This window comes from Streptomyces globisporus (assembly GCF_003501885.1).
GTDB lineage: Bacteria > Actinomycetota > Actinomycetes > Streptomycetales > Streptomycetaceae > Streptomyces > Streptomyces globisporus_D.
Genome location: NZ_QWFA01000004.1, coordinates 1 through 56,328, shown reverse-complemented (window position 1 = coordinate 56,328; position 56,328 = coordinate 1). Strand labels below are relative to the sequence as shown.

Below are 56,328 nucleotides of genomic sequence, written 5' to 3'. Positions count from 1 at the left end.
CCATCATTCCTGGGAACGCGACGGCCAGAGACCCTGGCCGGAGTCGACCGTTCAGCCGACCATCCACCTCCGAACTGCCTGGGCACGCAGCCGAGTTCATCCGCACCGTGGTCCGACCGGGGATGCTCACAGCGAGCGGACGACGGAGGGCGGAGTGCAGCAGGTCGGACCCAGGGTCGGAATGCGGCTGATCCATATGACGCACACCAAGCACCGCGGATCGGACACCTACCACTACTACCGGCTCCGGACCGCCTGGGTCGACCGTCCGCCCGAGGGGGTCCGAACCGGGTCTCTGCGGTGCGCCACCTGTGGTGACATGGTCGGCTTCCGGGCGCGCAGCCGGGCACGCGCCAAGGCGCGCCGACTGCTGTGGCGTGCCCTCGGGCTCATCGCGACGGCCTCACTCGCGGTAACCATCATGATCACGGCGAGGATGATCAGCAGCGTCTCGGGGGGGGCGAGTCCCGGACTCTCGTGCCCGCCGCTCTCGCGGTGGTCGCACTGATTGCGTCGGCCGTCCTCCTCCCCGGCGAGGACGGCGTTTCGCTGGCCCGCCTCCGGAGCAGCGGCCCGCACTCCTTCAAGCCGATGGAGATCCGCGCCGCGTGGTCCAAGCCGGCCGCGACCGACCGGCCCGTCCGCGCGGAGATCGCCTTCCACGACGCGGACCCGCTCGGCGGCGGCGATGCCGAGAGGGATCCACGCGCCACCTGAGTTCACGCATGCCGGCGGACCAGCCCGGAGTACGCGGAGTGCGACGACGCGACGGCCCCCGGCGGAGCCGCCGGGGGCCGTACAAGGAGCACTGCGCGGAAGGCCGTTACGGCAGGTTGCGCGCCATCACGATGCGCTGGACCTGGTTCGTACCCTCATAGATCTGGGTGATCTTGGCGTCGCGCATCATGCGCTCCACCGGGTAGTCCCGCGTGTAGCCGTAGCCGCCGAGCAGCTGGACGGCATCCGTGGTGACCTCCATCGCGACGTCCGAGGCGAAGCACTTGGCCGCTGCGCCCTGGAAGGTCAGGTCGGCGTCGCCGCGCTCCGACTTGGCGGCCGCCGCGTACGTGAGCTGGCGGGCGGCCTCGATCTTCATTGCCATGTCCGCGAGCATGAACTGGATGCCCTGGAAGTCCGCGATCGGCTTGCCGAACTGCTTGCGCTCCTGGACGTAGCCCTTGGCGTAATCCAGCGCGCCCTGGGCGATGCCGAGGGCCTGGGCCGCGATCGTGATGCGGGTGTGGTCCAGGGTCTTCATCGCGGTGGCGAAGCCCGTGCCCTCCTCGCCGATCATGCGGTCCGCGGGGATACGGACGTTGTCGAGGTAGACCTCGCGGGTCGGGGAGCCCTTGATGCCGAGCTTCTTCTCCGGGGCGCCGAAGGAGACGCCCTCGTCGGACTTCTCGACGACGAACGCCGAGATGCCCTTGGAGCGCTTGGTCGGGTCGGTGACCGCCATGACCGTGTAGTACTCGGAGACGCCCGCGTTGGTGATCCAGCGCTTCACACCGTTGAGCACCCAGAAGTCGCCGTCGCGCACGGCCTTCGTCTTCATGCCCGCCGCGTCCGAGCCGGCGTCCGGCTCGGAGAGGGCGTACGAGAACATCGCGTCGCCCTTGGCCAGCGGGCCCAGGTACTTGGCCTTCAGCTCCTCGGAGCCCGAGAGGATCACCGGGAGCGAGCCGAGCTTGTTCACGGCCGGGATCAGGGAGGAGGAGGCGCAGACGCGGGCCACCTCCTCGATCACGATGACCGTGGCGAGCGCGTCGGCGCCGGCCCCGCCGTACTCCTCCGGGACGTGGACGGCGGCGAGGTCCGACGAGACCAGGGCGTCCAGCGCCTCCTGCGGGAAGCGGCTCTCCTCGTCGACCGCGGCGGCGAAGGGGGCGATCTTCGACTCGGCGAGCGCGCGGATCGTCTCGCGGAGCATGTCGTGCTCCTCGGCCGGACGGTACAGGTCGAAATCGGTCGAACCCGCCAAGACGCTCACTCCCCAGATGCTAACTACCGTTAAGTAACTCAATTTTAGTGCGCGGACCGCCCGGCGGCATACGTGACGAGCACGTGAGCTTGCCGACAGGGGTGGGGCATGGGGGAGGTACCGGGCATATCGAGCGGTGAATTCCGGCCTCCGGGTCCCCGACTATGCTCGGTCCGCACGTCCGTCCGTACCTCCCAGGAGCACTCCATGGCCCTCAGGATCACAGTGATCGGCACCGGCTATCTCGGCGCCACCCATGCCGCGGCCATGGCCGAGCTGGGCTTCGAGGTCCTGGGGCTCGACATCGTGCCCGAGAAGATCGAGCTGCTGTCCACCGGACGTGTGCCGATGTACGAGCCGGGCCTGGAGGAGATGCTTCAGCGGCACGTCGCCGGCATCGAGGGGTCCAGCGGGCGGCTGCGCTTCACCACCTCCTGGGAGGAGGTCGCGGAGTTCGGCGACGTCCACTTCGTCTGTGTGAACACTCCGCAGAAGCACGGCGAGTACGCGTGCGACATGAGCTACGTGGACAGCGCCTTCGACGCGCTCGCCCCGCATCTGACCCGGCCCGCCCTGGTCGTCGGCAAGTCGACCGTCCCCGTGGGCTCCGCCGCCCGGCTCGCGGACCGGCTCGCCGAGCTGGCTCCGGTGGGGGACGGGGCCGAGCTGGCCTGGAACCCGGAGTTCCTCCGCGAGGGCTTCGCCGTCAAGGACACCCTCCACCCCGACAGGATCGTCGTGGGCGTCACGAGCGAGAACGCCGAGAAGCTGCTCCGCGAGGTGTACGCCGTTCCGGTCGCCGAGGGCTCGCCGTTCGTCGTGACCGACTTCCCGACCGCCGAGCTGGTGAAGACCTCCGCCAACTCCTTCCTCGCCACCAAGATCTCCTTCATCAACGCCATGGCCGAGGTCTGCGAGGCCGCCGACGGTGACGTCGTGAAGCTCGCCGAGGCCATCGGGCACGACGACCGGATCGGGAAGAAGTTCCTCCGGGCCGGGATCGGCTTCGGCGGCGGCTGCCTGCCCAAGGACATCCGCGCCTTCATGGCCCGCGCCGGCGAGCTGGGCGCCGACCAGGCGCTCACCTTCCTCCGCGAGGTCGACTCCATCAACATGCGGCGCCGCGGCCACATGGTGGAGCTGGCCCGCGAGGCGGTGGGCGGCGGCTCGTTCCTCGGCACCCGGGTGGCGGTGCTGGGCGCCACGTTCAAGCCCGACTCCGACGACGTACGCGACTCCCCCGCGCTCAACGTCGCCGGGCAGATCCACCTCCAGGGCGGTCAAGTGACCGTGTTCGACCCGAAGGGGATGGACAACGCCCGGCGGCTGTTCCCGACCCTCGGTTACGCGGACTCGGCGCTGGAGGCCGTGCGCGGCGCGGACGTGGTGCTGCACCTGACGGAGTGGCGCGAGTTCCGCGAGCTGGACCCGGCCGAGCTGGGCGAGGTGGCCGCCCGCCGGATCATCCTGGACGGGCGCAACGCCCTGGACAGCGCGGTGTGGCGCGAGGCCGGGTGGACGTACCGGGCGATGGGCCGCCCGAAGGCCTAGACGGCTCCCTGGCTTCGCCCCGATATCCGTCCGACAGCGGTCGTGCGGCTTCGGCCCCGCCTCCGGCGGACAGGCTGAGCCCATGGACGACTCGCGTGACTGGATCAGCACCCCGCTCACCGGCGGCCTCCTGCGCGGCGCGCTCGAACTGGAGCGCACCGGGCGCGGCGGTCTCCTCCCCCACCGGCTGCCCGCCCCGGCCCGCGCCAGGGCCGGCGGCGACGAGCAGGTGGCACAGGCGGAGTCGCAGCCCTCGGGTGTGCGCGTGGTGTTCCGTAGCCGGGCCACCGCCGTGGAGCTGGACGTCCTGCGCACGGTGATGGGCCACCGGGGCCTCCCGCCCCTGCCGAACGGCGCGTACGACCTGTACGTCGACGGCGAGCCGGCCGGCCGGGCCTCGGCGAGCGGCGGCAACGTGCTGATGGTCGACCTGTCCGACGGCTCGCGGGAGCTGTTCCCCGGCAGCCCCGGGGCCGTGTCCTTCACCGGGCTGCCCGCGCGGGAGAAGACCGTCGAGATCTGGCTGCCGTACACCGAGACCACCGAGCTGATCGGGCTGCGCACCGATGCTCCGGTCGAGGCCCTGGAGCCGGGCGGGCGGCCGGTCTGGCTGCATCACGGCAGTTCCATCAGCCAGGGTTCCTCGGCCGACAGCTCCGCCACCGCCTGGCCCGCCCTGGCCGCCGCGGCGGGAGGCGTGGAGCTGGTCAACCTCTCGCTGGCGGGCAGCGCGCTCCTCGACCGGTTCACCGCGTGCGCCCTGCGGGACACCCCCGCCGACCTGATCAGCGTCAAGATCGGCATCAATCTCGTCAACCGCGATGCGATGGGGCTGGGCGACTTCGGACCGGCCGTGCGCGCCTTCCTCGACACCGTCCGCGACGGGCATCCCACCGTGCCGCTGCTCGTCGTCTCGCCCATCCTCTGCCCCGCGCAGGAGGACACCCCGGGGCCCGCCGCCCCGGACGTCTCCGACGGACGGGTGGGGTTCACGCCGCTGGGAGACCCGGCCGACGCTGCTCGCGGCAAGCTGACGCTGCGCGTCGTACGGGAGGAGCTGGCCCGGATCGTGGCGGAGCGGGCGGCCGACGACCCGTGGCTGTACTACCTGGACGGCCTCACCCTGTACGGCGAGGCCGACCACGCCGAGCTGCCGCTGCCGGACCGGCTGCACCCGGACGCCGCCGCCCACCGTCGCATGGGCGAGCGCTTCGGGGCGTTCGCCTTCGGTCCGGGGGGACCGTTCGCGGCGGTGGGCGGCGGATGGGGCAAGCGGTAGGCGTCAGCCGTCCAGCTCGGCGATCGTGGCGTGGGACGGGCCGCGCCCGCTCTGCTCGTCGCGGGCCACGGCTTCCGCGTCGCGCAGCACCCGTACGGCGTTCCGCCAGGTCAGCTTGGCGAGGTCGCCCTCGGACCAGTTCCGCCGCAGCAGCTCGGCGATCAGGTTCGGGTAGCCGGAGACGTCCTCCAGGCCGCGCGGGGTGAACGCCGTGCCGTCGTAGTCGCCGCCGATGCCGATGTGGTCGATGCCCGCGACCGCGCGCATGTGGTCGAGGTGGTCCGCGATGGTGGCGACGGTGGCCTCGGGGCGCGGGTGGGCCGCCTCGAAGTCCTCGTGGATGCGCATCGCGACCGGGGTGGTGTCGAGGTGGTGCAGGCCGTGCTCATGCATGTTGCGGTCGGCGGCCAGGGTCCAGGCGACGGCCTCGGGCAGCACGAACTTCGGGACGAAGGTCGCCATCGCGACGCCCCCGTTGGCCGGGAGGGCCGCCAGGACGTCGTCGGGGATGTTGCGCGGGTGGTCGCAGACGGCGCGGGCCGAGGAGTGCGAGAAGATCACCGGCGCGGTGCTGGTGGCGAGCGCGTCGCGCATGACGCCGTCGGCGACGTGGCTGAGGTCGACGAGCATGCCGATGCGGTTCATCTCGCGGACGACCTCGTGGCCGAAGGCGGAGAGCCCGCCGAGGCGCGGCAGGTCCGTCGCGCTGTCGGCCCAGTCGATGTTGTCGTTGTGCGTGAGCGTCATGTAGCGGACGCCCAGGTCGTACAGGGCGCGCAGGGTGCCCAGCGAGTTGTTGATGGAGTGGCCGCCCTCGGCGCCCATCAGGGAGGCGATCCGGCCCTCGGCGCGGGCCTTCTCCAGGTCGTCGGCGGTGAGCGCCCGGCGCAGGTGGGTCGGGTAGCGGGCGATCAGCTCGGCGACGATGTCGATCTGCTCCAGCGTGGCGCTGACCGCCGCGTCGCCGGTCAGGTCGGTGCGCACGTACACCGACCAGAACTGGCCGCCGACCCCGCCGGCCCGCAGCCGGTTCAGGTCGGTGTGGAGCAGGCCGCGCTGGTCGGCGGCGATGTCCCGGGCGTCGAGGTCGTAGCCGACCTGTTCGCGCAGGGCCCAGGGGAGGTCATTGTGGCCGTCGACGACGGGGTGGGCGGCCAGCAGCTCACGGGCGCGGGCGAGATGGTCCATGAGGCCGTCCCCTACTTTCCGAAGCCGAAGGAGTCCGAGCCCTGGACCTTGGAGCGCAGGCGCTTGCCCTTCTCCGTGGCCTGGGCGTTCAGTTCCTGCAGGAACTCGCCCATCCGCTCCTGGAGCGCAGGGTCGGACGCGGCCAGGATGCGGGCGGCCAGCAGGCCCGCGTTGCGCGCTCCGCCGACGGAGACGGTGGCGACGGGCACACCCGCGGGCATCTGGACGATGGAGAGCAGGCTGTCCATGCCGTCCAGGTACTTCAGCGGCACGGGAACGCCGATGACCGGCAGGGGGGTGACCGAGGCCAGCATCCCGGGCAGGTGGGCGGCTCCGCCCGCGCCCGCGATGACCGCCTTCAGGCCGCGGCCCGCGGCCTCCTCGCCGTACGCGATCATCTCGCGCGGCATCCGGTGGGCGGAGACGACGTCGACCTCGTACGGGATCTCGAACTCGTCGAGCGCCTTGGCCGCCGCCTCCATGACGGGCCAGTCGGAGTCCGAGCCCATCACGATGCCGACGAGAGGGGCGACGGGGGATCCGGTGCCGGGGGAAGTCATTCGGTGATCGTTCCTCGCAGGTAGTCGGCCGCGTGCCGGGCGCGCTCCCGCACGTCCGCCAGATCGTCGCCGTAGGTGTTGACGTGTCCGACCTTGCGGCCGGGCTTCACGTCCTTGCCGTACATGTGGATCTTGAGCTGCGGGTCACGGGCCATGCAGTGCAGGTACGCCTGGTACATGTCCGGGAAGTCGCCGCCGAGGACGTTGCACATGACCGTCCAGGGCGCGCGGGGGCGCGGGTCGCCGAGCGGGAGGTCGAGGACCGCCCGGACGTGGTTGGCGAACTGCGAGGTGATCGCGCCGTCCTGGGTCCAGTGGCCGGAGTTGTGCGGGCGCATCGCCAGCTCGTTGACGAGAATGCGGCCGTCACGCGTCTCGAACAGCTCGACGGCGAGGTGGCCGACGACGTCCAGCTCGGCGGCGATGCGCAGCGCGAGCTGCTGGGCCTCCCCGGCCAGCTCCTCGGAGAGGTCCGGGGCGGGGGCGATCACCGTGTCGCAGACACCGTCGACCTGGATGGACTCGACGACCGGGTAGGCGACGGCCTGGCCGTGCGGCGAACGGACGATGTTGGCCGCCAGCTCCCGTACGAAGTCGACCTTCTCCTCCGCGAGGACCGGGACCCCGGCCCGGAACGGGTCGGCGGCGTCCGCCTCGGAGCGGACCACCCACACGCCCTTGCCGTCGTACCCGCCGCGCACGGTCTTGAGGATGACGGGGAAGCCGCCGGCCTCCTCGGCGAACGCGGCGGCGTCGGCCGGGTCGCTCACGATGCGGTTACGGGGGCAGGGGGCGCCGATCTCCGCGAGCCTGGCGCGCATCACCCCCTTGTCCTGGGCGTGGACCAGGGCATCGGGGCCGGGGCGCACGGGGATGCCGTCCGCCTCCAGGGCGCGCAGATGCTCGGTCGGCACATGCTCGTGATCGAAGGTGATCACGTCGCAGCCGCGCGCGAAGGCGCGCAGGGTGTCCAGGTCGCGATAGTCGCCGATGACGACCTCGCTCACCACCTGGGCCGCCGAGTCCTGGGGAGTGTCACTGAGCAGCTTGAATTTCAGGCCGAGGGGGATACCCGCCTCGTGGGTCATGCGGGCGAGCTGACCGCCGCCGACCATGCCGACTACCGGGAACGTCACGCCTCCAGGGTATCCGCCACGCCGGTGGTTCCCGGACGGCCGTACGGATGGCCGTACCTCCGCCGCCCCCGCGGACTCACGGGCGTCACACGGGTGGGCTGGTTAGCATGGCCGGGTTGACGGAACCGTCGACGCCATCGAACGGACGGACTGAGCTCACCATGAGCGAACGGGGCGCACTGCGGGCTCGGCTTGATCTGCTGGCCCGGGAGGTCGCCAAGTTCGGCGCGGTCGGCGCGGTGGGACTGCTGGTCAACATCGCCGTCTTCAATCTGCTGCGGCACACCACCGACCTCCAGGTCGTCCGGGCAAGCGTGCTGGCGACCTTCGTCGCCATCCTCTGCAACTACGTGGGCTTCCGCTACTGGACCTACCGGGACCGGGACAAGACCGGCCGGACCCGCGAGCTGACGCTCTTCCTTCTGTTCAGCGCGGCGGGTGCGGTGATCGAGAACGGTGTGCTGTACCTGGCGACGTACGGCTTCGACTGGAACAGCCCGGTCCAGAGCAACGTCTTCAAGATCCTGGGCATCGGGATCGCGACCCTCTTCCGCTTCTGGTCCTACCGGACGTGGGTCTTCAAGGCCCTCCCCGCCGAGCCCTCTCCCGCCGAGGAGGCCGCACGCCCTGCGGAGCGGTTTCTGGAACAGCGACGGCCGACGGAGACGGTAGAGCCCGACCCCGTACGGAACTGACCCGTCCCGTCTCCCGTACGGAACTGACGCGCCGCGTTTGTCGTTGTTCAGCGCACCGGACGCTCAGGGGCCCTGCGGTCGACCGGAACGCGGCTGAGGAAGAGCGCGAAGACCGCCGGGTGCTGCTGGAGCAGCTCCAGCCGCCCGCCGTCCGCCTCCGCGAGGTCGCGGGCGACGGCCAGGCCGATACCGGTGGAGTTGCGGCCGCTGATGGCCCGCTCGAAGATCCGCGCCCCCAGTTCGGCGGGGACGCCGGGTCCCTCGTCGGTGGCCTCGACGACCACCTGGTTGCCGGTGACCCGGGTGCGCAGGGCGACGGTGCCGCCGCCGTGCATGAGGGAGTTCTCGATCAGCGCCGCCAGGACCTGGGCGACCGCGCCCGGGGTGCCGACGGCCCGCAGCCCGTGCTTGCCGGAGCAGACGAGGGCCCGGCCCGTGGAGCGGTAGGCGGGGCGCCACTCCTCGATCTGCTGCTTGATGACCTCGTCGAGGTCGAAGACGACGGCGGAGCCGGTGCGCGGGTCGCGGGAGTTCGTCAGGAGCCGCTCGACGACGTCGGTGAGACGCTCGACCTGGGTGAGGGCGATGTTCGCCTCCTCCTTGACCGTCTCGGGGTCGTCGGTGACCGAGATCTCCTCGATCCGCATGGAGAGCGCGGTCAGCGGGGTCCGCAGCTGGTGCGAGGCGTCCGCGGCCAGCCGGCGCTCGGCGGTCAGCATCCGGGCGATCCGCTCGGCCGAGGAGTCCAGGACGTCGGCGACCCGGTCCAGCTCGGGTACCCCGTACCGCTTGTGGCGCGGGCGGGGGTCCCCGGAGCCGAGGCGTTCGGCGGTCTCGGCGAGGTCGGTGAGCGGGGAGGCCAGCCGGTTGGCCTGGCGTACGGCGAGGAGCACGGCCGAGATGATCGCCAGCAGCGCCACCGCGCCGATGATCAGGAGCGTGCGCCCGACCTCGCGGGTGACGGACGAGCGGGACTCCTCGACGGTGACCTTCTCGCCCCCCTCCCCGGTCTCGGTGGCGCGCAGGACACTGCCGGTGGGGCGGTCACCGACGGAGATGGGCTCGCGGCCGGGGATCTCGATCAGCGCGAACCGGTCCGGGTCGATCTGCTCGGCCAGCACGCCGGAGTTGATCGTCTCCTCCCCCAGCAGCCGGCTCTCGACCACGCTGATCAGCCGGAGCGCCTCGGACTCGACGCTCTCCTGGGCGCTGGCGCTGATGGTGCGGGTCTCCACGATCACCAGCGAGACGCCGAAGACGGCGATGACGACGAGCACCACGGCGAGCGTGGAGTTGATCAGCCGGCGGCGCATGCCCGCCGCCTCAGGGGGCCGTCGGGACGGTTCTCAGGGCGCATGGGAGCTTCGTACGTCAGCTCTTCTCGAACCGGAAGCCGACGCCCCGGACGGTGGCGATGTAGCGCGGATTGGCGGCGTCGTCGCCGAGCTTCTTGCGCAGCCAGGAGATGTGCATGTCGAGGGTCTTGGTGGAGGACCACCATGTGGTGTCCCAGACCTCGCGCATCAGCTGGTCGCGGGTGACGACCCGGCCGGCGTCCCGGACGAGGACCCGCAGCAGGTCGAACTCCTTGGCGGTGAGCTGGAGTTCCTCCTCGCCCATCCAGGCGCGGTGCGACTCGACGTCGATCCTGACGCCGTGGGTGGCGGGCTGCGGCACGGGCTCGGAGGCGCCGCGGCGCAGCAGGGCACGGACCCGGGCGAGCAGCTCGGCGAGCCGGAACGGCTTGGTGACGTAGTCGTCGGCGCCCGCGTCCAGGCCGACGACCGTGTCGACCTCGTCCGCGCGGGCCGTCAGCACCAGGATCGGGATGGCGTGGCCGCCGGCCCGGAGCCTGCGGGCCACTTCGAGACCGTCCATCCCGGGCAGCCCCAGGTCGAGCACGACCAGGTCGATACCGCCCTGAAGTCCGGCGTCGAGCGCGGTCGGACCGTCCTGGCGGACCTCGACCTCGTAACCCTCCCGACGCAGTGCGCGGGCCAGTGGCTCCGAGATGGATGCGTCGTCCTCGGCGAGCAGTACACGGGTCATGGACTGATGGTAGTCCGGCCGGGGGCCCCGGAGTGAGGCCCACGACGTCGCCTGCGGGTCAGCGCCACAAAGAGGACGGGGACCTTTGAATGTGGGAGTCTGGTTCCGTCAGGACCTGTGATCCATCTCTCAAGTCCTTCCATATCCCGCCGTGTCGTGTCGTATGGTGTCCCGACGCCTGTTGCACTACTCAAGGACCTTTGGGCAGCCATGAGCGCCAAGGGTCCCTTTTGTGTGCGGGGCCGGTTCCCGCCGGCCCGCTCTGAGTGAATGACCTGTGAGCCGGGCCCGGAGCGCGAGGACGCGCCCCGGGTGTGGATCCCGACGCGGTTCTTCCCCGCTCCACCGCCGAGCCCCCGCCAGGAGCCCGGCCGCACGGAGCACGTCCCCCTCAGGCGTGGGGACGGGGCACGCCGCGCCGGTGCCGGCTGCCCCCCACCGGGCGCGTTCCGCTCACGAGGCGGCGCGTCCCGACCAGCAAGGATCGACCATGGCGTCCAGCCTGACGAAGGACTCGCCGAGTTCCGGCGAGAAGACCTTCTTCGGCCACCCCCGCGGTATGGCCACCCTGTTCATGACGGAGATGTGGGAACGCTTCTCCTTCTACGGGATGCGCGCCATCCTCACCCTGTACTTGGTGGCCGCGGTGCTCGACGGCCCCCTGGAGGGCCGGGAGGCGCTCGCCGCCTCCATCTACGGTGTTTACAACGCCGTCGTCTACATGGCCGCGATGCCCGGCGGCTGGGTCGCCGACCGTCTCTGGGGCGCCCGCAAGGCCGTCCTGGTCGGTGGGATCATCATCGCCCTGGGCCACTTCGCGCTCGCGCTGCCGAGTGACATCACGTTCTTCTTCGGCCTGGCGCTGATCGCCGTCGGTACGGGCCTGCTCAAGCCGAACATCTCGGCGATGGTGGGCGGCCTCTACGAGGGCCAGACGAGCGCGCGCCGCGACGCCGGCTTCACCCTCTTCTACATGGCGATCAACATCGGTGGCTTCGCCGCCCCGCTGCTGGTCGGCTACCTCGGCGAGCACGTCAACTGGCACCTCGGCTTCGGTGTCGCCGGTGTCGGAATGACCCTCGCCGTCATCCAGTACGTCCTCGGCTCCAAGCACCTCGGGGACATCGGCAAGCTGCCCGCGAAGCCCATCTCCCCCGAGGAGCGGCGGCGTACGCTGCGCAAGGTGGCCCTGTGGTCCGGCATCGCAGTTGCCGCGCTGCTGATCGACCTGGCGCTGGGCACGTACGACATCGAGCACATCGTCAACGTCCTGGCCGTACTGGGCGTCGTCGTGCCGATCGTCTACTTCATCACCATCTTCCGTGACCCTGCGCTGACGGCGGAGGACCGCCCGAAGATCAAGGCGTACGTGTGGTTCTTCATCACCGCCGTGCTGTTCTGGATGATCTATGACCAGTCCGGCTCGCTGCTGACGATCTTCGCGGACAACAAGACGGACCGCTTCATCGGCGGCTGGGAGTTCCCGGCCTCGTGGCTGCAGTCGGTCAACCCGGCGCTGGTCATCATCCTGGCCCCGCTCTTCGCGACGCTCTGGGTCAAGCTGGCCACGCGCAACCGTGAGCCCAGCACCCCGATGAAGTTCGCCCTGGCGATGCTCCTCATCGGCGGCTCCTTCGGCATCATGGGCCTGGCGGGCGCCGCCGCAGCCAACAGCGACACGGGCAAGGTCACCGTGTTCTGGCTGCTCGCGGTCTACCTGGCGCAGACCATGGGCGAGATGTGCCTCTCCCCGGTCGGCCTGTCCCTCTCCACGAAGCTGGCGCCGAAGATGTTCGTGGGCCAGATCATGGGTCTGTGGTTCCTGGCCACCTCGACGGGCAACGCCCTGAACGGCTGGACCACCAAGCTCAACGCGCCGCTGGGCGACGCCGCGTACTACACGTTGCAGGCGGTCGTGGCGGTGGCCGCGGGTATCGCCTTCATGGTGGCGGGCCGCAAGATCCGCGCCCTGATGGGTGGCGTGAAGTAACTCCCCGCAGGGGACGTGACTACGGCAGTGGGGCCGCACGAGAGCTTCTCGTGCGGCCCCACTGCCGTTTGCCGTCGGGCGGATGTATCCGGGGCGCGACTACTTCTTGGTCTCGACCTTGACGCTGCGCAGGAAGCTGCTGAACCCGCACTTCACCGAGGACTTCTCGCCGGGCTTCTTCCAGTCGCCGAACACCGTCCACGGGATGGTGTGCTCGGCGCCCCGGCCGCGCACGACGTCGCACACGAGCACGGCGCGGTGCTTCTTGACGGCCTTCCCCTTGGACGACTTCTTACAGGACGACGTCGAGACCGGACGCCCCAGCGAGAGGCTGGGCGTGGCCTTGCAGGTGTACTTCGCACCGGCCGCGGCGGCGGGCGCCGCAGTCGCGAGCGACAGTCCGGACGTCATCAGGAGGCCGGCGAGCACGCCCGTCGCAGCCTTCTTCCCCCAGTTCACCTTCATGATGTTCCTCTTCTCCACCGGTGCGGGTCCGGCGGGTGGTCAAGCCTGCCGGTGAGCGCCGCACCCAGATTATTCCCTTCGCTCCTGCGAAGGGGCACCTGAGGAACCTAGCCTTCTCGATCTTGTACGAGCAAGGTGAGGCGGGCGATTTGAGCTAGTTCTGAGCCTGGACCGAGAACGGCCCGGTCCAGGCTCGTGGCACCCGCTCAGCGCATGCCGCGCAGCTTCCGCCACGGGTCAGCGCAGGCCGCGCAGCTTCCGCCACGGGGTGAACGTGAACACCGCGCCGCCCAGCAGGATCGCCGTGCCGGCGACCAGGCCGAGTGCCCTCAGCGCACCGCCGTCCTCGGCCCCGGTGGCGGCCAGGCCGCCGCCCGAGTCCGTGCCGCCGCCGGACGCCGCGGCTCCGCCGGAGCCCGCAGCCCCGCCGCTGCCGCCGGACGCGCCGCCCGGCTGGGCGGATGTGTCCAGCTCCAGGGAGACGGCCACACCGGCGGGCGGGGTGCAGGTGGTCGTCGTACCGGCGGCCATCACCGTCAGGACGCCGGGGCTGAGCGTGGACTTCCCGCTCGCGCCGGGCTTGTACGTGCCGGTGAGATCCGGGATCTCGATCGGGGCGCCGGTCTTGATGACCTCCTTGTTCAGCGGCCCCTCGACCTTGACCGTGCCCTGGTCCGCCCCGCCGAGCCTGACCTCCATGGACGGCTTGACCTGGTTGGCCGGGATGTCGATCGGACTGTCCATCACGGACTTGCTGAACTTCACCGTCAGGGCGTAGTCGCCGCCGCTCTTCTTGGCGCTGATGCGGACCGGTGAGGTGGCGTTCTTGTCCCCGATGGGGGTCTTGCACGCGTAGGCGACGGACACCTCCTTGCCGGGGAAGTCGGTCTCGCCGCCTCCGCCGCCGGTGCTTCCGCCGTCGCCGCCCCCGGACGTGGTTCCGCCGGAGTCCGTGCCTCCGGTGGTCGCGCCGCCGGTGGTCGTGCCGCCCGTCGTCGTACCGCCGGAGGTGGTGCCTCCGGTGGTCGTGCCGCCCGTCGTCGTACCGCCGGAGGTGGTGCCTCCGGTGGTGGAGCCGCCGCCCTCGGTGACCTTGATCGTGGCGCCCGGCCGCACCTCCTCCTTCGGCGCGCACTTGGTGTCCGTGGAGATCGGCTTGGACACGTTGATGTTGTACGCGCCCGGGGTCAGCGTGATCTCCCCGGCCTTCTCCAGCTTCAGCGTGCCCTTCATGTCGGGCAGCACCATCGGGCTGTTCTTGGGGATCGGCGGGTTCTGCCGGGGGCCCTCCAGCTTCAGTTCGCCGCTCGCCGCGCCGCCCAGGGTGACGGTTCCGGTCGGCTTGACCGTGTCCGCCCCCAGGTCCAGCACGTCCGGGTTCTTGGACGCGGCCTCGACCGTCTTCCAGACGACCTCGATCTCGTCGCCCACCTTCGCCTCGGCCGGAGCAGTCAGCTCCACCTTCGTGGTGCCCTGCACGGCGGGCAGTCCCGAGATCGGCGGCGGGACGCACTCCGTCGCGTAACTGACCTCGGCGGCCTGGGCCGGGCTCGCGGCCATCAGGATGCCCGCGCCGCCGAGCATCAGCGCGACTCCTGCCGCGCTCATCCTCCGTTGCGTTCTCACGCTTGTCCCTTCGTCGTGGGTCGGGGTCGGTTCTCTGACGGTGCGGAATCCGGGGTGAACCACGGCAGCACGGCCGTGGTCGCGTTCGTGTTCGTCTTCGCCTTCGTCCTCGCGGTGGCGGTGGGGGTCGCGGTCGGCCTCCGCATGCGGTGCGCGCCGGCGGGGCGGGGCCGGACCTTGTCCACGACCGCCATGCCGAAACGGAAGACCGCCGCCGGAACGACCAGGCAGAGCAGGACCCAGAAGAGCGTGACGCCCCAGGGTCGGCCCACCCCCCACGGCTGCTCGGCCAGCACCTTGTCCCCGTACCGCAGGGAGACCTGGTAGTCGCCGTGCGCGCCCGCGGACAGCTCGACCGGCAGCTCGATCCGCGCCCTGCCGCCGGGCGCGACCGTGCCGCGCCACTGGCGTTCCTCCCACTGCGGCGCGTAGACGCCGTGCGCGGTGCCGATCTCGAAGACGGGGTCCTCAACCGGGTCCGACCCGAGATTGCCCACGGTGAGGACGAGCCGGCGGGCGGGCGGGGCCCCGAACCAGGTGAGCAAGGAGCTGTCGCCCTCCAGGCGGGTGGTGGCCAGCACGGCGAGCTTCCCGTCGCCGCCCTGGCGCGGCAGATCCGCGGTGGGATGGCCCGCCACCGTGAACACCGCGTCGGCCAGAGCCTGTTCACCCGTCACCGGGGCGACGTGCACCACGCAGGGGCACGGTTTCGGCGGTTCGGTCACCGGCAGCTTCTTGCTGAAGGCGCCCTTCTTGTCGGTCGTGACGGCGCGGCCGTCGGCGTTGGCGCAGGAGTTGGTGCCGCCGATGACGCCCCGCTCCGGCGTGGACTGACCGCAGATCAGCAGCATCAGCAGCGCGTCGGGCCGCCAGCCGCTGCCCCTGACGGTGATCTCCCCGCCCTTGCCCGCCTCCTTCTTGGACAGGCTGACGGCGGGGTCGCCGTCGGCCGCCCACGCGTCCGGCGCGCTCAGGACGAACAGGGCGGACAGGAAGGCGAGGAGGGCCAGGAGGGCGGTCAGGGGAAGGGGGCCGGTCGGCCGGGTCGGGCGAGGGGCTTTGGGTCCGAGCTGCCGCGTCACGTTCTCGCTCCCGCCTTCAGCAACGGTTCGATGGCCGCCGGGGGTTGTTCGTCGACCGGGGGCTGCTCCTCGGCCGGAGGCGGCTGCGGGGCCGCGCGCCCGCTGCGCCGTCTTCGATACGCGCCGGAGGCGAGCGCGGCCAAGCCGCCGAGGACCAGCAGCCCGGCGCCGACGGCCGGAGCTACCGGCAGGTACGTCGCCGATGCCTCGGCCTCGTCCCGGACACCCCCCGACGCGGTGACCCGCAGCCGTACGGTGACCGCGTCCAGGGCCGGCGCGTCGGGCCAGGGTTCGGTCCGCTCGACCCTCCGGCCGGGGGCCAGCTCCAGCGGCAGAGGCCGTTCCGGGCGGTCCAGCAGGGTGCCGAACACCCCCTCGGCGCGCACCGCCAGCCAGGGCCTCAGCATCGCGTTGCCCCGGTTGACCAGGGCGTACCGGATGGTCCCGCCGGACACCTCGACGTCCTCGACGCCGAGCGCCGCCAGCGTCGGGCCGACGGTCCGGACCCGGACCGGCACGCGGATCTCCTCGCCCCCGCCGGTGGCCACGGCCTCCCCGGCGGCGTCGCCGGGCACCGCGTTGTGCGGCACCGTGAGGGCGAGCGGTACTTCGGCGCGGGTCCGGGCCGGGACGGTGACCGTGTCCTCGGCGAACCTGATCCAGGCCCCGGCCCGGCCGTCGCCCCGGAGCCGTACGGTCAGCGGGGCCCGGCCGGAGTTGGTCACCGCGAGCCGGTCCTGGAGGACCGTGCCGGGGGTGCCCTCCAGATAGACGTACGGCCGGGCGTCCCGGTCGGCGCCTCCGCCGGCGGGCCGGGCCGTCCAGTCGGCCGGTCCGTCGTCGGCGGCGGCCGGGGGCGCGAGCCCGCACAGCAGCGCGGCGAGCGCAGCCGTGAGGACGGGCAGCGCCAGGCGGCGGCGCGGGGTAGGTGGCGACATGGGCGGCTCCTTTGCCTTCCGGCGGCGATGGCGCTGCCGTGCGGGCCGTGATCAGCCTGCGGAGCGCTGTCCGCGCCGGGTCAGCCAGAGCACTCCGGCCACTCCGGTCAGCAGCACGGTGCCGCCGAGCGTGCCGAGCGCCGCCGCCGAGTCCAGCGGGCCGGTACGGGGCAGTTCGCCACCGTCCGAAGCACCTCCCGAGGCACCGCCGGTGGAGCCGCCGGTCGAACCCCCGGTGGAGCCACCGCCCGACGAACCGCCCGCCCCCTGGACGTCGAGTTCGAGGGACGGGCCGGGGCTGTTCTTGGGCGTACAGGTGGTGGTCGTGCCGAGGGCCTTGATGGTGAGCACCCCGGCGGTGAAGGTGACCTTGCCGCTCTTCTTCGGGGTGTACGTCCCCGACAAGTCACTGATTTTGATAGGGGTGTTGGCCGGAATCGCCTCGGCGTTGGCCGGGCCGGAGACCTGGACCTCGCCCGTCTCCGCACCGCCCAGTTCGATCACGGCACTCGGGTTCATGGCCCCCTTCCCCAGCTCGACCGGGCTGGAGGAGACGCCCTTCTGGAAGGACATGGTGAGCTTGTAGCCACCGCCGCTCTTGACGCTCTTGATGTCGATGGGCGAGACCGCCCCTTTGGGCCCGATGGGCGTCACACACTGGTAGTTGACGTCCACGACCTCGGCGTACGCGGCGGGCGCGCCCGTCACCACGATCGAGCCCGCCAGCGCGGCCGCCAGCGCGAGAGTTGTCCGCTTGTGGTTCGGCACCTCGTGTTCCCCTCTTGCCGGACGCCGCCGCGCGCCACGAACCGTACGGGCACACATCGCTGACGGCACATCAGATTGGGCGCTCAAGGTACGCCCGGGTCCTGATGGAGGGAAGACAAAGAGCGCGCCGATCCGGCGCGCTCTTTTCGTGCGGTAGAGAGGGTTGCGGCTAGGCGGGAGCGGCGAGCTCCGCCCAGACGGTCTTGCCCGGGGCCTCCGGCGTACGCAGCACGCCCCAGTCGAGGCAGAGGCGCTGCACGATGAACATGCCGTGGCCCCCGGGTCGGCCGGCGCGGTGCGGCGTACGGGGTGCGGGCTGTCCTGCGCCCCGGTCGACGACCTCCACCCGCAGCCCCTTGGGGGTGCGGCCGATGCGGAGCTCCTCAGGTCCCTCCGCGTGCAGGCAGGCGTTGGTCACCAGCTCGGAGACGACCAGCAGGACGTCCTCGGCGGCGGCCCTGCGGTCCGCGGTGGACGCGGGGAGCCAGCCCCAGTCGTGCAGCGCCTGCCGGGCGAAGTCCCGGGCCGTCGGAACGATGCCGCTGGCCTGCGCGAGCGAGAGCGTGCGCCACTGCCGCTCGGCCGGGACGGGCGAGGCTGCGCCCGCTTCGTCCGGCTCGCGACCGAGGTCGCCCGGCGGATGCTGCCGGGTGGTGCTCATCAGCGCTTCACCTCACCGATTCGCCATGTCGCCATGTCGCCATGTCGCCGTTGAACAGATAGTGATCAGTTACCGAGTGTGCCGGAGCCCTTGCGGGGCACCGCCGGGGTGTCTCCTGCCCTGCCATGTCGCAACAACACCCACTTGAGGCACACGATCGCGTGACACAGCCGACATCAGGGATGTCCGCGGTCGCACGGCCGTGCCGGGTCAGGTGGCCAGGGCCTCTTCGAGCGTGGCGTGGACGGTGAAGACCGCCTCCGCGCCGGTGATCTCGAACACCCTCGCCACGACGGGCAGCATTCCGGCCAGATGGACGCCACCCCCGGCCGCCTCCGCCTTGAGGCGGGCGCCGAGCAGCACGTTCAGCCCGGTGGAATCGCAGAAATCCAGACGGGAGCAGTCGACCACCAGGCGTGACCGCCCCTGCTCGACCGCATTCTCCAGAGGCTCGCGCAGCAGATCCGCGGTGTGGTGATCGAGCTCACCCACCGGGGTCACCACCTCGCTGCGCCCCTCGGTCCGGGCCTCGACCTGAAGCCGACCCCGGTTCGCACTGCCGACCGTCCCGCGGTCCATGCCTGTCCCTCTTCGCCGTTCGTCACTGTGCGCGTCACTGCCTGTGCGGCTGATGCGTAGCTGCCGCCGACGTGCGTAAAACAGTACGCGTTCCGCACGCCACACGGTAGTCGGAGACCTCAACAAACCGGACATATAGCGGCAATTGGCGCTTGTCACTGCTGGTCAAGACCGGGTATGGGTAGAGGGACACCAGAAATGCGACCGGCTTTGGAGGCGCCGCTTCACCGCAGGAACACGTATGGGCATCGGCAGCCATATGCCGAGAACGATGGAGGAGAACCATGTCACCCCGGCTCGACGTAGCGCGTACCCAGAACGCGTCGTCGGCATGTCCTCAGGGACCGACCAATTCCGACTCCCCCGCCGCGAGCGCCGTCCCCGGCCCGCGCACCAGCACGAACAGCACCACCGGCACCACCAGCACCACCTCAGACTTCTCCGGCGCTTCCGGCGAGGGCCTCGAAGGGCTCGAAGGGCTTCCCGAGATCCCGCCCTACGCCGAAGTGGGCGCTCTGGACGCCAGGGCCCTGTCGAAGACGCTCTTCGAGCGGCTGGAGTCCCTCGAAGAGGGCACCCACGAGTACAGCTACGTCCGTAACACCCTCGTCGAGCTGAACCTCGCGCTCGTCAAGTTCGCCGCCTCCCGGTTCCGCTCCCGCAGCGAGCCGATGGAGGACATCGTCCAGGTCGGCACCATCGGCCTGATCAAGGCGATCGACCGGTTCGAACTGAGCCGCGGTGTGGAGTTCCCGACCTTCGCGATGCCGACGATCGTCGGCGAGATCAAGCGCTTCTTCCGTGACACCAGCTGGTCGGTGCGCGTACCGCGCCGGCTCCAGGAGCTGCGGCTCGACCTGGCGAAGGCGGGCGACGAGCTCTCCCAGCAGCTGGACCGCGCGCCCACCGTGGCGGAGCTGTCCGAGCGTCTCGGCATCACCCCGGACGAGGTCGTCGAGGGCATGTCCGCGAGCAACGCGTACACCGCGAGCTCGCTGGACGCCAAGCCCGAGGAGGACGACGGCGAGGGCGCCCTCGCGGACCGCATCGGCTACGAGGACCACGGCCTCGAAGGCATCGAGTACGTCGAGTCGCTGAAGCCGCTGATCGCCTCGCTGCCCGCCCGGGACCGGATGATCCTCTCGCTCCGCTTCGTCAGCAACATGACGCAGTCGGAGATCGGCGAGGAGCTGAACATCTCGCAGATGCACGTCTCCCGGCTGCTCTCCCGCACGCTGACCAAGCTCCGCAAGGGTCTGACCCTGGAGGAGTGACCACCTCACCCGGCCCGCAGCCCCGCCACGGGGCCCGGGAGCCGTGGAGCACCGCGGAAGGACCCGCCCCGGATCGCCGGGAGCGGGTCCTTCCGCGTGTGGGGCGGTGCGGAGCCGGGTCCGGGGTCGGCGTACTCATCCACGATGAGTACGCCACCGCAGGCGGCCGGTGGCCGCGGGCTCCTAGCGTTTCGATCATGAATGCGTCCCGGCCCCGTCCCTGGTACCGCACGGCACCCCGTCGGCGTCTCCTGCGCCGTCCTCCCGCATCCCGCTCCGCCCGCGCCCTCTGCGCGGCGCTTCTCGTGGCGGCGACCGTCGCCGCGCTCGCCTGGTTGTGGTACGGGACGCCGTATCCGAAGTCCGACCCCGACCGCATCGCCGCCCAGCTCAAGGACCAGGCCCGGCGCGCCTACGACGAGGCAGCGCTGCCCGGCCGACCAGAGGTGGAGCGCGGCCGGGTGGAGACGGGGACGTGCTACTACCGAGGGCTGCGGAGCCTGGCCCACATCGACCGGGGCCGGTCGGACGTCAGGAGCTTCCGCCTCGCCTGGCAGGTGAGGGCGGTCCCGGAGGACGTCGCCCGGTCGGGCCTGCAGCGGATGCGGGCGCGGCTGGAACGCGAGGGCTGGACCTCCGTCGGCAGCGGCGTGGACCGGCCCGGCTTCCGCTTCCGGAACCCGGGCGCCGGGGACGACGGCGAGCACGTGGAGCACGTGGACGCGCGCTGGTACCGGGAGACGGGAACGTACGCCGTCAGCGCCTACGCGGGCTGCGGGAAGCTTCCCGACGGCTTCTACGAGTACACCTGGCCGGAGCGCGACTGGGCCCCGGCGGCAGTTCCCGGGGCGCCCGTCACACCACCCGCTGCCCGCTCCGCCACACCGCGCTGACCAGCGGGACGCCCGGGCGGTAGGCGAGGTGGACGTGGCTCGGGGCGTCGAGGAGGACCAGGTCGGCGCGGGCGCCGGGGGTGATGCGGCCGATGTCGGTACGGCGCAGGGCCGCGGCTCCGCCCGCGGTGGCTGACCAGATCGCCTCGTCCGGGGTCATCCCCATGTCGCGTACGGCCAGCGCGACGCAGAACGGCATGGACGAGGTGAACGACGAGCCGGGATTGCAGTCCGTGGAGAGCGCGACGGTGGCCCCGGCGTCGAGGAGGCGGCGGGCGTCGGGCCAGGTGGCGCGGGTGGAGAACTCCGCGCCGGGGAGGAGGGTGGCCACCGTGTTGCCCTGGCCGAGCGCGTCGACGTCCGCGTCGGTGAGGTGGGTGCAGTGGTCGGCCGACGCGGCGTCGAGCTCGACGGCGAGCTGGACACCGGGGCCGTAACTGAGCTGGTTGGCGTGGACGCGCGGGTGCAGTCCCTCGGCGAGGCCCGCCGTGAGGATGGCGCGGGCCTGGTCACCGTCGAAGGCGCCCTGCTCGCAGAACACGTCGATCCAGCGGGCGTGCGGGGCGCAGGCCTCCAGCATCGGGCCGGTGACCAGGTCGACGTATCCGGCGGGGTCGTCGGCGTAGTCGGGGGACACGATGTGGGCGCCGAGGTAGGTGACCTCGTCGGTGTGACGGCCCGCGATGCGCAGGGCGCGGGCCTCGTCCTCGACGGTGAGGCCGTAGCCGGACTTGGTCTCGAAGGTGGTGGTGCCCTGCCGCAGGGCCTCGGCGAGGTAGCGGGCGACGTTGGCGGACAGCTCCTCGTCGGTTGCGGCCCGGGTGGCGGCGACGGTGGTGCGAATGCCGCCCGCGCGGTAGGGCTGCCCGGACATGCGGGCGTTGAACTCCTGGGTGCGGTCGCCCGCGAAGACCAGGTGGGAGTGGGAGTCGACGAAGCCCGGGATCACCGCGCGGCCGGCCGCGTCGAGGACGTTGTCAGTGGCGGGTGCTTTGCTGGATTCACCGGTCCAGACGATGCGGTCGCCCTCGATGACGACGGCCGCGTCCTGGATCAGGCCCAGGGGGGTCCCGTTGCCGAGGGAGGGGTCATTGGTGACCAGGCTGGCGATGTGGGTGAGGGCGGTGGTCGTCATCGTGAGGCTGTTCTCCTTGCGTTCCACGAGCGCCCGGAGCGTCGGTCGCGGGAGTGCGGGTCGCTCCGGGCGTCCGGTGTGGCGGACGGGGCGTGGGGCGGTCAGCCGTGCAGGGCGGCGATGGCTGTGGCGAGGGCCCGGGGCACGTCCTCGACCTGGGTGTGACGGCCGTCCCGGACGATGTGCCGCCCCGCCACGACCGTGTGCCGCACATCAGCGGCGGAGGCGGCGAATACGGCGGTCTCCGCTGCAAGTCGGGGTGCCGGTCCTGCCGTCCTGACGGAGTCCAGGGCGACGGTGGTCAGATCGGCGGGGGCGCCCGGCTCCAGCACGCCCGCGTCGGGGCGGCCCAGTGCGGCGTGCCCGTCGGCGGAGGCGGCCCGGAGCAGGGCGGCGGCGGTCCAGTGGCCCCGGACGTGGGTGCGCAGCCGCTCGTTGAGCTCCATCGCCCGCGCCTCTTCGAAGAGGTCGATGACGGCGTGGCTGTCGCTGCCCAGCGAGAGCGGCGAGCCCGCCTTCTGGAGGGCGGTGGCGGGTCCGATGCCGTCGGCCAGGTCGCGTTCGGTGGTGGGGCACATGCAGGTGCCCGTGGCCGAGGAGCCCAGCAGCTCGATGTCCGCCTCGGTCAGGTGCGTGTTGTGGATGCCGGTGGTGCGCGGGCCGAGGACCCCGTGGTCGGCCAGCAGCCGGGTGGGGGTGCGGCCGTGGGCGGCCCGGCAGGCGTCGTTCTCCGCCGTCTGCTCGGACAGGTGGACGTGCAGAGGGGCCTCCCGCTCCTCGGCCCACTGCGCCACGGTGGCCAGTTGGTCCGCCGGGACCGCGCGGACGGAGTGGATCGCCGCGCCGATGAGCGTGTGGTCGTCGCCCTTGAGGAGAGAGGCGCGCTCCGCCCAGGCCTCGGCGGTGGTGTCGGAGAAGCGCAGCTGGTGCCGGTTGGGCCGCTCGCCGAATCCGGCGGCGAGATAGGCGGTGTCCAGCAGGGTGATCCGGATCCCGGCCTCGGCGGCGGCAGCGATGAGCGCCTCGCCCATGGCGTTCGGGTTCGCGTAGGGGGTGCCGCCGGGGGCGTGGTGCAGATAGTGGAATTCGCCGACGGAGGTGATGCCGGCCAGGGCCATTTCGGCGTACGTGGCTCGGGCCAGGTCGAAGTAGGTGTCCGGGGTGAGCCCGGCCGCCGTGCGGTACATCAGCTCGCGCCAGGTCCAGAAGGTCCCGGTGCCCACCTGGACGGTGGCGCGCAGGGCCCGGTGGAAGGCGTGGGAGTGGGTGTTGGCGAGGCCGGGCAGCGTCAGGCCTCGCAGCGCCGTCGCACCGGGCGGCGGTGTCTCGACCCCGGTCCTGATCCCGGCGATGCGGCCGTCCGCGACGTCCAGCGTGACGCCCGGCTCGACGTGCGTGCCGAGCCAGGCGTGGTCCATCCAGTAGGTCGCGGTGACGGGCGCGCCCGCCGTCCGTTGTGTCAGCTGCACGCGAGACCTTCCAGTACGTCGGCGAGTGCCTGGACCCCGGCCGTGCAGTCGTCCTCGTCGGCGTGCTCGGCGGGTGAGTGCGAGATGCCGGTGGGGTTCCGTACGAAGAGCATGGCGGTGGGGACCGAGGCGGACAAAATACCCGCATCGTGGCCCGCGCCGGTGCCGAGGACGGGCACGGGGCGTCCCGTGTCGCCGGCGCCTTCGAGGATCTTGGCCAGCTCGTCGCGCAGGGCGTGCTCGAACTCGACGACGGGGGTGAACGATTCGCATACGACGTCGAGGTCGATCCCGGCCCGCTCGGCGTACTCCCGGGCGGCGCGCTCGACGCCGGTGACGACGGCGTCCAGGGTGGCCTGGTCGGCGGCGCGGGAGTCGAGCCAGCCGCGCACGAGGGAAGGGATGGCGTTGACCCCGTTGGGCTCGACCGCGATCTTGCCGAACGTGGCGAGGGCACCGGTCAGTTCGGCCTCGCGGCGGGCGGCGAGCACGGTCTCGGCGTACGTGAGCATCGGGTCGCGGCGGTCGACGAGCCGGGTGGTGCCCGCGTGGTTGGCCTCGCCCCGGAAGTCGAACCGCCAGCGGCCGTGCGGCCAGATGGCGGAGGCGATGCCGACGGGGTCGCCGGTCAGGTCGAGGGCGCGGCCCTGCTCGACGTGGAGTTCGACGAACGCGCCGATCCGGGCGAGCCGTTCCGGGTCGGGGCCGAGTGTCCCGGGGTCGTATCCGGCCGCCTCCATGGCGGCGGGCAGAGTGGCTCCGTCCGCGTCCCTCAGGCGGTGGGCGTCGGCGACGGTGAGCTGTCCGGCGGCGAGCCGGGACCCGACGCAGGCCAGTCCGAAGCGGGCGCCCTCCTCGTCACCGAAGTTGGTGACGGCCAGCGGGCGGGTGAACTCCACTCCCCTGCGGTGGAGTTCGTCGAGCGCGGCGAAGGAGGACACCACGCCGAGCGGGCCGTCGAAGGCCCCGCCGTCCGGGACGGAGTCCAGATGGGAGCCGGTGACGACGGTGTCCCCGGCCAGGGGGTCGCCGAGCCAGGCCCACTGGTTGCCGTTGCGGTCGGTCTCGTAGGTGAGCCCGCGCGCCTCGGCCTGCGCGCGGAACCAGGCCCGGCAGTCGAGGTCGGCCGCCGACCAGGCGTAGCGCCGGTAGCCGCCGCTGTCGGGGTGGCGTCCGACGGGACCCAGCTCCCGCCACATCGCGAGGAAGGAGTCACCGGCACGCCACGGCTGCCGTCCCGGACCGGGCGGGGTGGGCCCGGCCGCACCGGCCGGGCCCTGCCCCGAGGTGCCCGTGGGCATCAGTTGTCCTCCGTCATGGGTACGCGCACGCCCTTGTCCGCGGCGACGGACTCCGCGATGTCGTAGCCCGCGTCGACGTGGCGGATGACGCCCATGCCGGGGTCGTTCGTCAGGACGCGGCGGATCTTCTCGCCGGCCAGCTTCGTGCCGTCCGCGACGGATACCTGGCCCGCGTGGATGGAGCGGCCCATGCCGACGCCACCGCCGTGGTGGAGGGAGACCCAGGAGGCGCCGGAGGCGACGTTGACCATGGCGTTGAGCAGCGGCCAGTCGGCGATGGCGTCGGAGCCGTCGAGCATGGCCTCGGTCTCGCGGTACGGGGAGGCGACCGAGCCGCAGTCGAGGTGGTCGCGGCCGATGGCCAGCGGGGCGGCCAGTTCGCCGCTCGCGACCATGTCGTTGAAGCGCTCGCCGGCCTTGTCGCGCTCGCCATAGCCGAGCCAGCAGATACGGGCGGGCAGGCCCTGGAAGTGGACGCGCTCGCCGGCCATCTTGATCCAGCGGTGCAGCGACTCGTTCTCCGGGAAGAGGTCCAGGATCGCCTTGTCCGTCTTGTGGATGTCGGAGGCCTCGCCGGAGAGGGCCGCCCAGCGGAAGGGGCCCTTGCCCTCGCAGAAGAGGGGGCGGATGTAGGCGGGGACGAAGCCGGGGAAGTCGAAGGCGCGGTCGTACCCGGCGAGCTGGGCCTCGCCGCGGATGGAGTTGCCGTAGTCGAAGACCTCGGCGCCGGCGTCCATGAAGCCGACCATGGCCTCGACATGGCGGGCCATCGACTCGCGGGCGCGCTGGGTGAAGTCGGCGGGCTTCTCGGCGGCGAGGGTGGCCATGTCGTCGAATTCGACGCCGAGCGGCAGGTAGGCCAGCGGGTCGTGGGCGCTGGTCTGGTCGGTGACGATGTCGACCGGCGCGCCCTCGGCGAGCATCCGGGGCAGCAGCTCGGCCGCGTTGCCGAGGAGGCCGATGGAGAGAGGCTTCCGCTGGTCACGGGCTTCGACGGCGAGCTGGAGGGCGTGTTCCAGGCTGTCGGCCTTCACGTCCAGGTAGCGGTGCTCGATGCGGCGCTCGATGGCGCGCGGGTCGACGTCGATACAGATCGCGACGCCGTCGTTCATGGTGACGGCGAGCGGCTGGGCGCCGCCCATGCCGCCGAGACCGGCGGTCAGGGTGATCGTCCCGGCCAGCGTCCCGCCGAACTTCTTCGCGGCGACGGCGGCGAAGGTCTCGTAGGTGCCCTGGAGGATGCCCTGGGTGCCGATGTAGATCCAGGACCCGGCGGTCATCTGGCCGTACATGGTCAGGCCCAGCTGCTCCAGGCGGCGGAACTCCTCCCAGTTGGCCCAGTCGCCGACCAGGTTGGAGTTGGCGATGAGCACGCGCGGCGCCCACTCGTGGGTCTGCATGACGCCGACCGGCCGCCCGGACTGGACGAGCATCGTCTCGTCCTGCTTGAGCGTCTGCAGCGTGCGGACCATCGCGTCGAACGAGCGCCAGTCGCGGGCCGCCTTGCCGGTGCCGCCGTAGACGACGAGCTTGTCGGGGTGCTCGGCGACCTCGGGGTCGAGGTTGTTCTGCAGCATGCGCAGGGCGGCTTCCTGCTGCCATCCCAGGGCGGTCAGTGCGCTGCCGCGCGGTGCCCGTACGGGGCGGGGTCCTGACATGGCGGTGCCTCCTCGCGACGGTGGAAATCTATTCACATCCTGCTGCTCTGAATAGTCGTAGTCAACAGGTGCGGTTCGCGTCGCGATCGGGAAGACGTTCTCCCTACCGAGCAGGAGGCCGGATCCGAAGCCGGATCCGGGCCGCATCCCAGGCCGGACCGGAGGCATCGATGAGCACTTCCGACACACCCGCACCAGCGGAACCCGGGGGCCGCGGGGACCGGGCGAAACCCGGCGTCGAGCCGCCGCTCAAGCGCGCGCTCGGCCCCAAACTGCTGATCCTCTTCGTCATCGGCGACATCCTCGGCACCGGCATCTACGCCACCACCGGAGACGTGGCGGGCAAGATCGGCGGCGCGCTCTGGCTGCCGTTCGCGATCGGCTTCGTCGTCGCACTGCTGACGGCGGCCTCGTACGTGGAGCTGGTCGGCAAGTACCCGAAGGCGGCCGGGGCCGCGCTCTACACCCAGAAGGCGTTCAAAGTCCCCTTCCTGACCTTCGTCGTCGCCTTCATGGTCATGTGCTCGGGCCTGTCCTCGGCGAGCGCGGCGGCACGGGCGTTCAGCGGCGACTATCTGGGCGAGTTCACCGACGCGGTGCCGCCGACCCTGATCGCGATCCTGTTCATCCTCGCCCTGGCCGCGATCAACCTGCGCGGGGTCGCCGAGTCGGTCAAGGCGAACGTCGTCCTGACCCTGGTCGAGGTCAGCGGGCTCGCGGTGATCCTCGCGATCGGCGCGTACGCCGTGTTCAGCGGGGAGGGCGAACCCTCCCGGCTGACCCAGATCGAGACCGGCGGCACCGGATACGCCCTGCTCACCGGCGTCCTCGGCGCCACCGCGCTGGGCTTCTTCGCTTTCGTGGGCTTCGAGGACTCGGTCAACATGGCCGAGGAGACCAAGAACCCGGCCCGCAACTTCCCCCGCGCCATCTTCATCGGCGTGGGCATCACCGGCACCATCTACGTCCTGGTCGCCCTGATCTCCTCGCTCCTGGTCGACCCCCGGACCCTGTCGGGATCCAGCGGCCCGCTGCTGGAGGTGGTGAAGGCCGGGGGCGTCGATTTCCCGCCGAAACTCTTCGCGCTGATCGCCCTGTTCGCCGTCACCAACTCGGCGCTGATCAACATCATGATGGCCTCGCGGCTCTGCTACGGCATGGCCAACGAGCGCATCCTGCCGCCCACGATGGGCAAGGTGCTGTCCGGCCGGCGCACCCCCTGGGTCGGGATCCTCTTCGTCTCCGCCCTGGCGATCGGCCTGGTCTCCACCGGTGAGATCGAGGGACTCGGCGACACCACCTCGTTCCTGCTGCTCTGCGTCTTCGCCGTGGTCAACATCGCCGTGCTGGTGCTGCGCAGGGACCCGGTGGACCACCACCACTTCCGCACGCCCACGGCGCTTCCGGTGCTCGGCGCGCTCACCTCGCTGACCCTGGCGAGCCCGCTCGCCGACCGGGGCTCCGACGTGTACGTGCGGGCCGGAATCCTGCTGCTCATCGGGATCGGCCTCTGGGGGCTCAACAAGGTGGTGATGACCGCCCGCGAGAGGTCCGGCGCCGACGCCTCCTGACCAGGCGTCACCGCGCCTGTCGGCCAGCGCATTTCAGCCGCTCCTTTACACGCCGGAGGGCATGTACCAAAGGAAAATGCCAGAACCTCCACCAGCCGTGAGCACGTTGCGTAGCCTCTGCGTTACAGCCGTACGCCACGTCGGGAGGGGAAATCCGCGTGCCCGGAATCGACGAGTGCCTGCTCGAAGTCATGAGGCTGCCCGGTGCCCGGGGCGCCTCGGTGGTCGACTGGACGAGCGGTCTCGCCCTGGGCACCATCGGGGACTCCCCCAACGGCGACCACGAGGCGACCGCCGCCGAGACGGCGGAGGTCGCCCGGATGACCGCCGAACAGCCCGCCTTCGCCCACCTCGGCGCGGAAGGCGAACGGCTTACGGAGTCACCGAGCACCCCGGTCGAGGACGTCATCGTCACCACCCACGACGGATACCACATGCTCCGATTCGTGGAGACGGCATTCGACAGCAGTGTCTTCCTGCACCTGTGGCTGGACCGCTCGGCGGGCAATCTCGCCCTCGCCCGGATGCGGCTCGGCGAGCTGGCGGAGCGGCTGGTGCTGGCATGAGCGCGATAGCCGCCGACCCCGACGCACCGGAGACGGACCGGCTCCCGGTCCTCTCCCCGATGCTCCAGCGCCTGGCCGCCGAGCGCGCCACCGGCGCCCTGATGCGCGACCGCGGCACGCTCTACCTCGCCGACGGCCAGGTGGTGCACGCCGAGAGCCCAGCCACCCCCGGCATCGACGTCCTGCTCACCACCGGCGGGACCCTGCGGCACGAGGGCTGGTGGGACGCCGTGGCGCAGGCCGGGGCGGGCCACCGGGTCGGCCGCTATCTCGTGGACAGCGGCCATGTTCCGGGCGGCGCACTGGAGTTGTGCCATCTGGGCGCGCTGTACGACGCCGCGTTCTTCGCGCTCGCCCCGACCGGGACACCCGCCCGCTTCCGTTACGGGGTGGCGCACTGGATCGGTCCGGTGCGGCCCGTCCCGGTCGCCGCCGTGGAGCGCGAGACGCTGCGCAGACGCGAGTTCCTGGACCGGATCTGGCCCGACCCCGCCTGCGACAGCGCCCCGCTCCTGCGGACGGCGCACGGGACCGACGCCCCGGTACCGGCCCGGCAGCGCCGGCTCCTGGAGCTGGTCGACGGGGTCCGTACGGCCTCGGACATCGCGCAGGCGCTGGGCCGTTCGGCGTTCCACATCCTGGTCGACCTGCGACGTCTCGCGGCGGCCGGCCTGGTGGAGGCGGTCCGCGCCCAGCCTCTGCCGGCCGCCGAGACCCCCGGCCGGATCACGCTCCCCGAGGTGACGGCCGACCCCGATATCGCCCTGCTGCGCCGACTCCGAGACGCATTGGAGGCCCTGTGATACGCGCGCTCAGACAGCGTGCCGGGAGGAGACAGCCGATGGTGCCCGAGGCCGAAACACGTGATGTCCTCGACGAGCTCCAGCGGTTACGCGCCCGGGTCCCGCTGCTCTCCGGGGCGCTGGCCGCCTCCACCGACGGGCTCGTCCTGGCCCACGACACACCGGGCGTCGAGGCGGAGGGCGTCGCGGCCCTCACCGCGGCCGCCCTCGGCGTCTCCATCCGGATGACCGACGCCACCGGCCGGGGCGGCTTCCGGGAACTGCTGGTCCGCGGCGGCAGCGGCTACATCGCCACCTACGCCGCGGGCTCCTCCGCCGTCCTGACGCTCCTGGCCGAGGACCGCATCAACGTCGGTCGGCTCCATCTGGAGGGCCGCCGCGCGGGCGCCCGGATCGGCGAACTCGTCGACGCCGCACTGGAGCGCGTCGAGCGTCCCGCCGCCACTCCCCGTGCCGCGCCGCCGCGCCCCGCCACCGCGCCCAACCGCGCCCTGCCGCAACGCCCCACGTAACGCGCCTTCGCGCAGCGGTCGCCCGATTCCCCCCACCCGTACCGCCACAACCACCGGGACTCAGCCATCACGCAGAAGCCCGAGCACCAGCCCGCACGGAAACCGGCCCAGCGGCCGGCACAGAAACGGACCCGGTCACCGCGACCGGCCAGGGAAAGGAAACGAGCCCCCATGGCGAACACCGAAGCGACACTGAAGGAAGCGATGAGCTCGATCGAGGGCGCCACGGGTGCCGCCCTCGTCGACTACACCAGCGGTATGGCCCTGGGCACGCTGGGCGGCGGCAAGGACTTCAACCTGGAGGTCGCCGCCGCGGGCAACACCGACGTCATCCGGGCCAAGCTCCGCACCATGGAGCACCTGGGGCTCAATGAGGAGATCGAGGACATCCTCATCACCCTGAACACCCAGTACCACCTGATCCGGCTGCTCAAGACCCGTGGCGGCAACGGTCTGTTCCTCTACCTCGTGCTGGACGCGAGCCGGGCGAACCTGGCGATGGCCCGCCACCAGCTGAAGAAGATCGAGGCCGAGCTGGAGGTCTGACGCGTTCGGGGCGGCGCGAGGCCGGGGCTCTCACTCCACGAACAGACCGCGCGCCGCCGCCCGTACGTCGAACTCCTCCAACCGCGCCTGGGCGTCCGGGAGTCCGTCGCACATCGCCTCCAGCAGCACCCGGCCGAGCAGCATCGGCGCACAGACGGTGTCGAAGGAGAGCCCGGAGCCGATGGCCGCCGGGAGCAGCAGATCGCTGTGCTTGGCGACGGGCGCGAACGCGGAGTCGGCGACCGTCACGACGGTCAGCCCCTGGTCCTGGGCGTACGCGAGAACGTCCACGCTCTCCTTGGGGTGGCGCGGCAGCGCGAAGCACATCAGGGCGGTCGCCCCGGCCCGGCGGGCGGAGTCGATCCGGTCGGCCAGCATGCTGCCGCCTTCGTCGAGCACCCGGACGTCGGGGTGCACCTTGGCGGCGAAGTAGCCGAAGCCGCGCGCCTGCGAGGAGGCGGCGCGCAGCCCGAGCACCGGCAGGGGCCGGGAGCCGGCGAGCAGCCGCCCGGCCCGCTCGACGGGCGCGGGGTCGGCGAGCACGTCGGAGAGGTGCTGAAGGTTTTCGATCTCGGCGCGGACGGCCTGCTGGTACTCGTTGTACCGCTCCCCCGCCTCCTCCTGCTCCGGCTCGGCGGGTGCGACCTCGCGCAGATGCCTGCGCAGCGCCGGATAGCCGTCGAAGCCGAGGGCGACGGCGAAGCGAGTGACGGAGGGCTGGCTGACCCCGGCCAGCTCGGCCAGCTCGACGCTGGAGAGGAACGGCGCGTCAGCGGCCCGGCGGACCATGCAGTGCGCGATGCGCCGCTGGGTGGGCGTGAGCCGGTGGCCCTCGAAAAGCCGCTGCAACCGTGCGGCGGGGCTGCTCCCGCTCATGGTGTCCCCTTGCTGGATCCGTCGCGCCCGACCGGCGCCGACCATTCTATTCAGCCAGGAAGGTTGCTGTATGTCCATATGCAGGAGTGCGGGGGCTAGCCCCAAGAGATTCGGGGGCTAGCCCTACTGTCACGGGGGCCCGGACTCCGTACCGTCATCCCCATGGAAGCCCGTGACCACGAGCTCAAGAAGGAGCTCGCCGCCACCCTCCAGGCCCGCGGCGAGCTGGGTGCGGAGTACGAGTCCGTGCTCATCGAATCGTTCCTGGAGAAGGTCGAGCAGCGCCTCGACACCACGCTCGACCGCCGGGTCCGCCGTCAGCTCGCCGAGCAGCAGATGACCAACGCCCGAGGCGCACGCCCGGCGCAGCCGGAGACCTTCGGGGAGCGGCACGCGCTGGGGATCGTCTCGTTGATCCTGGCCGTCCCGCTGTCCGCGATCGGCGTCGTCAACGCCGGGATCGAGGGGCTGGTGGTGGCCTGGCTCGGCATCGTCGGCGTCAACGCGTTCCAGGCGGCGCGGGGCGGGGGGCTGTTCCGCCGCCGGGACGAACGGACGTCGTCCGACTGGAAGGACTGAGCCCGGCGCAGGGGCGGAGAGGGGCCGAGCCCGGAGGTTATGTCGCGGGGACCGCCGCACCCCCGGTTGCCCGGGGGGCGGGACGACGGCGGTCCCCGCGAGGGACGCGGTCCGGGTCAGGGCCGGTTGCCCGCGTCCGGGCGACGGTGGAGGTCCGGGAGCCGCTCCGTAGTCCGGTGTCGCCGTTCTGGGTGCCGGCGGGTCTCCCTGCCGACACCCACCAATGTGCCGGAGCCGTGTTAAGCGGGTGCTGCGCGGACGTGACGCGCTCGTACCGTTTCGCGAAACCCTGCGACAGGCCCCGGGAGGCCCCGCGCCGGACTCCCGCAAGGCCCGCGCCCGGCTTCCCGAGGACCGTCGCCCGGCCGGGCCGGGCGACGGAGATGCCCCGTCAGGCCTTCGTCGTGCCCGCGTCCTTGGCGAGGAACGCCAGCAGGTCCTGCCGGCTCACGACGCCCTTCGGCTTGCCCTCGACGAGCACGATCGCCGCGTCGGCTCCCCCGGTGCCGCTGAGCACGGCCATCAGGTCCTCGACCGGTTCGCCGGAGCCGACCTGCGGCAGCGGGGCCGACATGTGCTTCTCCAGCGGGTCGGTCAGCGAGGCACGCTGGGTGAACAGCGCGTCCAGCAGCTGCCGTTCCACGACGGAGCCGATGACCTCGGCGGCCATCACGTCCGGGTGACCGGCGCCCGGCTTCACGATCGGCATCTGGGAGACGCCGTATTCGCGCAGCACCTCGATGGCCTCGCCGACCGTCTCCTCCGGGTGCATGTGGACGAGGGAGGGCATCGGGCCCTCCTTGAAGTCCAGGACCGCGCCGACGTTGGCAGAGGTGCCGGTGTCCTCCAGGAAGCCGTAGTCGGCCATCCACTCGTCGTTGAAGATCTTGCTCAGGTAGCCGCGCCCGCTGTCGGGGAGCAGCACCACGACGACATCGTCGGGGCCGAGCCGCTTGGCGACCTCCAGAGCGCCGACGACCGCCATGCCGCAGGATCCGCCGACGAGCAGGCCCTCCTCCTTGGCGAGGCGGCGGGTCATCTGGAAGGAGTCCTTGTCGGACACCGCGACGATCTCGTCCGTGACGTTGCGGTCGTAGGCGCTCGGCCAGAAGTCCTCGCCGACGCCCTCGACCAGATACGGCCGCCCGGAGCCGCCGGAGTAGACCGAGCCCTCCGGGTCCGCGCCGATGACCTGGACCGCGCCGTCGCTGATCTCCTTGAGGTAGCGGCCGGTGCCGCTGATGGTGCCGCCGGTGCCGACGCCCGCGACGAAGTGGGTGATCTTCCCCTCCGTCTGCTCCCACAGCTCGGGACCGGTGGTCTCGTAGTGCGAGCGCGGGTTGTTCGGGTTGGAGTACTGGTCGGGCTTCCAGGCGCCCGGCGTCTCGGTGACCAGCCGGTCGGAGACGTTGTAGTACGAGTCCGGGTGCTCGGGGTCAACGGCGGTGGGGCAGACGACGACCTCGGCGCCGTACGCCCGCAGCACGTTGATCTTGTCCGTGGACACCTTGTCCGGGCAGACGAAGATGCACTTGTAGCCCTTCTGCTGCGCAACGATGGCCAGGCCGACACCGGTGTTGCCACTGGTCGGCTCGACGATCGTGCCGCCGGGCTTCAGCTCCCCGCTCTGCTCGGCCGCCTCGATCATGCGCAGCGCGATGCGGTCCTTCACGGACCCGCCGGGGTTGAAGTACTCGACCTTGGCCAGGACGGTCGCCTGGATACCTGCCGTGACGTTGCGCAGCCTCACCAGCGGGGTGTTGCCGACAAGACTGATCATCGAATCGTGGAATTGCACCGTGTACTCCGGGATCTCCGAGATGGTCCGGCCCAGAGTATGCGTACGGGACGCACTGTGCGTACGGGAAGGAGTACACGGAGCCCCGAGCGGGGCAAGTAGGTACGTGTACGGCTGTACGGCGAGGAGGAGGTGGACCGGACTGTGTCGAGAGCAAGGGTGGCACGGCGGATCGCGGCGGGCGCGGCTTACGGCGGTGGCAGCATCGGGTTGATCGGTGCGGCGGCCGTGGGCGTGTTCCTGGCGGAGGTCCAGCTCGCGAAGAGGCAGGTCGGCGGCGGGACGGCGCCGGTTCCGCCGAGCGCGGACGGGCGGTACGGAGTGGCGTTCGCCGGGCCGAACGACGCGATGCGGCTCGGGATGCTCGGGGATTCGACGGCCGCGGGCCAGGGGGTGCGGCGGGCCGGGCAGACCCCGGGCGCCCTGCTGGCCTCGGGGCTCGCGGCGGTGGCCGAGCGGCCGGTGGATCTGCGGAACGTGGCCCTGCCCGGGGCCCGGTCGGACGATCTGGAGCGGCAGGTGTCGCTGCTGCTCGCGGATCCGGCGCGGGTCCCGGACGTCTGCGTGATCATGATCGGGGCGAACGACGTCACGCACCGGATGCCCGCGACGCAGTCGGTGCGCTGTCTGACGACGGCGGTGCGCAGACTGCGGACGGCGGGGGCGGAGGTGGTCGTCGGGACCTGCCCGGACCTGGGCACGATCGAGCCCGTCTACCAGCCGCTGCGCTGGCTGGCCCGGCGGGTGAGCCGGCAGCTGGCGGCGGCACAGACGATCGGCGCGGTGGAGCAGGGCGGGCGCACTGTGTCGCTGGGCGACCTGCTGGGCCCCGAGTTCGCGGCGAACCCGCGCGAACTGTTCGGCCCGGACAACTACCACCCGTCCGCCGAGGGCTACGCCACGGCGGCCATGGCGGTGCTGCCCACGCTGTGCGCGGTGCTGGGCCTGTGGCCGGAGACCGACCGGCTGGACGGCGCACGGCGCGAGGACATCCTCCCGGTGGCCAAGGCCGCGTCCCAGGCGGCCCGGGAGGCCGGTACGGAGGTCACGGGGGCGCGCGCGCCCTGGGCCCTCCTCAAGCACCGCAGGCGGCGGCGTCTGCCCGCCTCCACGGAGCCCACCCCGCACGCCCACCCGGACGCCGCCCACGGACACGCGTAGCGGGTGGGGCCCGACGGCAGGCCATGTGCTGAGCAAGCGCTTAGAAAAGAGTCCCGCATCACACGGCCTGCCGGGTGACCCCGGCGATACGTCCGGGTAACTTCCAGAGGAGTTCCGCCTTTCCACCCCGACGTGCAGCCGTACAGCCTCACAGCCCGTACAGCCGTCCAGCCCCTTGGAGCCGCGTTATGCCCGAAGCCGTGATCGTCTCTGCCGCCCGTTCGCCGATCGGCCGCGCCTTCAAGGGGTCCCTGAAGGACCTGCGCGCGGACGACCTGACCGCCACGATCATCCAGACCGCGCTGGCCAAGGTCCCCGAGCTGGACCCGAAGGACATCGACGACCTGATGCTGGGCTGCGGTCTGCCCGGCGGCGAGCAGGGCAACAACCTGGGCCGCATCATCGCCGTGCAGATGGGGATGGACCACCTTCCCGGCTGTACGGTCACCCGCTACTGCTCCTCCTCGCTGCAGACCAGCCGGATGGCGCTGCACGCGATCAAGGCGGGCGAGGGCGACGTCTTCATCTCGGCCGGTGTCGAGATGGTGTCCCGCTTCACCAAGGGCAACTCCGACAGCCTGCCGGACACGCACAACCCGCTGTTCGCCGAGGCCGAGGCCCGCACCGCGGCCCGCGCCGAGGAGTCCGGGGCGAGCTGGCACGACCCGCGCGAGGACGGCCTCGTCCCGGACGCGTACATCTCGATGGGGCAGACGGCGGAGAACCTGGCCCGGTCCAAGGGCGTCACCCGCCAGGACATGGACGAGTTCGGCGTACGGTCGCAGAACCTCGCCGAGGAAGCCCTGAAGAACGGCTTCTGGGAGCGGGAGATCACCCCGGTCACCACCCCCGACGGCACCGTGGTCTCCAAGGACGACGGCCCGCGCGCGGGCGTCACGCTGGAGGGCGTGCAGGGCCTGAAGCCGGTGTTCCGCCCCGACGGCCTCGTCACCGCGGGCAACTGCTGCCCGCTCAACGACGGGGCGGCCGCCCTGGTGATCATGTCCGACACCAAGGCGCGCGAGCTGGGCCTGACCCCGCTGGCCCGGATCGTCTCCACCGGCGTCTCCGGCCTCTCCCCCGAGATCATGGGCTACGGCCCGGTCGAGGCCAGCAAGCAGGCGCTGAAGCGGGCCGGCCTGACCATCGACGACATCGACCTCGCCGAGATCAACGAGGCGTTCGCCGCCCAGGTCATCCCCTCCTACCGGGACCTCGGCCTGCCGCTGGACAAGGTCAACGTCAACGGCGGCGCGATCGCGGTCGGCCACCCCTTCGGCATGACCGGCGCCCGCATCACCGGCACGCTGATCAACAGCCTCCAGTTCCACGACAAGCAGTTCGGCCTGGAGACCATGTGCGTGGGCGGCGGCCAGGGCATGGCGATGGTGATCGAGCGCCTCAGCTGAACCCCACCGAGCCCCGACCGTGACCGAATCTCCCCCAGGATGTGATCTGCATCCCGGGGGAGAGTCGTTTCCGCAGGTCACGCCGGTTTGAGGCTAAACATCGGACCGAAAGACCTGTCCATTTCGTGACGTAATGCACTGACAGCACGTACCGGTACAGGCCAAGCTGATGTAGGAAGTCGGGGGTATCGATTGAGACCGGGAGTATGTCAGTGAGCGCCATGTCATTTGCCCTGTTGCTGACCACCGCCGCTGCCACGGCCGTCGGCGCCGCCGCACTGCACGCCGCTCACGGGCTGCGCAAGCAGGTCGTGGCGCTGCGCACGGAGCTGGCCGCGAGCCACGTTCCCGGCGCCTCGGTGCCACCGCAGAGCCGCAGTACGGCCACTCCCGCCGAGGAGATACGCGCGGCCGTCGCCGACGCGCTCGCCGAAGAGCGGGAGCGCGAGCTGGCCGAGGCGCGCGCCTTCTGGGCGGCCCAGGAGGCCCGTGACGCCGCCGACGCCCCGTCCCTGCTGGGCGGTCTGTCCGGCCTGGGCGACGAGGCCCCGTACTACCTGCCCCGGCAGGCCGACTTCGCCGGCCTGGAGTCGATGGACCTGGAGGCGGCCGAGGCGATGGAGGAGCTCGTCGAGCTGAGCGAGCGGACCCTCGCGGAGCACGAGGTCGGTGAGCTGACCGATCTGCCGACGGACCTCCAGACGGAGCTGTCGACGGATCTGGCGACCGGGCTTCCGGAGACCTCCGAGTTCCCCGAGGACTCCCCCGAGCTGGCCGCCGCCCGCCGCCGCCACCCCTCGCACCCGGACTTCGTCCCCGTACAGACGCCGGTGGTCACCGACCACGAGCGCACCGTGAACCGTCTCGAGGAGCTGGCCGACACCGCGACCGAGCTGACCGACGTGCGGCCCGGCCCGCTCGGCACGCTCGATGTGTACGTCTTCGCCGACGGCACCACGCTCTGCATGACCCCGGGCCACCGCGAGACCGCCGAGCGGCTCGCGGACGCGCTGCGGGCGGGCCGACAGCCGGTCCTGCTGGGCGGCTCGGGCGTCTCGGGCGCCTATGCGCTGACCTTCTCCTGCGGCGAGGACAACGTGTACATCCTCGCCGACCGCGTCATCGCCTCGTTCTGACCGCCGGGCGCGGGCCGCTCGTACGCGCACCCGCGCCGTTCACGCGAAAGCCCGCGCCGCCGCTTCCCCGACATACCGCACGGCCTCGTCCAGCTCCTGGGACGGGGCCGTTTCCAGTGCCACGGCCAGGTCCCGCCCGGCGACGGCGAGCTGGTCGCCCACGGCGAACATCCCGGCGTCCGGCAGCTCCCGCGGCTCGGCGTCCGGGTTCTCCAGCCGCTGGGCCCGTACGGCGAGCTCCCGGGCGGCGGCCAGCGCCTCGGCGGCCGCACCGCGCTGGAGGCGGCTCTGCGGGGCCGAACGCAGCCGGTCGGCGAAACGGTCCACGGCCAGGATCAGGGGCGTCGTATCGAGCACCCGGCCGACCCTACGCGCCCCTCCCGCGCCCCCGCCAACGGCCCGATCCGCGCGTGGGCCCCCGCGCCCGCCCCGCGCACGCGGAACGGCCCGCAGGCAGTGCCTGCGGGCCGTTCCGGTGCTACGGGGTACTGCGGGTGCTACGGGGTCGCTCAGTCGTCGCCGCTGAGGATCGCGACCAGGCGCAGCATCTCGATGTAGATCCACACCAGGGTCACGGTGAGGCCGAACGCGGCCAGCCACTCCTCCTCGCGGGGAGCGCCGTACGCGATGCCGTCCTCGACCTGCTTGAAGTTCAGGGCAAGGATGGCCGCGCCGATGACGATGGCCACGATGCCGAAGACGACACCGAGGGCGCCGCTGCGGAAACCGAGGCCGTCACCGCCGCCGAAGACGGCGAACAGGAGGTTGACCATCATCAGCAGCATGAAGCCGATGGCGGCCGCCATCACGAAGCCGTAGAAGCGGCGCGTGACCCGGATCAGCCCGGTGCGGTAGGCGATCAGCACACCGGCGAAGACCGCCATGGTGCCGAGCACCGCCTGCATCGCGGCGCCAGGGGCGACGTACATGCTGACGATGTTGCTGACGATGCCGAGGAAGACACCCTCGAACGCCGCGTAGGTCAGGATCAGCGCGGGCGAGGGCCGGCGCTTGAACGAGTTGACCAGCGACAGCACGAAGCCGATGAGCGCGGCGCCGATGGCCACGCCGTAGGCGCTGCCCAGGTTCGCCTGGTCGACCGGCATGACCCACCACGCGGCGGCGGCCGCCAGGATCACGGTGCCGAGCGTCATCGCCGTGCGCGTCACCACGCCGTCGATGGTCATCGCGTCCGTACGGGCGGGCGCCTGCGGGGCGCCGTGCATGTCCGTCTGCGCGTAGGGGTTGGTGGCGTACGGGTTGGCGGCGGTGCCCTGTGCGTACGGGTTGCCCGTCGCGGGGGCCCCGGCCTGCGGCGCCGCGTTGAAGCCCGCGTGGCCGTTGTCGCGGCTGAACCCCCGTCGCGAGAAGACCGGGTTGCTGCTCCTCATCTCACTCCTCCATGGCCACACTGCGTGGCCTTGCCACAAGAGTAATGGGTAGGCAAAGGAATCACCCTAGTGCCCGGGGAGGATCTTTCCGGCATCCGCGCCGGAGCGCCCGCCGGGGGCCGGACCGGGTCCCGGGACGGTTCGGCGGTCGCGGTTCCGGGGCGGTGCACCCGTCACGGTAAGGGCTGTGGGAGTCACGCAGAGTGCGGCGCGTGGTGCCCGGAGCCGGACTCGAACCGGCACGCCCCCGAGGGGCAGCGAGGTTTAAGCTCGCCGTGTCTACGTTCCACCATCCGGGCGTGCCGCGCGGCTCCGCGTCTGGCTACCGACCCTATCCGGGGCCGTCCCTCGATCAGCGGAACAGTGGCGCGATGTTGTCTTATTTTATTGACCGCTTGAGGGGTCGTCAGCACATCGGGCCGGGCGGACCACACGCCCGCGGCCGTTCCCGGGCGCTGTGCGCGCCGCATCGGAATGACGGAAAGTCGCCGCACTCGTACGGCCCAACGCGCCAGGTCCGCGCCATGCCCCGCCAGGGCGTCCGCCACCCTCGGCCGCCGTCTCGATCAGGACCCGCGGCCGGCACCGCTCCGGGACGGCCCGCCCGCCGCGGCGACCGCTCTCCACCCGCACCCCGGTCCGCTCACACTGGGTGACCATCCGGCGGTGGCACTACTCCGCTCAGGGTCGATGTCATACCCGAGGAGGACGGATCCACGCCCGTGATGCGACTCAAGAGGGCCACGGGAACGGGCATCGGGAGTGACGACCGGACGCGATCGGGCCGTAAGGATGGAGTAAGTCCCCGAGGCATGGCGTCAGCGCCCCGCCTCACCACGGCCCCGGCCCATCCGCACCCCTGAACCAGGAGCGTCCCAGTGACCACCACCCCCACCGTTCACCGCGCCACCGCGGTGGCTGCCCGCGCCACGGAGCTGTCGAAGGTCTACGGCGAGGGCGAGACGCAGGTCGTCGCCCTGGACCGGGTGACCGTGGACTTCCCGCAGGGCGAGTTCACCGCGATCATGGGCCCGTCGGGCTCCGGCAAGTCGACGCTGATGCACTGCGTCGCCGGGCTCGACAGCTTCAGCAGCGGCTCGGTGCGGATCGGCGAGACCGAGCTGTCCACGCTGAAGGACAAGCAGCTCACCCAGTTGCGCCGGGACAAGATCGGGTTCATCTTCCAGGCGTTCAACCTGCTTCCGACGCTCACCGCGCTGGAGAACATCACGCTGCCGATGGACATCGCGGGCCGTAAGCCGGACGCCGCGTGGCTCCAGAAGGTGATCGACATGGTCGGTCTCTCGGAGCGGCTGAAGCACCGCCCGACCGAGCTCTCCGGCGGTCAGCAGCAGCGCGTCGCCGTGGCCCGCGCCCTGGCCGCGCAGCCCGAGATCATCTTCGGTGACGAGCCGACCGGAAACCTGGACTCCCGCTCCGGCGCCGAGGTACTGGGCTTCCTGCGCAACTCGGTGCGCGAGCTGGGCCAGACCGTGGTGATGGTGACGCACGACCCGGTGGCCGCCTCCTACGCGGACCGGGTCATCTTCCTCGCGGACGGCGCGGTCGTCGACCAGATGATGCACCCGACCGCCGACGGCGTCCTCGACCGGATGAAGGCGTTCGACGCGAAGGGCCGCACCAGCTGACGCCCGCGGCCGGTCATCGCGACCGGCCGCCGCACGGCTGACGCGTACGGCCGCCGTACCCGGCCCCGTACCCGCGCGCCCCGCCCTCCCCTTCCGGAAACCCATCCCAGGACACAGACATGTTCCGTACCGCCCTGCGCAATGTGCTCGCGCACAAGGCCAGGCTGCTGATGACCGTGCTCGCCGTCATGCTCGGCGTAGCGTTCGTCTCCGGCACGCTGGTCTTCACCGACACCCTCGGCAACGCCTTCCGCAACCAGTCCGCCAAGAGCTACGACAACGTCGCCGTCTCCATCGAGACGTACGCCGGCGACGACGAGAAGACCCCCGGCATCGACGACGCCACCCTGGAGAAGATCCGGGGCCTGGACGGCGTGGCTTCCGCCACCGGCCGCGTCGACGGCTTCGCCGGGGTCGCCGACCCCGATGGCAAGCTGATCGGCAACGGCTGGTCCAACACCGGTGCGAACTTCGCCCCCGGCAAGGACGGCAAGGACGCCCAGTACGCCTTCGTCGAGGGCTCGGGCCCAGTGAAGAACGGCTCGGTCGCGCTCGACAAGGACACCGCGAGCAAGGGCGAGTACAAGGTCGGTGACCCGGTGCGGGTCGCGACCAACGGCCCGGTGAAGGAGTACACCCTCTCCGGGATCTTCACCACCGAGGACGGCGCGGTCAACGCGGGCGGCAGCCTCGTGCTGTTCGACACCCCGACCGCCCAGAAGCTCTACCTGAAGCCCGGTGTCTTCCAGAACGCCACGGTCAGCGCGGCGGGCGGTGTCTCCGACCAGAAGCTGCTGGACGAGATCGAGCCGCTGCTGCCGAAGGACGCCACCGCGCAGACCGGCAAGGCGCTCGCCGACCAGCAGGCCAAGGACATCGAGTCCGGCCTGACCAGCCTCAACACCATGCTGCTGGCCTTCGCCGGCATCGCGCTGTTCGTCGGCATCTTCCTCATCGCCAACACCTTCACGATGCTGATCGCCCAGCGGACCCGTGAGCTGGCCCTGATGCGCGCCATCGGCGCCACCCGCCGCCAGGTGAAGCGCTCGGTGCTGCTGGAGGCCGCTTTCGTCGGCACCCTCGCCTCCGTCATCGGCTTCCTCCTCGGTCTCGGCCTCGCCACCGGTCTGCGCTCCGCGATGGGCCTGCTGGGCGGCAAGATCCCGGCCGGTCCGCTGATCGTCTCGCCCACCGCCGTCGCCTCCGCCTTCGCGGTCGGCATCCTGATCACCGTGCTGGCCGCCTGGCTGCCCGCCCGCAGGGCCGCGAAGATCGCTCCGGTCGCCGCGATGAGCAGCGTCCACGCCACCGCCTCCGTCAAGTCCCTCGTCGTACGGAACTCGATCGGCGGCGTGATCACTCTGCTCGGCTCCGCCGGCATCGTCGGCGGTGCCGCGAGCGGCGGCACCTCGGGCCGGCAGCTGGTCGCCGCGGGCGCGTTCTTCGCCCTGATCGGCATCATCATCCTGATCCCGCTGCTCTCCCGCCCGGTGATCGCGCTGGTCCGGCCGCTGCTGAAGAAGGTGTTCGGCGTCTCCGGGAAGCTGGCCTCGCAGAACGCGGTCCGCAACCCGCGGCGCACCGGAGCCACCGCCTCCGCGCTGGCCATCGGGCTCACCCTGGTCACCGGCATCTCGGTGCTCGGCGTCACGCTCGGCCAGGCCATCGACAAGATGACCACGGACAACATCAAGGCCGACTACCTGATCTCGATGGCGAGCGGCGACTCGCTCGACGAGTCCGCGCTCACGGCCCTGTCGAAGGCCGACGGCGTCTCCGCGCTCTCCCCGCAGCAGGCGGCCTCGCTCCAGGTCGACGGTGAGTACCACTCGGCCTCCGGCGTCACCCCGGGGGACGTGGAGAAGGTCTTCGCGCTGACGACCGAGTCCGGTTCGCTGGCCTCGCTCAAGGACGGCCAGGTCGCGGTCGGCTCCGAGACCGCGAAGTCGAACGGCTGGAAGACCGGCGACACCCTTCCGGTGACGTTCGAGGACGAGAAGAAGGGCGAGGTGACGATCGGGGCGACGTACAAGCAGAACGAGTTCCTCTCGCCCTTCGTCCTCCCGAAGGAGCTGGCCGACCGGCACAGCGCCTCCACCCGCCCGGAGATCCGCGAGATCTGGATCAAGGCGGACGGCGGCGCGAGCAAGGCCAACGAGCAGTCCATCGTGGACGCGCTCGGCGACAACCCGGCGATGAGCGTCATGGACCGGCAGGACATCCGTGACATGTTCGGCGGCTTCATCAACACCGCCCTGAACATCATGTACGGGCTGCTCGCCATGGCCCTGCTGATCGCGGTCCTCGGGGTCGTCAACACCCTCGCGATGTCGGTGTTCGAGCGGCAGCAGGAGATCGGCATGCTCCGCGCGATCGGTCTCGACCGGGGCCGCGTCAAGCGGATGATCCGCCTGGAGGCCGTCGTCATCTCGGTCTTCGGCGCGGTGATCGGGGTCGGCCTCGGCGTCTTCCTCGGCTGGGCGATCGGCCGGACCCTGTCCGCCGACATCCCCGGCTACGCCCTGGTCATCCCGTGGGACCGGCTCGGCATCTTCCTGCTCCTGGCCGGCCTGGTGGGCGTCCTCGCCTCGCTGTGGCCCGCCCGCAGCGCCGCGAAGCTCAACATGCTGACGGCGATCAAGACGGAGTAGCCACGGGTCCCGGGGCAGGGACACAGGGGACGACGAGGGGCCGGTGCACCGCTGGGAAGCGGAGCACCGGCCCCTCGCCCGTGCACCCGTACGGGTCAGGCGTCCGTGTCCGTGTCCGCATCCGCGCCCGCGGTCCACGCACGGGCGCGCAGCGGCAGCCGGGAGCCGCCGCCGACCAGCGGGCGCACCGCGAGGATCTGGTTGACGCCGATCTTGTTGTGCTCGAAGGAGAGCGCCGAGGCCGCCATGTAGAGCCGCCAGACCCGGGCCCGGCCCGGGGAGGTGGCGCGTACGGCCCGCTCCCAGTGCCGTTCCAGGTTGGCCACCCACTGGCGCAGGGTCAGCGCGTAGTGCTCGCGCAGCGCCTCGACGTCCCGGGCTTCGAAGCCGGCCTCCTCCAGGGTGGCCAGGGTGCGGCCGACCGGGGCGAGTTCGCCGTCGGGGAAGACGTAGGCGTCGATGAACGCGTCGATGTGGTAGGCGTCCTCGTCCCGTTCGGGGCGGCGGGCGATCTGGTGGTTCAGGAGGCGGCCGCCGGGCTTGAGGAGGGCGTAGAGGTCCTCGGCGTACTCGCGGTAGCGGACCGAGCCGACGTGCTCGGCCATGCCGATGGAGGAGATCGCGTCGTACGGGCCGTCGTGGACGTCCCGGTAGTCCTGGACGCGGATCTCGATCCGGTCGGTCAGGCCCTCCTCGGCGATGCGCTTGCGGGCGTGGGCGGCCTGTTCCCGGGAGAGGGTGATACCGGTGACCCGGGCCCCGTAGTGGCGGGCGGCGTGGATGGCCATCGAGCCCCAGCCGCAGCCGACGTCCAGGAGCCGGTCGCCCTCCTTCAGACCGAGCTTGCGGCAGACCAGGTCGAGCTTGTCGCGCTGGGCGTCCTCCAGGGTGGAGCCGTCCTGCCAGTAGGCGCATGAGTAGACCATGGAGGGGCCGAGCACCAGGGCGTAGAAGTCGTTGCCGACGTCGTAGTGGTGGCTGATGGCCTCCTTGTCCCGGCGTCTGGTGTGCAGCGGGCCGGAGCGGCGGCGCACCTCCTCGGCGGGCGGGGCCGGCGGCGGCCACGGCCCGGCGAGGCCGAGGAGGCCGCGGGCGAAGGCGCGGACCTTGGGGTCGCGGACCGGGTGGACGGTGTCCTTGGCGTCGGCACCGCGGTCCCAGAGCAGCCCGGCGATCCGGTCGAGCACCTCGTACAGGTCGCCCTCGACGTCGATCTCCCCGGCCACCCAGGCGCGGGCCAGGCCCAGTTCGCCGGGCTTCCACAGGAGGCGGCGCAAAGCGCGGCGGTGACGGATCACGAGGGCCGGGGCGTCGGGCGGCCCCGACTCACTGCCGTCCCAGGCCCGGATCCGGACCGGCAGGGGTTCCGAGAGCAACTCCTCGGCGAGAGCGGTCAGCCGCGACGCGGCGTCTGCCATGGCGCACACCTCCGTGGTGTTTCCCCGACAAGCACAGCAAGCACAAGATCGACAAGCACGAGCAACAGACATGCGCGTAGCCCCGCCACGACACCCCGGGCGCCGTCGCGAGGTACACCTGCGTCAACTCTTCCCGCACCCTCCGTCATCCCGCTACCGGGCAACGAAAGGGCAAAGCGCGCGTGCGTCCCACCCACATCGGCGGGGCCGGGCCACCGCCGCCCACCCGACCCCGCCCCCGGGTACGCCGAAGGGGCCGTCCGCACCACGGATGGCGGACGGCCCCTTCGGGCGTCGTACGGAGCGCTCCTCGCGGAGCGGGTCACCGGAGGGTCAGGAGGCCTTGGCCTTCTCGCCCTCGAGCTTGGCGGCGGCCGGAGCCGGGGCCGGCTTGGCGGCCTCGTAGAACTCCTCGCGCGGCGTCTCCATGGCGCCGAGCGAGACGACCTCGCGCTTGAGGAACATCGCCAGCGTCCAGTCGGCGAAGATCCGGATCTTACGGTTCCAGGTCGGCATGGCCATGCCGTGGTAGCCGCGGTGCATGTACCAGGCGAGACGGCCCTTGAGCTTGATCTTCACCTTGCCCATGACGATCATCGCGACGCCCTTGTGCAGGCCGAGACCGGCGACCGCACCCTTGTTGGCGTGGCTGTACTCCTTCTGCGGGAAGCCCCGCATGCCGGAGATCACGTTGTCGCCGAGGACCTTCGCCTGACGCAGCGCGTGCTGGGCGTTGGGCGGGCACCAGGCGTTCGGGTTGCCGGCGCGGCGGCCGACCATGTCCGGCACCTGGGCGTTGTCGCCCGCGGCCCAGATGTAGTCGGTGCCCTGCACCTGGAGCTTCTCCGAGGTGTCCACGTGACCGCGGGGGCCGAGCGGCAGGCCGAAGCGGGCCAGCGCCGGGTTCGGCTTCACACCGGCGGTCCACACGATGGTGCTGGAGTCGACCTCCAGGCCGTTCTTCAGGACCACGTGGCCGTCGACGCAGGAGTCCATCGAGGTGGAGAGGTAGATCTCCACACCGCGGCTCTCCAGGTGCTCCTTGCCGTAGGCGCCCAGCTTCGGACCGACCTCGGGAAGGATCTTGTCGGCGGCGTCGACGAGGATGAAGCGCATGTCCTCGCGCTTCACGTTGGTGTAGTACTTGGCCGCGTCGCGGGCCATGTCCTCGACCTCGCCGATGGTCTCCGCGCCGGCGAAGCCGCCGCCCACGAACACGAACGTCAGCGCCTTGCGGCGGACGTCCTCGTCGGTCGTGGAGTCGGCCTTGTCCAGCTGCTCCAGGACGTGGTTGCGCAGACCGATGGACTCCTCGATGCCCTTCATGCCGATGCCCTGCTCGGCGAGGCCGGGGATCGGGAAGGTGCGGGAGACCGCGCCCATCGCGATGACCAGGTAGTCGAAGGGCAGCTCGTAGGCCTCGCCGACGAGCGGCGCGACCGTGGCGACCTTGCGGTCCTGGTCGATGGTCGTGACACGACCGGTGAGAACCTCAGCCTTGGGCAGCACGCGTCGCAGCGGGACGACGACATGCCGAGGCGAGATGCTGCCGGCAGCAGCTTCGGGGAGGAAGGGCTGGTACGTCATGTACGACCGCGGGTCGACGACCGTGACGGTCGCCTCTCCGTATCGCATCTTCTTCAGAATGCGACGAGCTGCGTACAGGCCTACGTACCCACCGCCTACAACGAGGATCCTGGGACGCTCCGTGGTGCTCATGCCATCGAGTATCCACCCCGCCCCAGGGGGGTGCTCGTGAGCCCCTTCACAAGGATTGACCGACCCTCTGCTACACTTCGCCGCCCACGTGACCCAGGTCATGGGCACGAAAGGGAACCACGACACCGCGGGAAACGTTGTTCACCGCTTGTGAGCTGGTCCTTGACCCTTCGGGCGGGGCGAACCGCGCCCCTCTTTCATCCGGGCGTAACGCCCCGGGAACGCGCCCGCGACGCTCCCCCGCGAGCCCAGGAGTGCCCCACAGGGGTGCACGGGGCGCGAACTGCGGCCGAGAGAGCCGAATTCCTTGTGAAGAAGTTCACGAACTTTCTCGCCGCGTGTCTCTGAAAGGGTCCCCCGAGCAGCCCACCGCAGCCGGTGGGCGGCTCAAAGGTGCAGGTGACGAAGCGATTGAGCGCCGGCGGTCAGCCCGCCGCATTCCACGCGATCCCGTCCAGGATGTCGTGTTCGCTCACGACGACCTCGTGGGCGCCCGTCCGCTCCATCACCGCGAGCAGGACGAGCGCCCCGGCGCCGATCACGTCGACCCGGCCGGGGTGCATCACGGGGATCGCGGCGCGCTCCTCGTGCGTCGAGCGCAGCAGGTGCTCGGTGATCGCGCGGACCTGGCCCCGGGAGACCCGGGAGTGGTGGATGGCCCCGGAGTCGTACTCCTCCAGCTCCAGCGCGATCCCGGCGATCGTGGTCACGGTGCCGGCGAGGCCGACGAGCGTGCCCGCGCCGGTGAGCGGCACGGTCTGCTCGGCGAGGTCGAGGGCGGCGTCGATGTCCGCGCGGATCGCGGCGGCCCGCTCGTGGCTCGGCGGGTCCACGACGGCCCCGTCCACGACGAGGTGACGCTCGGTCATCCGTACGCAGCCGATGTCGACGGACCGGGCCGCCTCCACCTCGTCCGAGCCGAGGACGAACTCGGTGGAGCCGCCGCCGATGTCGACGACCAGATACGGCTTCGCCAGATGGTCGCTGCCGGCCAGCTCCTTGGTGGCCCCGTCGAAGGAGAGCTGGGCCTCCTGGTCGCCGGTGATCACCTCGGGCTCGACGCCCAGGATGTCCCGCACCCCGGCCACGAAGTCGGCGCTGTTCTCGGCGTCGCGGGAGGCGGAGGTGGCGACGAAGCGGATCCGCTCCGCGCCCAGCTCCTCGATCGCGGCGGCGTACTCGCGGCAGGCCGCGAACGTCCGCTCCAACGCCTCGGGGGCGAGCCGGCCGGTCCTGTCGACGCCCTGGCCGAGGCGGACGATCGTCATCCGCCGGTCCAGCTCGGTGAAGGAGCCGGTGGCGGGGTCCACATCGGCGACGAGCAGCCGGATGGAGTTGGTGCCGCAGTCGACGGCGGCGACCCGGGTCATGCGCCCTGCCCGTCGGCGGGGCCGTCGAGCGGGCGGAAGGCGAAGTGGCCCTCGTCGCCCTCGTCCACCGTCCAGCCATCGTCCTCGACCTGCGGCGCGCACGGCGCGACGCAGGGACCCTTGGCCCACCACTCGGGCAGCATCGCGATGGCCTCGTCGCCCAGCGGGTTCACCCCGGGGCCCGCGGCCAGCGAGTGGCCGACCAGGACGTGCAGGCACTTCACCCGGTCCGGCATGCCGCCCGCGCTCGGGAAGCCCTCCAGAACCTCGATGGCGTCGCGGCGGGTGATGTAGTCCTCGTGCGCGGCCCGGTAGGCCTTCGCCAGCTCCGGGTCGGTCTCCAGACGGGCCGTCATCTCCTTCATGACCCCGTTGGCCTCCAGCGTGCCGATCGCCGAGGCCGCCCGGGGGCAGGTCAGGTAGTACGTCGTCGGGAACGGCGTGCCGTCCTCCAGACGGGGCTGGGTCTCCACCACGTCCGGGTTGCCGCACGGGCAGCGGTGCGCGATGGCGCGCAGACCGCGCGGCGGGCGGCCGAGCTGCTGCTGGAACGCGGCGATGTCCGTGTCGGTGGGCTTGGTGGACTCGGTCTGCGGAGGGGGCGTTTCCATGCCTGCCTTGGTTCTGCTCGAAGCTCGTAAAAGGGGGTCGCGGCTCGGTCAGTCGCGGTCGTCACGGTCGGCGCTGTCCACGCCGTCCCAGAGGTTGGAGTGCCAGGGCCGGTCGCTCGCACCGGGCTCCGACCGACGGTCCTTCGCCGCGTCGGGGTCGGCCACGGTGTAGCCGGTCTCCCCGGGAAGGACGTAATGGAGGTGCTGGCGGGCCAGGCGCATGATGTACGCGTCGTCCTGGAGCCGCGCCTTCTCGTCCCGCAGCTCCTCGGTGCGCCGCTGGGCCTCCTGCGAGAGCCGCTCCTGCTCGGCGATCTCGTCACGCTGGGAGACGTACTGCCGCATCGGGTAGGCGAGCGCCACCACCAGGGAGCAGACGACCAGCGCCAGGAACGCGGCCCGGCCGGTGAGCCGGGAGCGGCGGGCCTGGCGGCGGTTCTGCGATCGGTACACGCGGGCCGCGGTCTGCTCACCGAGCAGCCGCAGCCTGGTCGCGGTGGAGAACCGGTCACGGTCCTTGCCGGCCATGTCTCCCCGCCTCCCCGTCACATACGTCCGTCCCCGCACACGGTACGGGACCGGGTGCGGGGACGGGCGGAGGCCACCGGCTTGACGCTACGGGTCAGCCCTTGAAACGCGGGAAGGCGGAGCGGCCCGCGTACACTGCGGCGTCGTCGAGGATCTCCTCGATGCGCAGCAGCTGGTTGTACTTGGCGACGCGGTCCGAGCGGGCCGGGGCGCCGGTCTTGATCTGGCCGCAGTTCACGGCGACGGCGAGGTCGGCGATGGTGACGTCCTCGGTCTCGCCGGAGCGGTGCGACATCATGCACTTGAAGCCGTTGCGCTGCGCCAGCTCGACGGCGTCCAGGGTCTCGGTCAGCGAACCGATCTGGTTGACCTTGACGAGCAGGGCGTTGGCGGAGCCCTCCTCGATGCCGCGGGCCAGGCGCTCGGGGTTGGTGACGAAGAGGTCGTCGCCGACGATCTGCACCTTGGAGCCGATGCGGTCGGTGATGACCTTCCAGCCGGCCCAGTCGTCCTCGTACAGCGGGTCCTCGATGGAGACCAGCGGGTACGCGGAGACGAGCTCCTCGTAGTACTCGGTCATCTCGGCGGCCGAGCGGGACTTGCCCTCGAACTCGTAGACGCCGTCCTTGTAGAACTCGGACGCGGCGACGTCGAGCGCGAGCGCGATGTCGCGGCCCGGGACGTAACCGGCCTCCTTGATGGCCTCGACGATGAGGTCCAGGGCGGCGCGGTTGGACTCCAGGTTCGGGGCGAAGCCGCCCTCGTCGCCGAGTCCGGTGGACAGGCCCTTCGTCTTCAGGACCTTCTTCAGCGTGTGGTAGATCTCCGCGCCCCAGCGCAGGGCCTCGGAGAAGGACTCCGCGCCGATCGGGGCGATCATGAACTCCTGGATGTCCACGTTGGAGTCGGCGTGCGAGCCGCCGTTCAGGATGTTCATCATCGGAACGGGCAGCAGGTGCGCGTTCGGGCCGCCGAGGTAGCGGAAGAGCGGCAGGTCGGACGCCTCGGAGGCGGCGTGCGCGACGGCCAGCGAGACGCCGAGGATGGCGTTCGCGCCGAGCGAGGCCTTGTTCTCGGTGGCGTCCAGGTCGAACATCGCCTGGTCGATGAGGCGCTGCTCGGTGGCGTCGTACCCGACGAGCTCCGGGCCGATCTGCTCGATGACGGCGAGGACGGCCTTCTCGACGCCCTTGCCCTGGTAGCGGTTGGGGTCACCGTCGCGAAGCTCGATGGCCTCGAACGCACCGGTGGAGGCGCCGGACGGAACGGCAGCACGGCCCGTGCTGCCGTCGTCGAGGCCGACCTCGACCTCGACCGTGGGGTTGCCCCGGGAGTCGAGGATTTCCCTGGCTACGACGACGTCGATGGACGGCACGAGGCATCTCCTTCTGGGATCTGACACTGGTTGTGCAGGGTCACTGTGGCCTTGCGACCCGAGCCTATCCGGCCCGGCCGCGTCCGTCGGCCGACCGCCCGTCTCCTGGGACGAAAAAGGACCCAAGGACCTGCATATCGGGGCAGAACTCTAGAAATCTACTGAGCGGTAACAACAAGAGGTGAACGCATACGGCCCCCGGACGCCCGCCGTCCACGAAGAACCCGGCCCGGCACGCTGGGGGGAAGAGCGCGCCGGGCCGGGAAGCCGTGCGAGGGAGAGTGCCGCCGGACGCTCTCCCTCCGGGGAGGAGAGACGGCGATTACTTCAGGTGGAGCTGCTGACCCGGGAAGATCAGGTTCGCGTCCTCGACGATGTCGTCGTTGAGCTTGAAGAGCTTGCTCCAGCCGCCCTTGACGTCTTCCTTCTGAGCGATCTTGCTCAGGGTGTCGCCGGCCTTGACCTTGTACTCGCCGTCGCCCTTCTTGACCTTGTCGCCGGTCGGGGTGGTGACGGTCTTCTTGCTCTCGGCCTTCGGGGCCTCGCGCTGCTCGCTGCGCGTGGTGGGCTGCTCGGCCTGGCGCTCGGGCTGCGCCTGCTCGGGCTTGCTCTCGGACTGGCCGGAGCCGCCGGGGTTCACGCCCGGGTCCACACCGTCGTTGGTGAGGCCGCCGGCGCCGGCGCAGGCCCAGGCACCCGGGCCCTGCATGTCGAGGAGCTTCTCGGCGGTGGCGATCTGCTGGTCCTTGGAGGCCAGGTCGGCGCGCGAGGCGTACTGCGTACCGCCGGCGGCGGCCCAGCTGGACTGCGAGAACTGCAGTCCGCCGTAGTAGCCGTTGCCGGTGTTGATGGACCAGTTGCCGCCGGACTCGCACTGGGCGACGGCGTCCCAGGTCTCGACGGAGGCGGCGGAAGCGTTGGTCGCGCCCATCAGCGGGACGGCGACGGCGGCACCGGTGACACCCGCGAGGGTGGCGATACGGGCGGCCTTGGACGGGCGGCGGTGCTTGCCCTTGCTGTTCAGCAGCATGGAACGAATCTCCTCACCGACGCCTACGAGGTGAGCTGTCGGGTTCGGGCTGATGAGTTGCCCGGCCGTGCGTCCTTGCGCACGGCTTCACCCCTAGCCGGTCCCGTACGCCCCCTCCTCACGAAGGGGCCGTGCGGACCCGGCGGCTTACCTGGGTCCCCCGCTCCTGCCTACGGCGCTTACGCGTCTGTTCCCTTCGACCGACGGCAGGATTCGGCGTGACGGTCGACGGGGCCCGCGGTGCGAGCGGCTTAGACCGTAAACACAGGCAACCCCGACATTCAAAGATGGACATAGGGGGCAATCGGCCCGAACTCGCGGCGGCCGGTGGGCCGTTTCCGCAGGTCGGGGGTGATGTGTGCGAATGAGCCGGAAGGGGCGCGCGAGTTGAAGCAAAGAGACCCATGTCTCACTTACACAAAGTGGACATAGGCCTCTTAACTGCCTCTGGTTTCGGGGTATTTTCCCGAATTGATTCAGTTGGCGGCAGGCGCCTCGGCGGGCTCCTCGGCAGGCTCTTCGGCACCTTCGGGCGCGGCCTGGCCGACAGCCTGGTCCAGCCCCAGATCCAGGTTCTGGCCGGGCAGGATCAGGTCCGGGTCGGAGCCCAGGAGGTCCTTGTTGGCCTCGTAGAGACCGGTCCAGCCGTCAGGGAGTTCCTGGGCGTCGGCGATGGCCCAGAGATTGTCGCCGGGCTGCACCGTGTACGCATCGGTCGCCGCGCCGCCGTCCCGGGCGTCGCCGTCGCCGCGCGAGGCGTGCCGACCGGATCCGCGCGGGCCGTCCTCCTGGCCCGCTCCGGCCTCCTCGGGCGCGGGGGCGCCGCGGTGCTTGCCGCCCTTGCCCTTCGAGGAGTCGGGGGCGGTGGAGGGGTCGGTGGCGCCGGGGGCCTCGGAGGAGGGCGGAGTGGAGGGCGTCACCGAGGAGTCGGGGGCTTCGCCGCCCTTCTCCGCGTCCGCGCTGTCACCCTTGTCCGCGGGGTCGCCCTTCCCACCCCTGCCGCTCTCGTCACCCTTGTCACCCTCGCCGGACTCATCGGCTTCACCGGACTTGCCGGATTCATCCGCTTCGTCGGATGCGTCCGCCTCATCGGTCGGGGTGGTCGACGGGTCGGGGGCCGGCGAGGTGCCCGGGTCGACGCCCGGGAGGCTGCCGTCCACCGCGAGACCCGAGATCACCGCACAGCTCGGCCACGCCTTGGGGCCCTGGTCGTCCAGGACCTTCTCTGCGACGGAGATCTGCTGCGACCGGCTGGCCAGGTCGGCGCGGGGTGCGAACTCCGTACCGCCGTACGCCGACCAGGTCTCCTGCGAGAACTGGAGCCCGCCGTAGTAGCCGTTGCCGAGGTCGGCGCTCCACATTCCGCCGCTCTCGCACTCCGCGACCCGGTCCCAGGTGGAGGCCTCGGCGGCGGTCGCGCCGCTCGCCCCGAGCAGCGGGATGGCGATGGCCGATCCCGTCACACCTGCGGCGACAACGATGGCGGGTGCCTGGCGAGGGCGGCGGTGTCTGCCGTTCGCGGAGCCCATGGGTATGCCTTCCGTGCGACTGACAAGCGAGTGACCTGAGCGCCGCGCAGCGGGATTCCGTGCCTGCGTCGGCGCACAAGTGACGCGTGAGCAACGTGCGGCCTACGCGTCGAACCGTGAACCTAGCGGGACTCGAACGTGTGTCACAAGTCGATGCAGCGCAGATCACGTGAAAGTCACAGAGTTGACAGCGTGTCACTTTTTTCGGAGCGGATCCCGGGCTCGAACTCGACCGGAAGGGTGCGCAGTCCGCGCATGATGAGCCCGCCGCGCCAGCGCAAATCGGCAGGTTCCGCTGCAAGTCGCAGGTCAGGGAGGCGTCTCAGGAGGGTGGCCAGCGCGGTCTGCCCTTCGAGCCGAGCCAGCGGCGCCCCCAGGCAGTAGTGGATGCCGTGCCCGTAACCGAGGTGCTGATTGTCACTCCGTGCAAGGTCCAGAACGTCCGGATCCGCGAACCGCTCCGGGTCGCGGTCGGCCGCCGCGAGCACGACCAGAACGGGGTCCCCGGCGGCGATCTCCGCGCCGCCCAGGGTCAGCGGCTCGGTGGCGTACCGCCAGGTCGCCATCTCGACCGGCCCGTCGAACCGGAGCAGCTCCTCCAGCCCGGTCGCCAGCAGCGCGCCCTCCCCGGCATTGAGGGAAGCCTGCAGCGCGGCCCGCTGCTCGGGGTGGCGCAGCAGCGCGTAGGTCCCGTTCCCGATCAGATTGACGGTCGTCTCGAATCCGGCGAAGAGCAGGATGAAGGCCATCGCGGCCGCCTCGTTCTCCGTGAGGTGCTCGCCGTGGTCGCTGGCCCGGATCAGCCCGGAGATCAGGTCGTCGCCGGGATTCTCTCTTTTGCGGTGGATGAGTTCGGCGAGATAGCCGCGCATCTTCTTCACCGACCGGGCGACCCCGCCGCGCGGCCCGCCCCCGTGCCGGATCATCATGCCCGCCCAGTCCCGGAAGTCGTCCTGGTCCTCGCGCGGGACGCCGAGCAGATCGCAGATGGCGTAAATGGGGAGCGGGAAGGCGAAGTCATGGATCAGATCGGCCTTCCCCTCCTCGATGAACCCGTCGATGAGCTGGTCCGTCAGCTCCTGCACGCGGGGCGCGAACTCCGCGACCCGGCGCGGGGTGAACGCCTTGGACACGAGCCGGCGCAGCCGGGTGTGGTCCGGCGGGTCGATATTGAGCAGATGCGTCATCAGCTCCGCCTTGCGCTCCCCCGGGATCCCCGTCTTCCCCTTGGCGTGCGGCGACTCGGCGTGGTTGGCCGGGTTCTTGGAGAGCCGCGCGTCGGCAAGCGCCTGCCGGGCATCTCCGTACCGCGTCACGAGCCACGCCTCGACCCCGCTGGGCAGCGCGGTGCGGTGCACGGGGCGGTGCTCGCGGAGCCAGGCGTAGGCGGGGTAGGGGTCGGTGGCGAACTCCCAGGTGAAGAGTTCGGGTGCGCCTTCGGGGGTGGTGGTGCCGTGGGGGCAGGCGGAGCTGTCGTTCACGCGCCCTCCACCGCCACGATCGCGTCCCGGTACGCCCGTGCCGCCGCGCGCAGGGCGGCTTCCGGGTCGGTGCCGTTCGCCTCGGCGGCGACGGCCAGGGCGAGGAGGTCGTAGCCGATGGAGTCGCCGGCGGGCTCTCCCGTCGGGAGGGGGACGTCGAGGCCGGCCGTACGGACCCGGCTGCCGAGCTTCGCGGCGAGGGCCAGGCCGGGCTGGCCGAGGGGGACGCCGTCGGTGACCGAGGTGCGCTGCTTCTCGATCGCCTTGGTGCGCAGCCAGTGCGCGTGGACGTCCTCGGGGGTCTCGGCGGTCTCGTCGCCGAAGACGTGCGGGTGGCGGTGGATCAGCTTCTCGACGAGGCCGCCCGCCACGTCGTCGATGGCGAACGGCTCCTCGGGGTCCTCCTCGGCGATGCGGGCGTGGAAGACGACCTGGAGCAGGACGTCGCCCAGCTCCTCGCGCAGCTCGTCCCGGTCGCCGTCCTCGATCGCCTCGACCAGTTCGTACGCCTCCTCGATGGCGTACTTGGCGAGGCCCCGGTGCGTCTTCTGCGAGGTCCAGGGGCAGGCGCGGCGGATCCGGTCCATGACCTGGACCAGGTCGAGGAGGCGGGCGCCGGGCAGGTCGTAGGAGCCGGGGAGCAGCTCCAGGTCCGGCATGGCCACCCGGCCCGAGCCGCCCAGGCGGGCCAGGCCGTCGGTGAGGGGGGCGTTGCCCTCTCCGCCGGTCAGGACGACCACCGTCCGGCCGCCCGCGCAGTCCGCGACCAGCTCGTCCGCGGAGGGCGTGGCGTGTTCGACGCGTACGCCCGCCTCGCGGAGGTAGGGCAACTGCGGCTGGTCCGGATCCGCGGTGAGGACGCGGTCGGCGGCGTGCAGGGTCTGCCAGGCGGGCCAGGACAGCAGGCCGGGCGCGACCCGGTGGCTGGCGGTGAGCAGGACGATGCGGCCGGGGTCGGCGGGGGGCTCGACGGAGGTGTCGGGGGCTTCGGCGTTCACCCTGTGAACCTACCTCCGCAGGAGATCCCGCCTCCGGCCGCGGCCGGTCAGGCCTCCGTCGGCTGCTCGGGGGTGAACTCGGTGCGCTGGGTGATCCAGGGCGCGCTGTAGTTGCCGAGCTGCATCTTCTGGTCGTCCCAGGTGCCGAAGCGCGGGTTGACGTCGATGTCGAGGGCCTTGGACGCCTTCGTGAGGGCCTCGCCGACGACCTGCTGGCCGGCGGGCGTGCCCAGGTCCGCGCCGAGCGCCCGGGCCAGCTTCGGGAGCTGGACCTCCTGGCGCATGTCGGCGTCGATCTGGTCCGGGGCCACCCAGCGCTGCTGGAGCATCATCGCCTCGAACTGCTCCTCGCCGCCCTGCTGGGCGAGGCTGGCCTGCCGCATCTCCTGGATCTCCTTGCGGGAGACCCTGACCCCCGCGTCCTCGGCGGCGCGGTCGAGGATCCGGCCGAAGATCAGCCCGTGCAGCTTGGCGCGGTTGAGCTGGCCCGACTTGTTCACCAGCTGGGCCGCCTGCGGGGAGCTCTCCTGGGCGGTGCGGACCTCCGCGGCCCGCTCCTGGACCGCCGACACCTCGATCCGCTCGCCGCCCACGACGGCCGCGGCACCGGGGTGGGCCTGGTTGCCGCAGGCCGACAGGAGCGGCGCGGCGACGAGCGTTGCGGCGAGGACGGAGAGCGCGGTGCGACGGCGGCGGTGCAAAGGAGCCTCCCGGGGAGAGTTTGTGCATCGGTGCACAAAGCCTTGCGGTGATCGATGTTAGGCAGTGGATGTGGCCTGTGCCACTGATTCGACCAACGATTCGGGAGGAGTTGGGGATGTGGTCCGCGAAGGGCGGTGCTCCGGGGCGCTTTCAGGGGCGCTTTCAGCCACCGCGGACGTCCCGTTGGTGGCTGAGCAGGCGGCGCAGGTCCATGGGCAGCGGGTGGTGCGGCCCGTAGGTGCGCTCCGCGTCGTACAGCAGCGCCTGGAGCTGGGCCCGGCCCGCGGTGTGGTCGCCGACCGCCAGGAGCAGCTGTCCGATGCGGTGCCGGATGTCGAGGGCGCGGCCGGGATCGGAGGTGATCGGCCCGTAGGCGTTCTCGTAGTACGGGAGGACCGCGCGGTACTCGACCAGTGCGGCCCCGGCCTCGCCGAGCTGCTCCAGGCACTGGGCCGCGTCGTAACGGAACTGGAGGGCCTGGCTGTCGGCCGGGCCCGACTCGGCGGTGCGGTCCTCGGCGAGGCGGCGCAGTTCGGGCAGGGCGCGGCGGTACTGCCCGTCGTCCATGAGCGTCGCGGCGTACTGCTTGCGCAGGATGCGGACGACCGGTGAGTGCTCGCCGTGCTCGGCCGCGGCGGCCG

Annotated in this window: 50 protein-coding genes, 1 tRNA gene, 1 pseudogene and 1 riboswitch; of the genes and pseudogenes, 18 read left to right on the top strand and 34 right to left on the bottom strand. The window is 71.4% G+C overall.

From position 1 onward, the window contains the following. The first annotated feature begins 495 nt into the window (after positions 1–495). Positions 496–717, top strand: a complete 222-nt coding sequence (locus D3105_RS35120; RefSeq protein WP_240646767.1) for a hypothetical protein — start codon at positions 496–498, stop codon at positions 715–717. Between the two features lie 106 nt (positions 718–823). Here D3105_RS35120 and D3105_RS01655 read toward each other — a convergent pair whose 3' ends face one another. Further along, the gene (locus tag D3105_RS01655) at positions 824–1,981 is read right to left on the bottom strand and encodes an acyl-CoA dehydrogenase (RefSeq protein WP_010059900.1); all 1,158 of its coding nucleotides are present in this window, start codon (positions 1,979–1,981) and stop codon (positions 824–826) included. 207 nt (positions 1,982–2,188) lie between these two features. Here D3105_RS01655 and D3105_RS01650 point away from each other — a divergent pair, with 207 nt between their 5' ends. Together D3105_RS01650 and D3105_RS01645 are read left to right on the top strand one after the other, a co-directional pair. Further along, complete coding sequence (locus tag D3105_RS01650; RefSeq protein ID WP_118899241.1) at positions 2,189–3,532, top strand: UDP-glucose dehydrogenase family protein; 1,344 nt, start codon at positions 2,189–2,191, stop codon at positions 3,530–3,532. Between the two features lie 82 nt (positions 3,533–3,614). Next, on the top strand, positions 3,615–4,811 hold the full coding sequence (locus tag D3105_RS01645) for a GDSL-type esterase/lipase family protein (RefSeq protein ID WP_118899239.1): 1,197 nt from the start codon (positions 3,615–3,617) through the stop codon (positions 4,809–4,811). A gap of 3 nt (positions 4,812–4,814) precedes the next feature. Here D3105_RS01645 and D3105_RS01640 read toward each other — a convergent pair whose 3' ends face one another. The 3 genes from D3105_RS01640 to D3105_RS01630 are packed head-to-tail and all read right to left on the bottom strand — an operon-like array spanning position 4,815 to position 7,695. Continuing rightward, a complete protein-coding gene (locus D3105_RS01640) occupies positions 4,815–5,999 on the bottom strand; it encodes a dipeptidase (protein ID WP_118899236.1) in 1,185 nt (394 codons plus the stop codon). 11 nt (positions 6,000–6,010) lie between these two features. Continuing rightward, positions 6,011–6,559, bottom strand: coding sequence for a 5-(carboxyamino)imidazole ribonucleotide mutase (purE, locus tag D3105_RS01635; protein ID WP_118899234.1), 549 nt, complete (start codon positions 6,557–6,559; stop codon positions 6,011–6,013). After that, positions 6,556–7,695 carry a 5-(carboxyamino)imidazole ribonucleotide synthase gene (locus D3105_RS01630; protein ID WP_118899232.1) on the bottom strand — a complete coding sequence of 380 codons (1,140 nt, stop codon included), beginning with the start codon at positions 7,693–7,695 and terminating at the stop codon, positions 6,556–6,558. Before D3105_RS01630 ends, purE begins: the two co-directional genes overlap by 4 nt. Before the next feature lie 161 nt (positions 7,696–7,856). Between D3105_RS01630 and D3105_RS01625 the strand changes: the two genes are divergently transcribed. Further along, positions 7,857–8,390 (top strand): GtrA family protein, encoded by a 534-nt coding sequence (locus D3105_RS01625; RefSeq protein ID WP_097974537.1) that lies wholly within the window; start codon positions 7,857–7,859, stop codon positions 8,388–8,390. A 47-nt stretch (positions 8,391–8,437) separates the two neighbouring features. Here the strand turns inward: D3105_RS01625 and D3105_RS01620 are convergent, their stop codons facing one another. Together D3105_RS01620 and D3105_RS01615 are read right to left on the bottom strand one after the other, a co-directional pair. Further along, the gene (locus D3105_RS01620) at positions 8,438–9,703 is read right to left on the bottom strand and encodes an ATP-binding protein (protein ID WP_118899230.1); all 1,266 of its coding nucleotides are present in this window, start codon (positions 9,701–9,703) and stop codon (positions 8,438–8,440) included. Between the two features lie 58 nt (positions 9,704–9,761). Beyond that, a complete protein-coding gene (locus D3105_RS01615) occupies positions 9,762–10,439 on the bottom strand; it encodes a response regulator transcription factor (protein WP_118899228.1) in 678 nt (225 codons plus the stop codon). Positions 10,440–10,929: 490 nt separating this feature from the next. Here D3105_RS01615 and D3105_RS01610 point away from each other — a divergent pair, with 490 nt between their 5' ends. After that, positions 10,930–12,429: a peptide MFS transporter gene (locus D3105_RS01610; protein WP_118899226.1), complete on the top strand. Its 1,500-nt coding sequence runs from the start codon at positions 10,930–10,932 to the stop codon at positions 12,427–12,429. 99 nt (positions 12,430–12,528) lie between these two features. Here the strand turns inward: D3105_RS01610 and D3105_RS01605 are convergent, their stop codons facing one another. The 7 genes from D3105_RS01605 to D3105_RS01575 form a co-directional block, all read right to left on the bottom strand. Next, positions 12,529–12,894: a hypothetical protein gene (locus tag D3105_RS01605; protein ID WP_123947557.1), complete on the bottom strand. Its 366-nt coding sequence runs from the start codon at positions 12,892–12,894 to the stop codon at positions 12,529–12,531. A gap of 237 nt (positions 12,895–13,131) precedes the next feature. Then, positions 13,132–14,502, bottom strand: coding sequence for a hypothetical protein (locus D3105_RS01600; RefSeq protein ID WP_118899217.1), 1,371 nt, complete (start codon positions 14,500–14,502; stop codon positions 13,132–13,134). A gap of 14 nt (positions 14,503–14,516) precedes the next feature. Further along, on the bottom strand, positions 14,517–15,602 hold the full coding sequence (locus tag D3105_RS01595) for a hypothetical protein (protein ID WP_118899216.1): 1,086 nt from the start codon (positions 15,600–15,602) through the stop codon (positions 14,517–14,519). Next, positions 15,599–16,540: a hypothetical protein gene (locus D3105_RS01590; RefSeq protein ID WP_118899215.1), complete on the bottom strand. Its 942-nt coding sequence runs from the start codon at positions 16,538–16,540 to the stop codon at positions 15,599–15,601. The genes D3105_RS01595 and D3105_RS01590 overlap by 4 nt, the downstream gene beginning before the upstream one ends. Positions 16,541–16,591: 51 nt before the next feature. Next, positions 16,592–17,308 (bottom strand): peptidase, encoded by a 717-nt coding sequence (locus D3105_RS34415; RefSeq protein ID WP_165890944.1) that lies wholly within the window; start codon positions 17,306–17,308, stop codon positions 16,592–16,594. A 169-nt stretch (positions 17,309–17,477) separates the two neighbouring features. Beyond that, on the bottom strand, positions 17,478–17,969 hold the full coding sequence (locus D3105_RS01580) for an ATP-binding protein (RefSeq protein WP_118899213.1): 492 nt from the start codon (positions 17,967–17,969) through the stop codon (positions 17,478–17,480). A 210-nt stretch (positions 17,970–18,179) separates the two neighbouring features. Then, positions 18,180–18,548 carry an STAS domain-containing protein gene (locus D3105_RS01575; RefSeq protein WP_118899212.1) on the bottom strand — a complete coding sequence of 123 codons (369 nt, stop codon included), beginning with the start codon at positions 18,546–18,548 and terminating at the stop codon, positions 18,180–18,182. Positions 18,549–18,832: 284 nt separating this feature from the next. Between D3105_RS01575 and D3105_RS01570 the strand changes: the two genes are divergently transcribed. Next, on the top strand, positions 18,833–19,822 hold the full coding sequence (locus D3105_RS01570) for an RNA polymerase sigma factor SigF (RefSeq protein ID WP_118899211.1): 990 nt from the start codon (positions 18,833–18,835) through the stop codon (positions 19,820–19,822). 197 nt (positions 19,823–20,019) lie between these two features. After that, positions 20,020–20,715 carry a hypothetical protein gene (locus D3105_RS01565; RefSeq protein WP_118899210.1) on the top strand — a complete coding sequence of 232 codons (696 nt, stop codon included), beginning with the start codon at positions 20,020–20,022 and terminating at the stop codon, positions 20,713–20,715. Here the strand turns inward: D3105_RS01565 and hutI are convergent. The 4 genes from hutI to hutU all read right to left on the bottom strand — a co-directional run bounded on the left by hutI (position 20,678) and on the right by hutU (position 26,278). Continuing rightward, positions 20,678–21,850 (bottom strand): imidazolonepropionase, encoded by a 1,173-nt coding sequence (gene hutI, locus D3105_RS01560; RefSeq protein WP_118899265.1) that lies wholly within the window; start codon positions 21,848–21,850, stop codon positions 20,678–20,680. The two genes, D3105_RS01565 and hutI, sit on opposite strands and share 38 nt — an antisense overlap. 101 nt (positions 21,851–21,951) lie before the next feature. Continuing rightward, positions 21,952–23,319, bottom strand: a complete 1,368-nt coding sequence (locus tag D3105_RS01555; protein ID WP_118899209.1) for a formimidoylglutamate deiminase — start codon at positions 23,317–23,319, stop codon at positions 21,952–21,954. Then, entirely contained in the window at positions 23,310–24,620 is a 1,311-nt protein-coding gene (locus D3105_RS01550; RefSeq protein ID WP_118899208.1) for an allantoate amidohydrolase, read from the bottom strand. The genes D3105_RS01555 and D3105_RS01550 overlap by 10 nt, the downstream gene beginning before the upstream one ends. Next, positions 24,620–26,278, bottom strand: coding sequence for a urocanate hydratase (hutU, locus tag D3105_RS01545; RefSeq protein ID WP_118899207.1), 1,659 nt, complete (start codon positions 26,276–26,278; stop codon positions 24,620–24,622). The genes D3105_RS01550 and hutU overlap by 1 nt, the downstream gene beginning before the upstream one ends. Before the next feature lie 170 nt (positions 26,279–26,448). On the opposite strand from hutU, the gene D3105_RS01540 reads away from it, so the two are divergent. The 5 genes from D3105_RS01540 to D3105_RS01520 all read left to right on the top strand — a co-directional run bounded on the left by D3105_RS01540 (position 26,449) and on the right by D3105_RS01520 (position 30,276). Further along, positions 26,449–27,849 carry an APC family permease gene (locus tag D3105_RS01540; RefSeq protein ID WP_118899206.1) on the top strand — a complete coding sequence of 467 codons (1,401 nt, stop codon included), beginning with the start codon at positions 26,449–26,451 and terminating at the stop codon, positions 27,847–27,849. Positions 27,850–28,007: 158 nt separating this feature from the next. Further along, on the top strand, positions 28,008–28,415 hold the full coding sequence (locus D3105_RS01535) for a hypothetical protein (RefSeq protein WP_118899205.1): 408 nt from the start codon (positions 28,008–28,010) through the stop codon (positions 28,413–28,415). Further along, positions 28,412–29,218, top strand: coding sequence for a helix-turn-helix domain-containing protein (locus D3105_RS01530; protein ID WP_030710325.1), 807 nt, complete (start codon positions 28,412–28,414; stop codon positions 29,216–29,218). The genes D3105_RS01535 and D3105_RS01530 overlap by 4 nt, the downstream gene beginning before the upstream one ends. Positions 29,219–29,256: 38 nt before the next feature. Continuing rightward, positions 29,257–29,730, top strand: a complete 474-nt coding sequence (locus D3105_RS01525; protein WP_030710327.1) for a roadblock/LC7 domain-containing protein — start codon at positions 29,257–29,259, stop codon at positions 29,728–29,730. A gap of 171 nt (positions 29,731–29,901) precedes the next feature. After that, complete coding sequence (locus tag D3105_RS01520; protein ID WP_118899204.1) at positions 29,902–30,276, top strand: hypothetical protein; 375 nt, start codon at positions 29,902–29,904, stop codon at positions 30,274–30,276. 30 nt (positions 30,277–30,306) lie between these two features. Here D3105_RS01520 and D3105_RS01515 read toward each other — a convergent pair whose 3' ends face one another. Next, entirely contained in the window at positions 30,307–31,152 is an 846-nt protein-coding gene (locus D3105_RS01515) for a MurR/RpiR family transcriptional regulator (protein WP_118899203.1), read from the bottom strand. A gap of 162 nt (positions 31,153–31,314) precedes the next feature. Between D3105_RS01515 and D3105_RS01510 the strand changes: the two genes are divergently transcribed. After that, positions 31,315–31,731, top strand: a complete 417-nt coding sequence (locus D3105_RS01510) for a hypothetical protein (RefSeq protein WP_118899202.1) — start codon at positions 31,315–31,317, stop codon at positions 31,729–31,731. 391 nt (positions 31,732–32,122) lie between these two features. On the opposite strand, the gene D3105_RS01505 is transcribed toward D3105_RS01510, so the two are convergent. Then, the gene (locus D3105_RS01505) at positions 32,123–33,529 is read right to left on the bottom strand and encodes a cystathionine beta-synthase (protein ID WP_118899201.1); all 1,407 of its coding nucleotides are present in this window, start codon (positions 33,527–33,529) and stop codon (positions 32,123–32,125) included. A 159-nt stretch (positions 33,530–33,688) separates the two neighbouring features. Between D3105_RS01505 and D3105_RS01500 the strand changes: the two genes are divergently transcribed. The 3 genes from D3105_RS01500 to D3105_RS01490 all read left to right on the top strand — a co-directional run bounded on the left by D3105_RS01500 (position 33,689) and on the right by D3105_RS01490 (position 37,235). Further along, a complete protein-coding gene (locus D3105_RS01500; RefSeq protein ID WP_118899200.1) occupies positions 33,689–34,690 on the top strand; it encodes an SGNH/GDSL hydrolase family protein in 1,002 nt (333 codons plus the stop codon). A gap of 188 nt (positions 34,691–34,878) precedes the next feature. After that, positions 34,879–36,099: an acetyl-CoA C-acetyltransferase gene (locus tag D3105_RS01495; protein ID WP_118899199.1), complete on the top strand. Its 1,221-nt coding sequence runs from the start codon at positions 34,879–34,881 to the stop codon at positions 36,097–36,099. A gap of 236 nt (positions 36,100–36,335) precedes the next feature. After that, a complete protein-coding gene (locus D3105_RS01490; RefSeq protein WP_118899198.1) occupies positions 36,336–37,235 on the top strand; it encodes a hypothetical protein in 900 nt (299 codons plus the stop codon). A gap of 39 nt (positions 37,236–37,274) precedes the next feature. Here D3105_RS01490 and D3105_RS01485 read toward each other — a convergent pair whose 3' ends face one another. The 3 genes from D3105_RS01485 to D3105_RS01475 all read right to left on the bottom strand — a co-directional run bounded on the left by D3105_RS01485 (position 37,275) and on the right by D3105_RS01475 (position 38,925). Then, on the bottom strand, positions 37,275–37,592 hold the full coding sequence (locus D3105_RS01485; RefSeq protein ID WP_118899197.1) for a hypothetical protein: 318 nt from the start codon (positions 37,590–37,592) through the stop codon (positions 37,275–37,277). A 152-nt stretch (positions 37,593–37,744) separates the two neighbouring features. Continuing rightward, a complete protein-coding gene (locus tag D3105_RS01480) occupies positions 37,745–38,626 on the bottom strand; it encodes a Bax inhibitor-1/YccA family protein (protein ID WP_032783653.1) in 882 nt (293 codons plus the stop codon). 213 nt (positions 38,627–38,839) lie between these two features. Further along, positions 38,840–38,925, bottom strand: a tRNA-Leu gene (locus D3105_RS01475). 579 nt (positions 38,926–39,504) lie between these two features. Between D3105_RS01475 and D3105_RS01470 the strand changes: the two genes are divergently transcribed. Then, the gene (locus D3105_RS01470) at positions 39,505–40,275 is read left to right on the top strand and encodes an ABC transporter ATP-binding protein (RefSeq protein ID WP_006125104.1); all 771 of its coding nucleotides are present in this window, start codon (positions 39,505–39,507) and stop codon (positions 40,273–40,275) included. A 119-nt stretch (positions 40,276–40,394) separates the two neighbouring features. Continuing rightward, on the top strand, positions 40,395–42,926 hold the full coding sequence (locus tag D3105_RS01465) for an ABC transporter permease (protein ID WP_118899196.1): 2,532 nt from the start codon (positions 40,395–40,397) through the stop codon (positions 42,924–42,926). Between the two features lie 95 nt (positions 42,927–43,021). Here D3105_RS01465 and D3105_RS01460 read toward each other — a convergent pair whose 3' ends face one another. From D3105_RS01460 to D3105_RS01405, 12 genes and pseudogenes are all read right to left on the bottom strand, one after another. Then, positions 43,022–44,344: an SAM-dependent methyltransferase gene (locus D3105_RS01460; RefSeq protein WP_118899195.1), complete on the bottom strand. Its 1,323-nt coding sequence runs from the start codon at positions 44,342–44,344 to the stop codon at positions 43,022–43,024. A gap of 333 nt (positions 44,345–44,677) precedes the next feature. Continuing rightward, positions 44,678–46,063 carry an NAD(P)/FAD-dependent oxidoreductase gene (locus tag D3105_RS01455; protein WP_118899194.1) on the bottom strand — a complete coding sequence of 462 codons (1,386 nt, stop codon included), beginning with the start codon at positions 46,061–46,063 and terminating at the stop codon, positions 44,678–44,680. Between the two features lie 425 nt (positions 46,064–46,488). Further along, positions 46,489–47,433, bottom strand: coding sequence for a Ppx/GppA phosphatase family protein (locus D3105_RS01450; protein ID WP_118899193.1), 945 nt, complete (start codon positions 47,431–47,433; stop codon positions 46,489–46,491). Further along, on the bottom strand, positions 47,430–48,044 hold the full coding sequence (locus D3105_RS01445; protein WP_118899192.1) for a DUF501 domain-containing protein: 615 nt from the start codon (positions 48,042–48,044) through the stop codon (positions 47,430–47,432). The genes D3105_RS01450 and D3105_RS01445 overlap by 4 nt, the downstream gene beginning before the upstream one ends. A gap of 48 nt (positions 48,045–48,092) precedes the next feature. Beyond that, positions 48,093–48,572: an FtsB family cell division protein gene (locus tag D3105_RS01440; protein ID WP_118899191.1), complete on the bottom strand. Its 480-nt coding sequence runs from the start codon at positions 48,570–48,572 to the stop codon at positions 48,093–48,095. Positions 48,573–48,666: 94 nt separating this feature from the next. Next, the gene (gene eno, locus D3105_RS01435; protein WP_006125111.1) at positions 48,667–49,947 is read right to left on the bottom strand and encodes a phosphopyruvate hydratase; all 1,281 of its coding nucleotides are present in this window, start codon (positions 49,945–49,947) and stop codon (positions 48,667–48,669) included. 322 nt (positions 49,948–50,269) lie between these two features. Continuing rightward, complete coding sequence (locus D3105_RS01430) at positions 50,270–50,977, bottom strand: transglycosylase family protein (RefSeq protein ID WP_030710354.1); 708 nt, start codon at positions 50,975–50,977, stop codon at positions 50,270–50,272. Between the two features lie 5 nt (positions 50,978–50,982). Then, positions 50,983–51,165, bottom strand: a riboswitch (cyclic di-AMP (ydaO/yuaA leader). A 288-nt stretch (positions 51,166–51,453) separates the two neighbouring features. Next, positions 51,454–52,506 (bottom strand): transglycosylase family protein, encoded by a 1,053-nt coding sequence (locus tag D3105_RS01425; RefSeq protein ID WP_118899190.1) that lies wholly within the window; start codon positions 52,504–52,506, stop codon positions 51,454–51,456. Positions 52,507–52,682: 176 nt separating this feature from the next. After that, on the bottom strand, positions 52,683–53,987 hold the full coding sequence (locus tag D3105_RS01420; RefSeq protein ID WP_118899189.1) for a cytochrome P450 family protein: 1,305 nt from the start codon (positions 53,985–53,987) through the stop codon (positions 52,683–52,685). Further along, positions 53,984–54,985 (bottom strand): nucleoside triphosphate pyrophosphohydrolase, encoded by a 1,002-nt coding sequence (locus D3105_RS01415; protein ID WP_118899188.1) that lies wholly within the window; start codon positions 54,983–54,985, stop codon positions 53,984–53,986. The genes D3105_RS01420 and D3105_RS01415 overlap by 4 nt, the downstream gene beginning before the upstream one ends. Positions 54,986–55,032: 47 nt before the next feature. Then, positions 55,033–55,686: a SurA N-terminal domain-containing protein gene (locus D3105_RS01410; protein ID WP_118899187.1), complete on the bottom strand. Its 654-nt coding sequence runs from the start codon at positions 55,684–55,686 to the stop codon at positions 55,033–55,035. Between the two features lie 163 nt (positions 55,687–55,849). Further along, positions 55,850–56,328 (bottom strand): annotated as a pseudogene (locus tag D3105_RS01405) (serine/threonine protein kinase); the annotation flags it as partial.

What these genes read in the sequence shown, in the direction of transcription:
- D3105_RS01640 (WP_118899236.1), bottom strand. Translation starts at nt 5,999, where the DNA reads ATGGACCATCTCGCCCGCGCCCGTGAGCTGCTGGCCGCCCACCCCGTC.
- D3105_RS01425 (WP_118899190.1), bottom strand. Translation starts at nt 52,506, where the DNA reads ATGGGCTCCGCGAACGGCAGACACCGCCGCCCTCGCCAGGCACCCGCC.
- D3105_RS01530 (WP_030710325.1), top strand. Translation starts at nt 28,412, where the DNA reads ATGAGCGCGATAGCCGCCGACCCCGACGCACCGGAGACGGACCGGCTC.
- D3105_RS01495 (WP_118899199.1), top strand. Translation starts at nt 34,879, where the DNA reads ATGCCCGAAGCCGTGATCGTCTCTGCCGCCCGTTCGCCGATCGGCCGC.
- D3105_RS01645 (WP_118899239.1), top strand. Translation starts at nt 3,615, where the DNA reads ATGGACGACTCGCGTGACTGGATCAGCACCCCGCTCACCGGCGGCCTC.
- D3105_RS01550 (WP_118899208.1), bottom strand. Translation starts at nt 24,620, where the DNA reads ATGCCCACGGGCACCTCGGGGCAGGGCCCGGCCGGTGCGGCCGGGCCC.
- D3105_RS01600 (WP_118899217.1), bottom strand. Translation starts at nt 14,502, where the DNA reads ATGAGCGCGGCAGGAGTCGCGCTGATGCTCGGCGGCGCGGGCATCCTG.
- D3105_RS01430 (WP_030710354.1), bottom strand. Translation starts at nt 50,977, where the DNA reads ATGCTGCTGAACAGCAAGGGCAAGCACCGCCGCCCGTCCAAGGCCGCC.
- D3105_RS01465 (WP_118899196.1), top strand. Translation starts at nt 40,395, where the DNA reads ATGTTCCGTACCGCCCTGCGCAATGTGCTCGCGCACAAGGCCAGGCTG.
- D3105_RS01540 (WP_118899206.1), top strand. Translation starts at nt 26,449, where the DNA reads ATGAGCACTTCCGACACACCCGCACCAGCGGAACCCGGGGGCCGCGGG.
- D3105_RS01625 (WP_097974537.1), top strand. Translation starts at nt 7,857, where the DNA reads ATGAGCGAACGGGGCGCACTGCGGGCTCGGCTTGATCTGCTGGCCCGG.
- D3105_RS01440 (WP_118899191.1), bottom strand. Translation starts at nt 48,572, where the DNA reads ATGGCCGGCAAGGACCGTGACCGGTTCTCCACCGCGACCAGGCTGCGG.
- D3105_RS01455 (WP_118899194.1), bottom strand. Translation starts at nt 46,063, where the DNA reads ATGAGCACCACGGAGCGTCCCAGGATCCTCGTTGTAGGCGGTGGGTAC.
- D3105_RS01525 (WP_030710327.1), top strand. Translation starts at nt 29,257, where the DNA reads ATGGTGCCCGAGGCCGAAACACGTGATGTCCTCGACGAGCTCCAGCGG.
- D3105_RS01650 (WP_118899241.1), top strand. Translation starts at nt 2,189, where the DNA reads ATGGCCCTCAGGATCACAGTGATCGGCACCGGCTATCTCGGCGCCACC.
- D3105_RS01620 (WP_118899230.1), bottom strand. Translation starts at nt 9,703, where the DNA reads ATGCGCCGCCGGCTGATCAACTCCACGCTCGCCGTGGTGCTCGTCGTC.
- D3105_RS01445 (WP_118899192.1), bottom strand. Translation starts at nt 48,044, where the DNA reads ATGGAAACGCCCCCTCCGCAGACCGAGTCCACCAAGCCCACCGACACG.
- D3105_RS01515 (WP_118899203.1), bottom strand. Translation starts at nt 31,152, where the DNA reads ATGAGCGGGAGCAGCCCCGCCGCACGGTTGCAGCGGCTTTTCGAGGGC.
- D3105_RS01610 (WP_118899226.1), top strand. Translation starts at nt 10,930, where the DNA reads ATGGCGTCCAGCCTGACGAAGGACTCGCCGAGTTCCGGCGAGAAGACC.
- hutU (WP_118899207.1), bottom strand. Translation starts at nt 26,278, where the DNA reads ATGTCAGGACCCCGCCCCGTACGGGCACCGCGCGGCAGCGCACTGACC.
- D3105_RS01565 (WP_118899210.1), top strand. Translation starts at nt 20,020, where the DNA reads ATGAATGCGTCCCGGCCCCGTCCCTGGTACCGCACGGCACCCCGTCGG.
- purE (WP_118899234.1), bottom strand. Translation starts at nt 6,559, where the DNA reads ATGACTTCCCCCGGCACCGGATCCCCCGTCGCCCCTCTCGTCGGCATC.
- D3105_RS01575 (WP_118899212.1), bottom strand. Translation starts at nt 18,548, where the DNA reads ATGGACCGCGGGACGGTCGGCAGTGCGAACCGGGGTCGGCTTCAGGTC.
- D3105_RS01480 (WP_032783653.1), bottom strand. Translation starts at nt 38,626, where the DNA reads ATGAGGAGCAGCAACCCGGTCTTCTCGCGACGGGGGTTCAGCCGCGAC.
- hutI (WP_118899265.1), bottom strand. Translation starts at nt 21,850, where the DNA reads ATGACGACCACCGCCCTCACCCACATCGCCAGCCTGGTCACCAATGAC.
- D3105_RS01570 (WP_118899211.1), top strand. Translation starts at nt 18,833, where the DNA reads ATGTCACCCCGGCTCGACGTAGCGCGTACCCAGAACGCGTCGTCGGCA.
- D3105_RS01615 (WP_118899228.1), bottom strand. Translation starts at nt 10,439, where the DNA reads ATGACCCGTGTACTGCTCGCCGAGGACGACGCATCCATCTCGGAGCCA.
- D3105_RS01520 (WP_118899204.1), top strand. Translation starts at nt 29,902, where the DNA reads ATGGCGAACACCGAAGCGACACTGAAGGAAGCGATGAGCTCGATCGAG.
- D3105_RS01605 (WP_123947557.1), bottom strand. Translation starts at nt 12,894, where the DNA reads ATGAAGGTGAACTGGGGGAAGAAGGCTGCGACGGGCGTGCTCGCCGGC.
- D3105_RS01460 (WP_118899195.1), bottom strand. Translation starts at nt 44,344, where the DNA reads ATGGCAGACGCCGCGTCGCGGCTGACCGCTCTCGCCGAGGAGTTGCTC.
- D3105_RS01580 (WP_118899213.1), bottom strand. Translation starts at nt 17,969, where the DNA reads ATGAGCACCACCCGGCAGCATCCGCCGGGCGACCTCGGTCGCGAGCCG.
- D3105_RS01450 (WP_118899193.1), bottom strand. Translation starts at nt 47,433, where the DNA reads ATGACCCGGGTCGCCGCCGTCGACTGCGGCACCAACTCCATCCGGCTG.
- D3105_RS01510 (WP_118899202.1), top strand. Translation starts at nt 31,315, where the DNA reads ATGGAAGCCCGTGACCACGAGCTCAAGAAGGAGCTCGCCGCCACCCTC.
- D3105_RS01590 (WP_118899215.1), bottom strand. Translation starts at nt 16,540, where the DNA reads ATGTCGCCACCTACCCCGCGCCGCCGCCTGGCGCTGCCCGTCCTCACG.